This window comes from Methylobacterium isbiliense (assembly GCF_022179325.1).
Taxonomy (GTDB): Bacteria; Pseudomonadota; Alphaproteobacteria; order Rhizobiales; family Beijerinckiaceae; genus Methylobacterium; species Methylobacterium isbiliense.
The window spans coordinates 1-55,937 of record NZ_BPQQ01000060.1 but is presented as its reverse complement, the minus strand read 5'-3'; the positions used below and the strand labels follow the sequence as shown (position 1 = coordinate 55,937).

Annotated in this window: 49 protein-coding genes and 1 riboswitch (1 of these 50 running past the window's edge); of the genes, 24 read left to right on the top strand and 25 right to left on the bottom strand. The window is 71.9% G+C overall.

Annotated features, from left to right (window positions below):
• On the top strand, positions 1 to 805 hold the 3' end of the coding sequence (locus MFF61_RS23690; RefSeq protein ID WP_238239935.1) for an acetate--CoA ligase family protein. The gene continues 1,277 nt to the left of window position 1, outside the view; only the last 805 of its 2,082 coding nucleotides appear in the window; its start codon lies off the left edge, out of view; its stop codon occupies positions 803 to 805.
• 68 nt (positions 806 to 873) lie between these two features.
• On the opposite strand, the gene MFF61_RS23685 is transcribed toward MFF61_RS23690, so the two are convergent.
• Together MFF61_RS23685 and MFF61_RS23680 are read right to left on the bottom strand one after the other, a co-directional pair.
• Positions 874 to 1,851: a tripartite tricarboxylate transporter substrate binding protein gene (locus MFF61_RS23685; RefSeq protein WP_238239934.1), complete on the bottom strand. Its 978-nt coding sequence runs from the start codon at positions 1,849 to 1,851 to the stop codon at positions 874 to 876.
• A 524-nt stretch (positions 1,852 to 2,375) separates the two neighbouring features.
• The gene (locus MFF61_RS23680) at positions 2,376 to 4,247 is read right to left on the bottom strand and encodes a tetratricopeptide repeat protein (protein ID WP_238239933.1); all 1,872 of its coding nucleotides are present in this window, start codon (positions 4,245 to 4,247) and stop codon (positions 2,376 to 2,378) included.
• A 521-nt stretch (positions 4,248 to 4,768) separates the two neighbouring features.
• Here MFF61_RS23680 and MFF61_RS23675 point away from each other — a divergent pair.
• From MFF61_RS23675 to MFF61_RS23625, 11 genes are all read left to right on the top strand, one after another.
• Positions 4,769 to 5,563, top strand: a complete 795-nt coding sequence (locus MFF61_RS23675; RefSeq protein ID WP_238239932.1) for an SGNH/GDSL hydrolase family protein — start codon at positions 4,769 to 4,771, stop codon at positions 5,561 to 5,563.
• Between the two features lie 188 nt (positions 5,564 to 5,751).
• Positions 5,752 to 6,927, top strand: a complete 1,176-nt coding sequence (locus tag MFF61_RS23670) for a GDSL-type esterase/lipase family protein (protein WP_238239927.1) — start codon at positions 5,752 to 5,754, stop codon at positions 6,925 to 6,927.
• Entirely contained in the window at positions 6,908 to 8,344 is a 1,437-nt protein-coding gene (locus MFF61_RS23665) for an MBOAT family O-acyltransferase (protein ID WP_238239924.1), read from the top strand. Before MFF61_RS23670 ends, MFF61_RS23665 begins: the two co-directional genes overlap by 20 nt.
• Positions 8,345 to 8,364: 20 nt before the next feature.
• Positions 8,365 to 8,682, top strand: coding sequence for a hypothetical protein (locus MFF61_RS23660; RefSeq protein ID WP_238239914.1), 318 nt, complete (start codon positions 8,365 to 8,367; stop codon positions 8,680 to 8,682).
• Positions 8,683 to 8,728: 46 nt separating this feature from the next.
• Positions 8,729 to 9,214, top strand: coding sequence for a hypothetical protein (locus MFF61_RS23655; protein WP_238239912.1), 486 nt, complete (start codon positions 8,729 to 8,731; stop codon positions 9,212 to 9,214).
• Between the two features lie 303 nt (positions 9,215 to 9,517).
• Positions 9,518 to 9,931: a hypothetical protein gene (locus MFF61_RS23650; RefSeq protein ID WP_238239909.1), complete on the top strand. Its 414-nt coding sequence runs from the start codon at positions 9,518 to 9,520 to the stop codon at positions 9,929 to 9,931.
• Positions 9,931 to 11,361 carry a TAXI family TRAP transporter solute-binding subunit gene (locus MFF61_RS23645; RefSeq protein WP_238239907.1) on the top strand — a complete coding sequence of 477 codons (1,431 nt, stop codon included), beginning with the start codon at positions 9,931 to 9,933 and terminating at the stop codon, positions 11,359 to 11,361. Before MFF61_RS23650 ends, MFF61_RS23645 begins: the two co-directional genes overlap by 1 nt.
• Positions 11,362 to 11,481: 120 nt before the next feature.
• Positions 11,482 to 12,093: an HdeD family acid-resistance protein gene (locus tag MFF61_RS23640; RefSeq protein ID WP_238239906.1), complete on the top strand. Its 612-nt coding sequence runs from the start codon at positions 11,482 to 11,484 to the stop codon at positions 12,091 to 12,093.
• Between the two features lie 63 nt (positions 12,094 to 12,156).
• Positions 12,157 to 12,678, top strand: coding sequence for a hypothetical protein (locus MFF61_RS23635; protein ID WP_238239905.1), 522 nt, complete (start codon positions 12,157 to 12,159; stop codon positions 12,676 to 12,678).
• 16 nt (positions 12,679 to 12,694) lie between these two features.
• Entirely contained in the window at positions 12,695 to 13,420 is a 726-nt protein-coding gene (locus tag MFF61_RS23630) for a hypothetical protein (RefSeq protein WP_238239903.1), read from the top strand.
• Positions 13,421 to 13,637: 217 nt separating this feature from the next.
• Positions 13,638 to 14,375 (top strand): hypothetical protein, encoded by a 738-nt coding sequence (locus MFF61_RS23625; RefSeq protein ID WP_238239901.1) that lies wholly within the window; start codon positions 13,638 to 13,640, stop codon positions 14,373 to 14,375.
• A gap of 107 nt (positions 14,376 to 14,482) precedes the next feature.
• Here MFF61_RS23625 and MFF61_RS23620 read toward each other — a convergent pair whose 3' ends face one another.
• From MFF61_RS23620 to urtA, 10 genes are all read right to left on the bottom strand, one after another.
• Positions 14,483 to 16,066: a nitric oxide reductase activation protein NorD gene (locus tag MFF61_RS23620; protein WP_238239899.1), complete on the bottom strand. Its 1,584-nt coding sequence runs from the start codon at positions 16,064 to 16,066 to the stop codon at positions 14,483 to 14,485.
• A complete protein-coding gene (locus tag MFF61_RS23615; protein ID WP_238239898.1) occupies positions 16,063 to 16,860 on the bottom strand; it encodes a CbbQ/NirQ/NorQ/GpvN family protein in 798 nt (265 codons plus the stop codon). The genes MFF61_RS23620 and MFF61_RS23615 overlap by 4 nt, the downstream gene beginning before the upstream one ends.
• Before the next feature lie 318 nt (positions 16,861 to 17,178).
• On the bottom strand, positions 17,179 to 18,225 hold the full coding sequence (locus tag MFF61_RS23610) for an aliphatic amidase (RefSeq protein ID WP_238239895.1): 1,047 nt from the start codon (positions 18,223 to 18,225) through the stop codon (positions 17,179 to 17,181).
• Positions 18,226 to 18,309: 84 nt separating this feature from the next.
• Positions 18,310 to 18,624, bottom strand: coding sequence for an FmdB family zinc ribbon protein (locus MFF61_RS23605; RefSeq protein ID WP_238239894.1), 315 nt, complete (start codon positions 18,622 to 18,624; stop codon positions 18,310 to 18,312).
• A gap of 1 nt (position 18,625) precedes the next feature.
• Positions 18,626 to 19,855, bottom strand: coding sequence for a formamidase (gene fmdA, locus MFF61_RS23600; RefSeq protein ID WP_238239890.1), 1,230 nt, complete (start codon positions 19,853 to 19,855; stop codon positions 18,626 to 18,628).
• A 130-nt stretch (positions 19,856 to 19,985) separates the two neighbouring features.
• Complete coding sequence (gene urtE, locus MFF61_RS23595; RefSeq protein ID WP_238239888.1) at positions 19,986 to 20,729, bottom strand: urea ABC transporter ATP-binding subunit UrtE; 744 nt, start codon at positions 20,727 to 20,729, stop codon at positions 19,986 to 19,988.
• A gap of 14 nt (positions 20,730 to 20,743) precedes the next feature.
• Entirely contained in the window at positions 20,744 to 21,517 is a 774-nt protein-coding gene (gene urtD, locus MFF61_RS23590) for an urea ABC transporter ATP-binding protein UrtD (protein WP_238239886.1), read from the bottom strand.
• 9 nt (positions 21,518 to 21,526) lie between these two features.
• Positions 21,527 to 22,666 (bottom strand): urea ABC transporter permease subunit UrtC, encoded by a 1,140-nt coding sequence (gene urtC / locus MFF61_RS23585; RefSeq protein ID WP_238239885.1) that lies wholly within the window; start codon positions 22,664 to 22,666, stop codon positions 21,527 to 21,529.
• Between the two features lie 13 nt (positions 22,667 to 22,679).
• The gene (gene urtB, locus MFF61_RS23580) at positions 22,680 to 23,606 is read right to left on the bottom strand and encodes an urea ABC transporter permease subunit UrtB (RefSeq protein ID WP_238239884.1); all 927 of its coding nucleotides are present in this window, start codon (positions 23,604 to 23,606) and stop codon (positions 22,680 to 22,682) included.
• Between the two features lie 114 nt (positions 23,607 to 23,720).
• Complete coding sequence (urtA, locus tag MFF61_RS23575) at positions 23,721 to 24,977, bottom strand: urea ABC transporter substrate-binding protein (protein WP_238239883.1); 1,257 nt, start codon at positions 24,975 to 24,977, stop codon at positions 23,721 to 23,723.
• 282 nt (positions 24,978 to 25,259) lie between these two features.
• Here urtA and MFF61_RS23570 point away from each other — a divergent pair, with 282 nt between their 5' ends.
• Entirely contained in the window at positions 25,260 to 28,607 is a 3,348-nt protein-coding gene (locus tag MFF61_RS23570) for a hybrid sensor histidine kinase/response regulator (RefSeq protein WP_238239882.1), read from the top strand.
• Complete coding sequence (locus MFF61_RS23565) at positions 28,600 to 29,499, top strand: response regulator transcription factor (RefSeq protein WP_238239880.1); 900 nt, start codon at positions 28,600 to 28,602, stop codon at positions 29,497 to 29,499. The genes MFF61_RS23570 and MFF61_RS23565 overlap by 8 nt, the downstream gene beginning before the upstream one ends.
• A gap of 73 nt (positions 29,500 to 29,572) precedes the next feature.
• Here MFF61_RS23565 and gcvP read toward each other — a convergent pair whose 3' ends face one another.
• Genes gcvP through gcvT form a run of 3 tightly spaced genes read right to left on the bottom strand, consistent with a single transcriptional unit; the run spans position 29,573 to position 33,954 of the window.
• Entirely contained in the window at positions 29,573 to 32,413 is a 2,841-nt protein-coding gene (gene gcvP, locus MFF61_RS23560; protein ID WP_238239879.1) for an aminomethyl-transferring glycine dehydrogenase, read from the bottom strand.
• A 20-nt stretch (positions 32,414 to 32,433) separates the two neighbouring features.
• Complete coding sequence (gene gcvH, locus MFF61_RS23555) at positions 32,434 to 32,796, bottom strand: glycine cleavage system protein GcvH (protein ID WP_238239873.1); 363 nt, start codon at positions 32,794 to 32,796, stop codon at positions 32,434 to 32,436.
• A gap of 18 nt (positions 32,797 to 32,814) precedes the next feature.
• Entirely contained in the window at positions 32,815 to 33,954 is a 1,140-nt protein-coding gene (gene gcvT / locus MFF61_RS23550) for a glycine cleavage system aminomethyltransferase GcvT (RefSeq protein ID WP_238239870.1), read from the bottom strand.
• A 49-nt stretch (positions 33,955 to 34,003) separates the two neighbouring features.
• Positions 34,004 to 34,106, bottom strand: a riboswitch (glycine riboswitch).
• 533 nt (positions 34,107 to 34,639) lie between these two features.
• Between gcvT and MFF61_RS23545 the strand changes: the two genes are divergently transcribed.
• Entirely contained in the window at positions 34,640 to 35,704 is a 1,065-nt protein-coding gene (locus MFF61_RS23545) for an acyltransferase family protein (protein ID WP_238239867.1), read from the top strand.
• A gap of 55 nt (positions 35,705 to 35,759) precedes the next feature.
• Here MFF61_RS23545 and MFF61_RS23540 read toward each other — a convergent pair whose 3' ends face one another.
• The 10 genes from MFF61_RS23540 to MFF61_RS23495 all read right to left on the bottom strand — a co-directional run bounded on the left by MFF61_RS23540 (position 35,760) and on the right by MFF61_RS23495 (position 46,487).
• Positions 35,760 to 36,125 carry a Rieske (2Fe-2S) protein gene (locus MFF61_RS23540; protein ID WP_238239864.1) on the bottom strand — a complete coding sequence of 122 codons (366 nt, stop codon included), beginning with the start codon at positions 36,123 to 36,125 and terminating at the stop codon, positions 35,760 to 35,762.
• A complete protein-coding gene (locus tag MFF61_RS23535; RefSeq protein WP_238239862.1) occupies positions 36,097 to 36,801 on the bottom strand; it encodes an ABC transporter ATP-binding protein in 705 nt (234 codons plus the stop codon). The genes MFF61_RS23540 and MFF61_RS23535 overlap by 29 nt, the downstream gene beginning before the upstream one ends.
• A complete protein-coding gene (locus MFF61_RS23530) occupies positions 36,794 to 37,618 on the bottom strand; it encodes an ABC transporter ATP-binding protein (protein WP_238239851.1) in 825 nt (274 codons plus the stop codon). The genes MFF61_RS23535 and MFF61_RS23530 overlap by 8 nt, the downstream gene beginning before the upstream one ends.
• Positions 37,615 to 38,649 carry a branched-chain amino acid ABC transporter permease gene (locus MFF61_RS23525; RefSeq protein ID WP_238239840.1) on the bottom strand — a complete coding sequence of 345 codons (1,035 nt, stop codon included), beginning with the start codon at positions 38,647 to 38,649 and terminating at the stop codon, positions 37,615 to 37,617. Before MFF61_RS23525 ends, MFF61_RS23530 begins: the two co-directional genes overlap by 4 nt.
• Positions 38,646 to 39,518 carry a branched-chain amino acid ABC transporter permease gene (locus tag MFF61_RS23520; RefSeq protein ID WP_238239838.1) on the bottom strand — a complete coding sequence of 291 codons (873 nt, stop codon included), beginning with the start codon at positions 39,516 to 39,518 and terminating at the stop codon, positions 38,646 to 38,648. Before MFF61_RS23520 ends, MFF61_RS23525 begins: the two co-directional genes overlap by 4 nt.
• A 90-nt stretch (positions 39,519 to 39,608) precedes the next feature.
• Positions 39,609 to 40,757: an ABC transporter substrate-binding protein gene (locus MFF61_RS23515; RefSeq protein WP_238239835.1), complete on the bottom strand. Its 1,149-nt coding sequence runs from the start codon at positions 40,755 to 40,757 to the stop codon at positions 39,609 to 39,611.
• A gap of 36 nt (positions 40,758 to 40,793) precedes the next feature.
• On the bottom strand, positions 40,794 to 41,990 hold the full coding sequence (locus tag MFF61_RS23510; RefSeq protein ID WP_238239833.1) for a xanthine dehydrogenase family Fe-S subunit: 1,197 nt from the start codon (positions 41,988 to 41,990) through the stop codon (positions 40,794 to 40,796).
• The gene (locus tag MFF61_RS23505) at positions 41,987 to 42,853 is read right to left on the bottom strand and encodes an FAD binding domain-containing protein (RefSeq protein ID WP_238239831.1); all 867 of its coding nucleotides are present in this window, start codon (positions 42,851 to 42,853) and stop codon (positions 41,987 to 41,989) included. Before MFF61_RS23505 ends, MFF61_RS23510 begins: the two co-directional genes overlap by 4 nt.
• Entirely contained in the window at positions 42,850 to 45,204 is a 2,355-nt protein-coding gene (locus MFF61_RS23500; protein ID WP_238239828.1) for a xanthine dehydrogenase family protein molybdopterin-binding subunit, read from the bottom strand. Before MFF61_RS23500 ends, MFF61_RS23505 begins: the two co-directional genes overlap by 4 nt.
• Before the next feature lie 8 nt (positions 45,205 to 45,212).
• On the bottom strand, positions 45,213 to 46,487 hold the full coding sequence (locus MFF61_RS23495; protein WP_238239816.1) for an amidohydrolase/deacetylase family metallohydrolase: 1,275 nt from the start codon (positions 46,485 to 46,487) through the stop codon (positions 45,213 to 45,215).
• A 124-nt stretch (positions 46,488 to 46,611) separates the two neighbouring features.
• Between MFF61_RS23495 and MFF61_RS23490 the strand changes: the two genes are divergently transcribed.
• The 9 genes from MFF61_RS23490 (at position 46,612) to ccoS (ending at position 55,598) form a co-directional block, all read left to right on the top strand.
• The gene (locus MFF61_RS23490) at positions 46,612 to 47,124 is read left to right on the top strand and encodes a MarR family winged helix-turn-helix transcriptional regulator (RefSeq protein WP_238239813.1); all 513 of its coding nucleotides are present in this window, start codon (positions 46,612 to 46,614) and stop codon (positions 47,122 to 47,124) included.
• 241 nt (positions 47,125 to 47,365) lie between these two features.
• Complete coding sequence (gene ccoN, locus MFF61_RS23485; protein WP_238239811.1) at positions 47,366 to 49,021, top strand: cytochrome-c oxidase, cbb3-type subunit I; 1,656 nt, start codon at positions 47,366 to 47,368, stop codon at positions 49,019 to 49,021.
• 93 nt (positions 49,022 to 49,114) lie between these two features.
• The gene (ccoO, locus tag MFF61_RS23480) at positions 49,115 to 49,861 is read left to right on the top strand and encodes a cytochrome-c oxidase, cbb3-type subunit II (protein ID WP_238239807.1); all 747 of its coding nucleotides are present in this window, start codon (positions 49,115 to 49,117) and stop codon (positions 49,859 to 49,861) included.
• A 5-nt stretch (positions 49,862 to 49,866) separates the two neighbouring features.
• Positions 49,867 to 50,016 (top strand): cbb3-type cytochrome c oxidase subunit 3, encoded by a 150-nt coding sequence (locus MFF61_RS23475; RefSeq protein ID WP_238239805.1) that lies wholly within the window; start codon positions 49,867 to 49,869, stop codon positions 50,014 to 50,016.
• Positions 50,017 to 50,021: 5 nt separating this feature from the next.
• The gene (gene ccoP / locus MFF61_RS23470; protein WP_238239801.1) at positions 50,022 to 50,900 is read left to right on the top strand and encodes a cytochrome-c oxidase, cbb3-type subunit III; all 879 of its coding nucleotides are present in this window, start codon (positions 50,022 to 50,024) and stop codon (positions 50,898 to 50,900) included.
• Positions 50,901 to 51,096: 196 nt separating this feature from the next.
• On the top strand, positions 51,097 to 52,608 hold the full coding sequence (gene ccoG, locus MFF61_RS23465) for a cytochrome c oxidase accessory protein CcoG (protein ID WP_373324787.1): 1,512 nt from the start codon (positions 51,097 to 51,099) through the stop codon (positions 52,606 to 52,608).
• Between the two features lie 2 nt (positions 52,609 to 52,610).
• Positions 52,611 to 53,123, top strand: coding sequence for a FixH family protein (locus tag MFF61_RS23460; protein ID WP_238239790.1), 513 nt, complete (start codon positions 52,611 to 52,613; stop codon positions 53,121 to 53,123).
• A 13-nt stretch (positions 53,124 to 53,136) separates the two neighbouring features.
• Positions 53,137 to 55,464, top strand: a complete 2,328-nt coding sequence (locus MFF61_RS23455) for a heavy metal translocating P-type ATPase (protein WP_238239788.1) — start codon at positions 53,137 to 53,139, stop codon at positions 55,462 to 55,464.
• Positions 55,461 to 55,598: a cbb3-type cytochrome oxidase assembly protein CcoS gene (ccoS, locus tag MFF61_RS23450; RefSeq protein ID WP_238239786.1), complete on the top strand. Its 138-nt coding sequence runs from the start codon at positions 55,461 to 55,463 to the stop codon at positions 55,596 to 55,598. Before MFF61_RS23455 ends, ccoS begins: the two co-directional genes overlap by 4 nt.
• Positions 55,599 to 55,937: the final 339 nt, after the last annotated feature.

Genomic DNA, 55,937 nt, shown 5'->3' with positions numbered 1-55,937 from the left:
GGCCTTCCGCGACCAGGGCCTGCCGGTCTTCGCCTCGGAGGGCGGGGCGGTGCAGGCCCTGCACCAGTTCATCGCCCATCACGAGCTGATCGCCCGGGCCGCCCCCGCCGTCCCGGCGCCGCCGCGGCGAGCCCCCGCCGGACCCGCGCGCCTCCTCAACGAGGCCGAGAGCCTCGCGCGGCTCGCCGCCGCCGGGCTGCCGGTGGTGCCCCACCGCCTCTGCCGCAGCGCCGAGGAGGCGGTCGCGGCCCTCGACGCGCTCGGCGCTCCGGTGGCCGTCAAGGGCTGCTCGCGCGACGTGCCGCACAAGTCGGATCTCGGCCTCGTGCATCTGGGGCTGCGTGAGCCGGACGGGGTCGCGCGCGCCGTCGCGGCCTGCCGGGACGGGCTCGCGCGGGCGGGCGCGGCCTACGAGGGCGTGATCGTCGCCGCGATGGTGCAAGGCCGCCGCGAATTGCTGATCGGCGCCCATCGCGACCCGAGCTTCGGACCCGTGGTGGTGATCGGCGACGGCGGCCGCTACGTCGAGGCCCTGCCGGACTCGCAGATCCTGCTGCCGCCCTTCGGTCCGGAGGCGGTGCGTGCGGCGCTCGCGCGCCTGCGCATCGCCCCGATCCTGGCGGGCGTGCGGGGCGAGCCGCCCTTCGCGCTCGACGCCTTCGTGGCGGCCGTCTGCGCGGTCGGGCGCCTGATGGAGGATCCGGCGATCGACAGCCTCGACGTCAACCCGATCCTGGTCGGCACGGACGAGACCGCCTGCCTCGCCCTGGACGCGGTGATCGTCGTGCGCGACCCGGCGGACTGACGCCGGCGCCCGCGGGGAGCCGCGCCGGGCGCGCGCAACCCGGGCCGGCTGCCGACCTCGGCGGCGCGTCAGTCGAGCGTGGCGCCCGACTGCTTCACGACCGCGCCCCACTTCGCGATCTCGTCGGCCATGAAGGCGCCGAAGGCCTCCGGGGCGAGCGGACGGCTGGTGGCGCCCAGAGCCGCGAACTTGTCGGCGATCGAAGGCTCCTGCAGCGCCCGCACCGCCTCGGCGTTGAGGCGCCGGACGATGTCGGGACTGGTGCCCTTCGGCGCGACGAGCCCGTTCCAGGCGATGGCGACGTAGTCGGGCAGGGCCGCCTCCCGGATCGTCGGGATGTCCCTGGCGATCGGCAGCCGCTCCGCCGAGGTGATGCCCAGCGCCCGCACCCGACCGCCCTCGACATGCGGCAGCACCGATTGCGTAGTGTCGAACATCAGGTCGACCTGCCCGGCCATCACGTCGGTGATCGCGGGCGCGCTGCCGCGATAGGGGACGTGCGTGAGCTTGATCCCGGCCATCGAGGCGAAGAGTTCGGCCGCGAGGTGGGTCGACTGGCCGAGGCCCGAGGAGGCGTAGTTCAGGGCACCGGGCTTGGCCTTCGCGGCCGCGATGAGGTCGTGCACGCTGCGCGAGGCGGCCGCGGCCGGCACCACCAGGACGAGGGGATTCTCGGTGAGCAGCGCCACCGGCTCGAAGCTCCGCAGCGTGTCGTAGTTGAGCTTGCGGAACAGCGTCATGTTGATTGCGTGCGCGGTCGTGGCGACGCCGAGCGTGTAGCCGTCGGGCGCCGCACGGGCGACGACCTCCAGGCCGAGATTGCCGCCGGCGCCCGGACGGTTGTCCATGACGAGGCGCTGCCCCAGGATCGCCGAGAGGCGCTCGCCCACCATCCGGGCGGTGATGTCCGTCGAGCCGCCGGGCGGGTAGGGCACCACCACGCTGATCGGCCGGGCGGGCCATGCGGTGGCGCGGGCCGGGCGGGGGGCCGACGCGAGCGCGCCGGCTCCGGCGAGACCGGCGACGAAATCGCGGCGTCGCATCATGGCGAACAATCCTCCCTGCTGTCTCGTGAGCCCGACCGGTTCGAACGCGGCGCCGACGCGCGGGGCGCTGCCGATCGGCACCGGATCATCCGTCGTGGCGTGAGGGTCCCGAGGCCGCCAGCGACGCCCGTGACGATGGTCACCGGGCCTCGACCCGCCTCGCGCAGGTCCGCATGACGGAACGAAACATCGGGCGTCCTCCGGGCCGGGCCGCGCGGGAGTTCCGCCGCGGACTCTTCTGTCCACGATGGTTGCCCGTCCCCTTGAACCTGTCAACAGAGTTCGGGGTTCAGTCTAGACCTGATCCGCCGCGAAACACGGAAGAGCCGAGACGAGCTACAAAAGTTTCATCAGACGGAACGACTTGGCGCAGGCCGCAGGCAGGGGACGATCGACGACGACATTCCCGATCACTGGCCATGCGGGGCCTCATCGCCGCGCGGGATGCCGGCGACCACGGTGCCGAACGAATGCCGGGCCAGCGAACTCATGCTGGATGCGCGCGATCCCGCCGGGACGGCGGATCAGAGCAGGTCCAGAGGCGGCGCTGCGCCGCCGAACCAGTTGCCCTTCATCAGCTGCTTGGCGTCCTCGATCCCGCGCGGGTCGCCGCGCTGCTCCGCGACACGCAGCAATCCGGCGGCAGCCCAGCCGTTGTTCGGCGCACGCTCCAGGGCGGTGCGGAAGGCTTTTTCCGCGTCGTCGAGCCGTCCCTGGGCCAGCAGAGCCGCGCCGAGCGACTGGTGCACCGGGTAGTACCAGAACGGCGGCTCCATGTAGGGCAGCCGGTCCTGGATCTCCGCGGCCTTGCCGAACAGGGTGGCCGAGGCGGCATGATCGCCGGCCTTCTGGGCCACGCGGGCCTCGATCACCGTCTCGGCGAGGGTCAGGACCTCCGCGCCCGGAACGCCCGCGGCGGCGAGCCCGGTGACCTCCGGCGTCTGCGCCAACCGGCCGATCACCGCCGCTTCGGCTCTCGCCTCGTCGGCGCGTCCGAGGCGCGCCAGGGCAACGCCGCGTGCGTAGCGCCACGTGGCATTCACGAACGGGAAGCCCGCGTCCGGTTCGGGCAGGGCCAGCACCGTTTCGGGCGACGAGAAGCGCGCGTGGGCGGTGTAGGGAGCGGCCGCGATCGGCTGCGTCCACGGCACCTCGCGCTTGGCCCGGTCCGACACGATGCCGGCGAGCTTCTCCGCCGCGGCGACGGCCGTGGACCCGTCGCCCCCCATCAACGCGGAGGCGAGCACGAAGTGGACGTTGTGGGCGTAATAGGCCTCGGAATACAGCAGGCTCGCGCCGCCCTGGCGGACGATCGCCTCATCGGCGGCGGCGGCCTGCAGGTTGGCCTCCAGGCTCTCGCGCCAGCGGCCCACCCGGTACCAGATGTGGCTCGGCATGTGCACGAGGTGTCCGGCTCCCGGCATCAGGGCTTCCAGCCGCTGCGCGTGCGCAACCGCCCGCTCAGGCCGGTCGGAGGCCTCGACGGCGTGGATGTACAGGTGAATGGCGCCGGGATGATCGGGTGCAGCGACGAGACCGTCCAGCTTCCGGTCGCCGAGCACGCCCTCGATGAGTTCCACCATGCGCGCGGTCTCACCCTTGGGCGTCCTGCCGCCGTCATCCCAGTAGTCCCAGGGGGTCAGGTTCATCAGCGCATCGGCGGTCAGGAGCGCGACGTCCGGACTGTCGGGGAAGCGGGCCTGCACCGCCTTCATGGCCTCCGCATAGGCTTGGTCGAGCGCCTTGCGGTCCGCCGTCGCGTCGCCCGCATAGCGGCGGGACAGCGCCTCGATGAGAGCCGCCTGCAGGGGGCCCGCCACGGGTGCGAGGCGCTGTGCGGCCGCCAGGGCGACGAGCGCCCGGGCGTTGGCATCCGGCTCCACCGGGAAGTTGATGTGCGGGCCGAGCACCCAGGCCTCGCCCCAGAAGCACATGGCGCAACCGGGATCCAGCTCCTGCGCGGCCCGGAAGGCGCGGGCGGCTTCGGCGTGGTTGAAGGCCCAGGCGAACCGGTAGCCCTGATCGAAGTAGGCGCGTGCCTCCGGATGGGAGGGCTGCGCCGCGGCCCAGACGAGCCGGCCGAGATTGTCGTGGAGGGGCGGCCGCTGCGAGGTCGTCGGCGCGGCGGCGCCCTTCGGCAGGTCGCGATGGTAGGAGCCGAGTTCGGTGCGGGCCGGCGGAGCCGGATGCGCGGGGTGCTGGGCCTGCGCGGTCACCATCTTCGGCCTGGCGGCGGGATGATTGGACTGGGCGAGGCTCTGGAGCAGCCTCGCGCGCGGGCCGTGATGGCTACCGAGAGGGCATGCCGTCGCTGCGCCGGCAGCGCCCCACATCACCGTCGTGATCAGGAGAGCGTGCCCGATCGAGCGCCGACGCTGCATGACGGGATGGGTCATCCGGGCCTCCAAGGGTCGTGCGGGCCGGCGCCCAGCTTTCGCATCGGCCCGCAGGTGACAACTACAATCATTAGACTGCCCGGGCAGCAGGGGTGTGGAGGATGACCACGAACACGAGGGCGGGTGCAGACGCGTCAGGCCCCGGCGGGGACGACGACGGGCGTCGACCTTGACGCTGTCGATCGTTCGCGCCGCCACGGTCGACCTCGCGCGACGGGCTCGTCTCCCGCCCGGCGCCGGAACGGCGCGTCGCCGGCCAGCCTCTCCTAGAGGCGATCGCGTCAACTGATCGTAAACCATGACCATTAACGTCAATTTATGGTGACTGCCCAGAGTATGGCCCCGGGCGGCCTGCCGCTCCGGGGGCGATGGACTGCGATCCGGGTCCGCAGGGATCACCGACAAGATTACAGCAAGCGGCAATGTCGGCAGCGATACTGGCCTGCCGGCAGCCAGCAAATCCTGCTCATCTCGAAGATCCGGGCGGATCTCGTCCGCCCGAACCGGATCAGGGGACCATCGTGAAGACCGTACTCCTGTCGCGCCGCTCGCTCGTGGGCGGTTTGGCTTCTCTTCTGTCGGTCGCGGGAGCGGTCGGGCCGGTTCCGGCCCTGGCGGGTCCCGACGAGATCCGCATCGCCTTCGTCGGCGATTCCCTGTCCGACGGCATGTGGGGCGGCGCCGTGCGGCTGCTCTCGCGCGAGGCCTGCCTCGGATCCCGGATCAGGCTCGGACGGCATGCCCAGAACGGCACGGGCCTGACCCGCCCGGCCAAGTTCGACTGGGTCGCCGAGAGCAGGGCGGTGGTCGCGCGGGCGAAGCCGACCCTCGTCGTGGTTTCCCTCGGCCTGAACGACCGGCAATCCATCGTGGACACGAGCCGGGCCCGCTTCGACCTCGGCACGGCGGCGTGGCGCAGCCGCTACGCGGAGCTGTCCCAGGCCCTACTGCGGAACCTCGCCGCGGAGGGGGCCGGCGTTCTGTGGATCGGCCTCCCGGTTCTGCGCGACAAGGTCAGCCAGGACGACGCGACCGAGAAGAACGCCGTCTATGCCGAGGCGATCAGGGGACTGGGCAACCCGAAGGTCCGCTACGTCGAGCCCTGGAAGCAGGCGGCGTCCGGCGCCGACGTGTTCCAGCCCTATGGGCCCGATCTCAAGGGTGCTCAGGTCCAGATCCGCGCACCGGACGGCATCCACTTCACGGCGGCGGGCTACGACGTGCTCGCGGCGTACCTGCTGCGCACCGTGACCGGCGTCCTGAAGGAGCAGGGCATCGCCGTGGGCTATCCTTGCCAGCATCAGGCGAAGCTGTGAGCCTCGGCGGGCGCGGATACGGCCTTCCGGCCGCGGCGGGGGGCGCGCTCCTCCTGCCGCTCGCGCTCGCCCTGGTCCTTCCGGCCGGGAGCACCAACCCACCCGCGCCGGCCGGCGGGGTCGCCCCGAGCCCGCGGGACGCGAGGGGGCAGGCGCCCGACGCCCCGGCGTCCCGGGACCGAGGCGCGATGGCCGAACCGCTCCGTGGCACCCGCAGGGGGCTGTCGATCCTGCAGATCGGCGACAGCCACACCGCGGCCGATCAGTTCACGGGTGCGGTCCGGCAGGCCCTGCAGGAGCGGTACGGTGCCGGCGGCGCAGGCGTCCTGCCCGTCGGATCGCCCCATCCCGGCGTGCGCAGCACGCAGGTGAAGGTCGCCGCGAGCCAGGGCTGGACCTATGCAAGCCTGCAGCGGGCGACGTCGCCGGACGGGTTCGGCCTGTCGGGATACACCGCGAGCACGAGCGCGGCCGGGGAGACCCTGAGCGTCACGGCCGAGACGCCGATGCCCTACTCGTTCGTCGAGATCGAGGCCCGGACCGGCGTGGATGCCGGCTCGATCTCGGTCGAGGCCGACGACACTCCCCTGCTGTCGGCCTCCCTGGCGGCGGCGGAGGCCGGCCCGGTCGTCCTGCGGGCCGAGGCGCCCGGCGGCTTGGCGGCCTTCCGGCGGCTCGTGATCCGCACGATTGCCGCCAAGCCGGTGACGGTCTCCGGCATGACGATCCGGCGGTCGGACGGAGGCATCGAGTATGGGGCCGTCGGCTATCCCGGCGCGACGGTCGAGATCCTCGGCCGGATCCCGGCCCGGACCCTGGTGGACACCCTTCGCCGACTGGCGCCCGACATCGTCGTGCTCGCCTTCGGCACCAACGAGGGGTTCAACGACGCTCTCGATCCGGCCGCCTACCGTGACCGCTACGCGGGCGTGATCCGCACGATCCGCCGGGCCACGCCGCGGGCGCGGCTGGTGATGGTCGGGCCGCCCCAGGCCGAACGGGTCCCGTCCCCCTGCAAGCCCGCTCCCGACGCCCCTGCCTGTCCTGCCGCCGCGCCGGCGCAGGAGACGGCCTCGGCCGGCAGCGAGACCTGTCCGGCCCGGCCGCCGCAGCTCGGCGCTGTGCGGGAGGTGCAGCGGCGCCTCGCCGCCCATGAGGGGATCGCCTTCTGGGACTGGTGGGCCCTGATGCCGGCCGGGTGCGGGGCGGCGCGATGGCTGGCCGCGGACCCCCCGTTGATGGCGAAGGACCGCATCCACTTCACGCGCGCCGGCTACCGTGTCGGCGGTCAGGCGTTCGCGACGTTCATCGAGCCGCAGGTCAAGGCGCTGCTCCGAGGCGACCATGCTGTTCCCAACCATTGAATTCGCCCTGTTCTTCATGCTCGTGCTGCCCTGCACGTGGCTGCTCAACCGGCGCAACGAGCTCAAGAAGGCGATGCTGGTCCTGGCCAGCTACGTCTTCTACAGCTTCTGGAGCGTGCCGTTCCTGCTCCTCCTGTTCCTGTCGTCCGTGCTCAACTATGCCTTCGGCCTGCTGATCGGCCGCTCCGCGACGGCGGGATTGCGGAAGATCCTGGTCGGCATCGCGGTGGTCTGCAATCTGATCCCGCTCTGCTTCTTCAAGTACGCCGATTTCGTGTCGGCTCAGGTGCAGGCCCTGGGCAACCTCGTCGGGGTGGCGGTCGGGGGCGGCAGCACCGGCCTCGCGGTGCCCGTCGCGATCTCCTTCCTCACCTTCCACGGCATCTCCTACGTGGTCGATGTCCACCGCCGGAAGGTCGAGGCCTCGCGCTCGCTCGTCGACCTGCTGCTCTACATCGCCTTCTTCCCCCACCTCGTGGCGGGTCCGATCGTCCGGGCGGCCGAGTTCCTCGGGCAATTGTCGAGGCCCTGCGACTCGCGGGAGATCGACCTCGGCCGGAGCGCGCTGCTGATCCTCGGCGGCCTGTTCAAGAAGGTGGTCGTCGCCAGCCACCTCTCGATCCTGTTCGTCGACCCGGTCTTCACCCATCCGCAAGGGTACGGGAGCGTCGACCTGATCCTCGCGATGTACGCCTACGCGGTGGTCATCTACTGCGATTTCAGCGCCTACACCGACATCGCCATCGGCGTGGCCGCGCTCCTCGGCTACCGCTTCCCGCGGAACTTCGACCAGCCCTACAGCGCGCTCTCCCTGCAGGACTTCTGGCATCGCTGGCACATCACCCTGTCCACGTGGCTGCGCGACTACCTCTACGTCCCGCTCGGCGGGAGCCGGGCCGGGCGCTGGCGCACCTACCGCAACCTGATCGTGACGATGGTGCTCGGCGGCCTCTGGCACGGGGCGGGCCTGCAATTCGTCGTCTGGGGCGCCCTCCACGGTTTCGGCCTCGCGGGCGAGCGCCTGCTGCGCGAGTCGACGGACGCGAACGGCCGGTTCCGGGCGTTCCTGCGCTCGGAGGCCGGGCAGACGATCCGCTTCCTGCTCGTGTTCCACTTCGTCTGCGTGGCCTGGGTCTTCTTCCGCGCCGCGGATGTCGGCACGGCCGTCGACTACCTCACCACCATCGTCGTGAGGACCGGCCACGCGGCGCCCGTCACCGCCACGCCGCTCGTGATCGTCCTGATGCTGCTCGGGTTCCTGACCCAGCTCCTGCCGCTGGCGGCCTACGGGTGGGCGAACGCCACCTACCGGCGGGTCCATCTCGCCGCGCAGGTCGGATTCGCCGGTCTCGCGATCTGGTCCGTGACCATGCTGTCGCCCTCCGGCATCGCCCCCTTCATCTACTTCGCCTTCTGACCGGAAAGCCAGACACCGTCATGTCCGCCATGAGCCCGCACGCCGCCCTGCCGGCGCAGGATCTGCTCCACCCCCTCGCCACTGCGACGGCCGCCGCGCGCCCGTCCGGGCCGGTCGGCCGGGCCGTCGCGCTCGTCTACGGCACCTGCGCGCTGCTCGCCGTCGCCTACCCGCAGGCGCTGGCCGCGTGGCTCGACGAGTTCGAGCCGAACCCGGTCGTGGCCGTCGCCCAGAGCGGCACGGCCCGTCTGGTCGCGATCTCGGAGGGGTTGGGCGTCGCCGGGATCTCGGGGCAGGTCCGCGACCTGGGCAAGCAGCTCACCCGCAAGCCGGATTGATCGGGCACTGCACCGACGGCGGTCTCGCGAAACCAGGGGCAGCACCATGAACCGTGTCCTCGTGCACACCGCCGCGGCGCTCGTCCTCGGCGGATGGCTCTGTGCGGGAGCCCAGGCGGCCTGCGTGGTCGTCGGCGACAGCATCGGCGTGGGCGTCGGCCTCGCCCTGAAAGGGGTCTGCACGACCTCTGCGAAAGTCGGCCTCGGGTCGTCCGCGGTGGCCGCGCGGGTGATGTCCGGCGGCCACTGGACCGTCGCCTCCCTCGGGAGCAACGACTTTCCGCGCGGCATCGGCGCGGCGCAGCGGGCGCAATCCGAGGCCCGCGTCATGGGCGCTCTGGCCGCCGTCGCCGCGAAGGCCGGGCGGCGGCTGATCCTGATCCTGCCGGCCAACGCCGCGCGCGCCTATGTCGAGCCGTGGGCCGCGGCCCACGGCGTGCAGACGGTCCGGTTCGCGGCCGGGCGCGACGGCATCCATCCGCGCGACTACGCGGCCCTGGCCCGGGAGATCAGGGGCCGGATGGGCGCGTGACGGGAACCGACGAGAGGGGACCGATGGCGGCGACGGTGGGTCCTCATCGGCGGAGAAGGCCCTGGAATTTCTTGCTGCGCGGTGAAGCGAGCGTCCCGCCGTCCGATCCCTCGGGACCGGCAGGACGGCGAGGCGGCACGGGTCGCGCGCGGCCGACCACGACGCGGAGGCGGACGCTGTCCTGCCCGATCAAGCGACGCTCGACCGTTTGAGGCTCAGTAAGCGGAGCGGCTCGGCGGCGCCACGCCGGTCCGGCCGAGCGGTGCGGCCGTGCGGGCCGCCGGCCAGAGACGAGGGAACGCCATGCGCCTCATGGGTCCTGCCGCCGTCGCGCTGCTCCTCGCGCTACCCGGGACCGCCACCGCGGACATCAAGCGCCACAGGACCGTCCCGGAAGCCTTCTGGGGGCAATGGACGCTCATCGACCAGCCGTGCGGCCAGGACGGCCGGCCGGCCCTCGCCATCACGGGATCGAGCTACACGCAGCCCGACGCGACCTGCGCGATCCTCTGGGTCGACGAGACGGCGGGCCGCACCGGCTCGATCTACTCCGCGCACATGCGCTGCACGGCCGAAGGCGGGGCTCCGCAATCGGCGGCGAACCTCATCCTGCTCGCACGGGACGGCGACGTGGTGGCGCTCGGCGGGGATTTCCAGAGCCTGCGCAACTATCGGCGCTGCCCGGCCGAACGGCAGCCCGCGCCGGCGACCGAGTGATGGGCGGCCCGGTCGCCGCCGCGCGGCCCGACCGCCCCCGGCCGGACACCGCCCCGGGGGATCGGCACCCGGCCGTTCCCGGATCGGCCGCCGTCGTACGCCGGCGGGGCCGCTGGGGGCGCGTCGCCCTGGCGGTCGGCGTGCTGCTCTGCCTCGCCGCGGGCTTCGCGATCGCGCATCTCTGGTCGCCGCACGCCAACCTGCGCGTGACCACCGGCCCGCCGGGAAGCACCGCCCAGCGCTTCATCGCGGCCTTCGCCACCGTCTCGAAGGCCCAGCATCCCCGCGTCACCCTCGACCTGGTCCAGGCGAACGACCTCGCGGCGAGCGCCAGGGCGCTGGAGGAGGGGCGGACCGACCTCGCCATCGTGCGCAGCGACGTGGCGCCGCCCGCCAACGGCCAGACCGTGGTGATCCTGCGGCGGGACGTAGTCGCCCTCGTGCTGCCGCCCCACAGCCGGGTCGAGTCCGTCGCGGGCCTTGCGGGGAAGACGGTCGGCATCCCGGCCGGGCCGCTCCAGGCCGACAATGCCAGGATCCTCGACACCGTGCTCGGCTACTTCGACGTGCCTTTGAAGGAGGTCGGCCGGATGGTCCTGCCGGTGGACGAGCTGGCGCGGGCCGTCCAGCAGAAGCGGGTCGCGGCCGTGCTCGCGGTCGGACCGGTGGCACCGGGCGAGATCGTCGACGTCGTGGCCGCTGTGGCACGCGCCACCAAGGGAACGCCGGGGATCCTCGCCCTCGACGAGGCCGAGACGATCGGCAAGCGCTTTCCCGGCTTCGAGGCGTTCGACGTGCCCGCCGGTGCGTTCCGCGCGCGGCCGGCCACGCCGGGCGACACGGTCACGACGCTCGCCGTCACCTACCGGTTCGTGGCGCCGGAATGGATGCCCAACGTCGTCGCGGCGGCCATCGCCCGGTCGATCCTGACCACCAAGGCCAAGCTCATGGCGGTCACGCCGCTCGCCAACCAGATCGAGGCCCCCGATCCCGACGACAAGAGCCCGATCCTGCCCGTGCATCCGGGCGTGTCCGCGTATCTCAGCAGCGGCGATCAGAGCTTCTTCGATCAGGTGCAGCAGTACTTCACCATCGGCGGCCTGATCATCAGCCTTGCCGGTTCGCTGTTCGCCGCCGCGACGGCGTACTGGAGCCGGCGCCGGTCGGAGGCGGATTGGCGGCCGATCCGGCGGCTGGTCGAGATCGCCGACGAAGCCTCGCGCGCCGACCTTCCCGGGCTCGCCGCCCTCGAGGCCGACTTCCACGGCCTCGTCGCGGCGGTGCTGGGCCGGTCTCCCGAGAGCGGCGACGCCGACCGGCAATCCGCCTTCGCGACGGCCCTCGCGCATGCGCGGCACGCCCTCGACAAGCGGCGGTCGATCCTCGAATCGGGGTCGCGGCCTGCGGCACCCCTCGTTGCGGCCCAGTGAATCCGGGCCGTCCCGGTCGAAGCGAGGCGGGCTGTCCTGTCCAATCAAGCACCGCATCCTGCCTGCCGTAGGCTCCGTGGCCGGCCCGCTGGTCAGCCGCACGCGCGGCGGAGGTGGCGCATGAGCAGCACGATGAGCCCTCGGGATGCGTCGGCCGGCGCGGCGCGCGGCCGCTGGTGGCTGATCGCGGTCGGCGCCCTTCTGCTGGCGCTCGGCCTGCTCGGCCTCTCCCTGACCCTGGCGTTCACCATCGCCAGCACCCTCTGGTACGGCGTGCTCCTGCTGGTGGCCGGCCTCGGAGAGATCGCCGAAGCGGCGGCGAGGCCCGGCGAGAGCGAGCCGTGGCAGGCCCGTGCGATCCGGATCGCGGCCGGGATCCTCTATCTCCTCGGCGGCCTCTACGCGATCGTTCGCCCCCTCGACGCGTCGCTCGCCCTCACCCTGGTGCTCGGCCTCGTCCTGGTCGCCTCCGGCCTCGTCCGGATCGTCTGGGCCGTCACCCATGAGGTGCGCGGCTCCCGCACCGGAATCATCCTGCTCGCCGTGCTCTCCGGCATCCTCGGGGCCGCCATCCTGGCGCAATGGCCCTGGTCGGGGCTGTGGGCGATCGGGTTGCTCGTGTCGTGCGAGCTGATCGCGGCCGGGCTGTCCTGGTGCTGGATCGGGTTGGCGCGGGGCCGGCCTGCCGCCGCGGCCATGCCGGCCCGGGGATCCGGCCTGCCGGCCCATTGATCGCCCGCCCCGGCCCCGGGTGTCGCCGGCGGACGGAGGGGAGCGAGAACCGGAGGAAGACCCATGGCCCATGCGAACGGCCCCGCAGGCGGCGCGGCCCAGGCGCACAGGAAATCCCGCAGACCGGCCGCGGATCGGCCCGGCTCCGCCTCGGCCTCGCGCCCGGCCCGTCTCGCCTTCACCCTCGACCTGAGCACCGGCGCGGTGATCCGGATCGAGACCGTCGGCGCGGCCGACGAGCGTCGCGATCTCTCCGAGGGGGAGCGGCTCGCGCTGTCCTCCGGGGCCGGTGAGGAGCCCGTCGAGTCCCTGATCGAACGGGCCTTCGAGGCCGGGATCGCCTGCATGCTGGGCGACGACGAGGACGAAGGGCCGGACGATGCGGCCGACGCGGGCCTGCGCCGCCTCATCCTCAAGCCCCTGATGGACGACGGCCCGGCCGCGGGCCTGATGCGGCGCGACGTCGTCGGGCGCGCCATCGTCGAGACCCTGATCCGGCACGGCCTGCGGCCCCGCCCCGACGAGGCGGCCGCCGCACGGGACGAGCGTGCCGGCCCCACCGCTCCCCTCGGTCCAGACGCGTGAGAACAGGGAGATGACCATGGCCACCACAGCGCGTGACGATGATCTCGCCAAGGCCCTCGTCGGCAGCGGCATCCTGCGCCGCAACCGCATGCGCCGCCTGTTGCTGGCTCACCTCCTGCGCGAGAAGCGCACGGGTGAGGAGGACGAGATCTTCGAGGACGAGGGCGAGGAGGACGGCGAGGAGGACAGCGGCATCCTGCGCCTTCCCCTCTCCAGCCGCCTGGCCCGCCGCCGGCGCATGCGCCGCCAGCTGATCGCCCATCTGCAGGACGAGCGGGGCGGCCCGGACGAAGAGGAGTTCGGCTCCGAGGACGAGGAGGACGAGGGCGGCGACCGCCATATCCTGCGCCTGCTGATCGCGAGCCGGTTCCTGCGCCGCCAGCGGGTCCGGAGCATGCTGCTCGCGCATCTCCTGAAGGAGCGAAGCGAGGGCGAGGACGAGGACATCGGCGAGGAGGGCGAGGAGGGCGGCCGCGACGAGCGCCGCATCCTGCGCCTGCTGATCGGCAGCGAGCTGCTCCATCGCCGGCGGCTGCGGCGGCTGCTCCTGGCCCACCTCCTGCGGGACCGGCGCGGCGCGGAGGACGAGCCGCTCGGCGAGGGCGAGCACGAGGGCGAGGAGAGCGGCGACCGCGACCGCCGCATCCTGCGCCTGATCATCGGCAGCGACCTCCTGCGCCGCCGCCGGATCCGCCGGCTGCTGCTCGCCCGCCTCCTGCAGGAGCGGCGCGAGGCGGCCTGAGCCGCATCGGGCGCGGGGGAGCGACGAACCGGACCGAGAGGACGCAGCCCCCGTGCCCGAACGCCCGATGCGCCGCGGCGGACCGCCGTCGCGGCGCACAGAACGCCTCGCGGGCTCCTCCGCCGCCGGATCGTGGCTCGCGCCGATGGACCCGGACGATGCCGACCGGATCCGCCGCGGCGCCAGCGCCCGTCGGTCCCTCGTTCGGAGACGGATCATGACCTCGCCGTCATCGCGAACCGAACCCCCGATCGCCTCGCGGACGCCGCCTGGGGGCGAGACCGCGGGACAGGCCGCGCCCACCCTCCGCCGCCGCGTCCTCGACGAGGCGGAGCGCTATCTCTGGTTCGCGCTCTACCTGATCGTCGTTTTCGGGACGCTGATCATCTTCAGCCTCAACATCTACGCCCGCTTCGACCAGGACGTTCCGCATTACCCGAGCTACCACTTCTACGCTCTCGGCCTGATCAATGCCCTGGTCTTCGCCAAGATCATGCTGATCGCCGAGGCGGCGGGCGTGGGATCGGCCGTCGTCGCGCGCCGTGCGCAGGAGAGACGCGTCATCACGTCCATCCTGTATCGCGCATCGATCTTCTCGGCGGTCCTCGTCGTCGCCTACGTCCTCGAGAAGCTGCTGGAGGGTCTCTGGCACGGGAAGGGCGTGGGCCGGATCCTCCCTGAGATCGCCGGCGGTCCGCTCGGTCTGATCTCGCTCGCCTGGGTCCTGCTGGTCGCGCTGATCCCCTATTTCACCTACCGCGAGCTCGGCCGGATCCTGGGCGATGCGAGGTTGCGGGCGATCCTGCTGAGCCGCGGTGGCGCATCGCACGACCGGGCTGTGAGGCAGGGCGAGGATGCGTTCGCGCCCGAGGTCGATGGGCGCGAGACCGGCGCCGTAGCGACCGCCCCGCTCCGGCGCGCCGGACAGACCGGGTCCGAGCGGGCCGGCGTCTGATCGCATGCCGGCGCGCCCCCGCGCTCGATGCCGCGCTTCGGGGCGGACGACCGGCCGACGCGATCGGCAGCGGGAGAGGCGCGCAGCGGGCGGCCGCTCCCGGATCCTCAGAGGTCGGCCGTTGCGAGGGTCTCGACCAGTCGCCACAGCTGCCCGGCATTCTGGACGACGATGCAGCGCGCCCTGGTGCAGATCTGCGCGAGGGCGTCGGGTTGTGTCCGGGTCAGGGCCAGCCCGAGGACGGTGACGCCGCGACCGGCCAGGCTCCGGCAGGCCTCCCGGGCATCGGCGACGAGGTAGGCCGGATCGTGGATGTCGATGTCGGAGGGCTCGCCGTCCGTGACGACCAGCATCAGGCTCGGCCCCGGAGGGAGGGCGCGGCCCGCATGCCGCAGGGCGGCGCCGAGCCGCGTCGAGCCGCCGGGTTCGAGCCCGGCCAAGCGCCCGGCGGCCACCTCCGGGGTGTCGCTCCAGCGCTTGATCCAGCGCGCACGCACGTCGTGGCGCCCGGCGGAGCGGAAGGCCATGACCGCGCACGGGACGTGGAGGCGCGGGAGCGTGCCGATGAGGGCGCGCGCGATGCCCCGGGCCGCGTCGATCAGACGGCCGCCGCCCGGCGCCGGATCGGCCGTCGACAGCGAGGCATCGATGAGGAGAAGCACCGGCCGGGACGGGGCGTCGCGGCGGATGCGGGCGTACAGCCGCGCGTCGGGCGGGCGGCCGGAGCGGATCCGGGCGACGGCATCGATCGCCGCGGCGAGATCGAGGTCGTCGCCGTCGAGTTGCCGCCTGAGCCTGACGGCGCGGTGGGCGCGCAGGCGCCGCAGGGCTTGGCCGAGGCGCGGATCGGGCGGGACCGCCAGGGCCGTGCCGGGCGCGGGCTCCTCCTCGCGCACGCTCGCCCAGTCGGGCCGGGCGCAGCGGATCCGATGGTCCCATTCGGGGTAGCGCCACACCCGGCCCGCGGGTTCGGGCGGCGCGTCGGCCCCCGCCGCGCGGGCGGTCGCGGCGGCATCGCCGGGGCTCGGCTGCGGGCGGGCGGCGGCCTCCGCCTCCGGCCGCTCCCACAGGCCGGCATGGTCGTCGCGGTAGGCCGGCTCGACGACCCAGGTGCGCGGGCTGAAGGGCAGGCGCATCTGGCCGAGGTCGTTGCCGAGCCGGTCGCCGATGCGGCGGCTCAGGGCCGGGTCGGTCCAGGCGGCGGGATCGGCGAAGAACAGGGCCCGGCCCTTGGCCACGAAGCCGTCCGGGTCGTCGCTCTCGGGGTCGAGGAGCGCGCGGGCGAGACGCGCCATCAGGGCCGGGGCCGTGCGGGGGCCGGGCTCGGCGTCGTGGAAGGGCAGCCAGAGCCGCCGCAGCCCCGGCCGCTCGCGCAGGGCCAGGGCCTCGACCCGCGCATCCTCGATCAGCGAGACGAGGGCGACCTGCGCGGGCCTCAGGCGCCCGACCGCGAAGCGCCCGCCGCCGTGGGCGAGGTGGGCGCCGATATGCGCGAGGCTCGCCTCGGCGAGGCGGTCATCGGCCGCTCGGACCGGGGCGGCCCCGTGCGGCAGCCGGATCCCGTCCTCGTCGAAGCTCGGGCGCTGCGCCGGACCGCCGGGCTCGGGCGGGGGCAGGGTCGAGACCGGGTCGGCGCGGCCCCACAGCGCCCGCAGCAGCGCCGCGCGCCGCCGCTCGCCCTCCGGGCTCACAGCACCTGCGCGGCGATGGCCGCGGCGAGCGCGTCGCGCAGGGCCGGGTCGTCGGAGAGCGGCGTCGCCACCGCGAGGGTGCAGGCGGGCGCGAAGCCGATCCCGCCCGCGATCAGGCGTCCGGCATGGATCAGCATCCGGGTCGAGGCCCCCTCGGCGAGCCCCTCGGCGACGAGGGCGCGGGAGGCCGCGCCGACCCGCACGAGGCGCGTCGCGCAGCCCTCGTCCACGCCCGCCTCGTGCGCGACGATCTCGGCCTCGGCGCCCGGCTCCGGATACGTGAAGGCCAGCGCCCCGAAGCGCTGCTTGGTGGATTCCTTGAGGTCCTTCTGCAGCGCCTGGTAGCCGGGATTATAGGAGACGACGAGCAGGAAGTCGGGATGGGCCGGCACCACCTCGCCGCTGCGCTCCAGCGGCAGCATGCGCCGGGCATCCGTGAGCGGGTGGATCGCCACCAGCGTGTCGGGCCGCGCCTCCACCACCTCGTCGAGGTAGCAGATGGCGCCGAAGCGCACCGCCCGGGTCAGCGGCCCGTCGTGCCAGACCGTGCCGCCCGCATCGAGCAGCCAGCGCCCGACGAGGTCGGGGGCGCTCATGTCCTCGTGGCAGGCGATGGTGACGAGCGGGCGCCGCAACCGCCAGGCCATGTGCTCGAGGAAGCGGGTCTTGCCGCAGCCCGTCGGCCCCTTGAGGATCATCGGCAGCCGCGCCGCGCAGGCGGCCGTGAAGAGCGAGACCTCGTCGCCGACGGGGCGGTAATAGGGTTCGGTGCGGATGAGGTAGTCGCTGAGCACAGGGGCGTCCGGAGGTCGTTCGAGGGAGGTCGCCTATCCGCCTCCCCCGCGCAGGCCCGGCTGCGCGGGGATAAGGAGGATGCGCGGGTGTCCCCTCTCCCCGCGGGCGGGGAGAGGCTTTCGCCCCCTCGGTGGGGGCGAAAGGAGCGCAGGCGGATGCCGGAGCGAGGGTGAGGGGGAGGAGCCGGATTCGCAGCTTGCTGCATCCCCTGAACGGGGACGCAGCCCTCTCCCCGCCCGCCGGGAGAGGAGGACATCCCCTGCCTTCTCTTTCCCCGGACAGCCCTGCTGAAAGGGCAGAGGGTGGAAAGCGCCCGCCTACCGGTGCGCCGCCGCCCCCTCGCCGACGAGCGGGATGCCCTCGATCGGGCATTCGGGCGTGCCGACGCTCGCGCGGGTGATGCCGCGCACCGCGTCGCGGGTGCCGTCGGGGTCCTCGATCCAGCGGCGGTAGAAGTCGTACGGGCAGGCCGACAGCCCGTGCCGCTCCTCGCGGGAGTTGATCATGCCGGTGTAGCCGCGGTGGAGCAGCTTGAAGAGGTGGTTCTCCGACTGCCAGTGCTGGCGCGCGTCGCGGATCAGGAACTTCGAGAGCGCCGCGTACTGGATGCCGTTCTCCTCCTCGCCGCACTCGCCGAGCGTGCGCCCGTCGAAGCCCACCAGCGCCGAGTGGCCGAAATAGGTGTAGACGCCGTCGAAGCCCGAGGCGTTCGCCACCGCCACGTAGACGTTGTTGGCGAAGGCCATCGCCTTCGACATCAGGATCTGCTGCTCCTTGGCCGGGTACATGTAGCCCTGGCAGCGGATGATCAGCTCGGCCCCGCGCATCGCGCAGTCGCGCCAGATCTCCGGATAGTTGCCGTCGTCGCAGATGATCAGGCTGACCTTGAGGCCCTTCGGCCCCTCCGAGACGTAGGTGCAGTCGCCCGGGTACCACCCCTCGATCGGCACCCAGGGCATGATCTTGCGGTATTTCTGGACGATCTCGCCCTTGTCGTTCATCAGGATGAGGGTGTTGTAGGGGGCCTTGTGCGGGTGCTCCTCGTGGCGCTCGCCGGTGAGCGAGAAGACGCCCCAGACCTTCGCCTTGCGGCAGGCCTCGGCGAAGATCGCGGTCTCCTCGCCGGGGATCACCGAGGCGGTCTCGTACATCTCGGCGGCGTCGTACATGATGCCGTGCGTCGAGTATTCGGGGAAGACGATCAGGTCGAGGCCCGGCAGACCGGCCTTCACGCCCACCACCATGTCGGCGATCTTGCGGCAGTTCTCCAGCACCTCCGCCTTCGTGTGCAGCCGCGGCATCTTGTAGTTGACGACCGCGACGCCGACGCTGTCGTGGCTGCTGGAAATGTCACCGTGATGCATGGCGTTCTCCCGTCTGCTTCAGGATTGTCGAGGACGACGCGGGATCCCCTCTGCCGTTTGGGAGAGGGGTTCCCTGGCGTGCCCTCAGTGGCTGATCATCCACGGCCGCGCGGCCGGGAAGCTTTTCGCAGTTGCGGGCGCGGCGGCCGCCTTGGCCTTGGGCGCGCAGCAGCCGCAGCCGGCGCCGTGGCTGCGGCGGGGGGCGTGGCGGCTGCGCTCGTTGGTGGCATGCGCGGTCTTCGTGGCCGCATCCATGCCGGACAGCCGCGGCGCGGTCAGGAAGGCCCGCTCGCAGGCCTCCCCGCAATCCGGGCAATCGTGCGGATCGCGGAACTGCGCCATGGGGCGCAGCACCGTGAAGGGGCCGCAGGTTTGGCAAGCGTAGTCGTAGACCGGCATCTTACTTGTCCGGCGAGATCGGCATCTGGATCGAGCCGTCGAGGAACTGCGTCGGCCCGGCCGCACTCGGGTTGATGTCGAACTCGAAGATGCCGGTGGGCAGCCAGAGCGTCGCGCAGGCATTCGGCACGTCGACGACGCCCGAGACGTGGCCCTGGACCGGCGCGGTGCCGAGGATCGAGTAGGCCTGCGCCCCCGAATAGCCGAATTTTTTTAAGTATTCAATCGCGTTGAGGCAGGCCTGCCGGTACGCCACCGTCACGTCGAGATAGTGCTGGCCGCCGCTCTCATCGACCGAGATGCCCTCGAAGATCAGGTAGTCGTCGTAGCGCGGGGTGATCGGCGAGGGCTTGAAGATCGGGTTCTTGATCCCGTACTTGGCCATGCCGCCCTTGATGAGATCGACCTTGAGGTGCACCCAGCCGGCCATCTCGATGGCGCCGCAGAAGGTGATCTCACCGTCGCCCTGGCTGAAATGCAGGTCGCCCATCGAGAGGCCGGCGCCCGGCACGTAGACCGGGAAGTAGATCTTCGAGCCGCGCGACAGGTCCTTGATGTCGCAATTGCCGCCGTGCTCGCGCGGCGGGACGGTCCGCGCGCCTTCCGCCGCCGCCTTGTCCTTCGCCTCGCCGGTGAGGCGGCCCATATGGGCTGTCGGGCCGAAGGGCGGGTTGGCGAGGCCGGGCACCCGCGTCGGGTTGGTGGCGATGAGCGCCGTCTCGCGCTCGTTCCAGGTCGAGAGCAGCTTCGGGTCGGGCAGGCAGCCGATCAGGCCGGGATGGATCAGGCCGGGGAAGCGCACGCCCGGCACGTGGCGCGACTTGGTGAACAGGCCCTCGAAGTCCCAGATCGACTTCTGCGCCAGCGGGAAGTGGTCGGTGAGGAAGCCGCCGCCGTTCTGCTTCGAGAAGAAGCCGTTGAAGCCCCATTGGGACTCCTGCTTCGCCCCGATGTCGAGGAGGTCGACGACCAGCAGGTCGCCGGGCTCGGCGCCCTCGACCCCGACCGGGCCGGACAGGAAGTGCACGATCGACAGGTCGATGTCGCGCACGTCGTCGGCCGAGTCGTTGTTCTTGATGAAGCCGCCGGTCCAGTCGTAGGTCTCGATGATGAAATCGTCGCCCGGCTTGACCATGGCGACCATCGGGATGTCCGGGTGCCAGCGGTTGTGCACCATGTCGTTCTCGTAGGCCGACTGGGTGAGATCGACCTTGATCAGGGTCTCGGGCATGTCCTCTCGGCTCCTCGTTCGGGGTTGGATCGAAGGCAGGCGCTCCCGGCCCGGCGCGGGGGAGCCCCGGCCGGTCCGTCCTGCCGTCTCTCGGTCGTCCGGCTCGCGCCGGATCGCGGCGTCGCTCCCGTCAGACCGACAGGAAGCGGGCGACCTTGGCCTCGTCGATGTCGGCGCGGGCGTCCTCGTGGACGATGCTGCCGTTCTCGATCACCAGCACGCGGTCGGCGATGTCGAGGGCGAAGCTCAGCACCTGCTCGGAGACGACGATGGAGAGACCGCGCTCGTCCCGGATCCGCTTCAGCGTCCGCCCCATCTCGCGGATGATCGAGGGCTGGATGCCCTCGGTCGGCTCGTCGAGGAGCAGCACCTGCGGGCGGCTCGCGAGAGCGCGCGCGATGGCGAGCTGCTGCTGCTGCCCGCCCGACAGGTTGCCGCCGCGCCGCCCCTTCATCTCGAGGAGCACCGGGAACATCTCGTAGAGATCGCCCGGGACCTTGCTCGCGCCGGTGACGGTGAGCCCGGTCTCGATGTTCTCCTGCACCGTCATGGCCGAGAAGATCATCCGCCCCTGCGGCACGTAGGCGAGACCCGCGGCGACGCGCCGGTAGGTCTTGAGGGCGGTGACGTCGGTCTCCCCGACCCGGATCCGGCCCGCCCGCGCCGGCACGATCCCCATCAGGGTCTTCATGAAGGTGGACTTGCCCATGCCGTTGCGGCCCATGAGCGCGACGATCTCGCCGGGCGCGACGGACAGGTCGATGCCGTGCAGCACCTCGCTCTGGCCGTAGGCCGCGTGCAGGTCGCTGACCGACAGGAGGGGCGCCGCGGCGGGGGCGAGCGGCGGGGCTGCGGCGGGGACGGTCTGGAGCATGGCGGCGGCCTCCCTCAATGCCCGAGATAGACTTCGACCACCTTGGGGTCGTTCTTCACCCGCTCCATCGAGCCCTCCGAGAGCACCCGGCCCTGGTGCAGCACGGTCACCCGGTGGGCGATGTCCTCGACGAACTTCATGTCGTGCTCGATGACGAGCACCGAGCGGCCCTTGATGATCTGGTGCAGCAGTTCCGCGGTCTTCTTGCGCTCGGCGACGCTCATGCCGGCCACCGGCTCGTCGAGCATCAGGAGTTCCGGGTCCTGGATCAGCAGCATGCCGATCTCCAGCCACTGCTTCTGGCCGTGGCTCAGGAACTCCGCCCGGGCGTCGAGATGGTCCTTCAGGAAGATCATCTCGGCGATGGCGTGGATGCGGTCGCGCACCTCCGCGTCGCGCTTGAAGGTGAGCGCGCCGAGCACCGTGCGCCCGCGCGGGAAGGAGATCTCCAGGTTCTCGAACACCGTCAGGTCGTCGTAGATCGACGGGGTCTGGAACTTGCGCCCGACGCCCGCCTGGACGATGGCGCTCTCGGAGAGCCGGGTCAGTTCCTGCCCGCGATACTTGATCGAGCCCGAGGTCGCCTTGGTGCGCCCGCAGATCAGGTCGAGGACCGTGGTCTTGCCGGCGCCGTTCGGCCCGATGATGACCCGGATCTCGTCCGGATCGACGTAGAACGACACGTCGTTGACCGCCTTGAAGCCGTCGAACGAGACCGTGAGCCCCTCGACCGCGAGCAGGAAATCCTTGTCGTTCGGGGAGGCGCCGGGGAGGAGGGCGGCGGACATCGGGCTCACCTATTCGGCCGGGGCGCCGTGCGGCAGCACGGCCGGGAGGGCGGGGGACTTCGGCTTGCGGGACAGGCGCGGCTCGACGTGCTGGCGCCAGATGCCGGCGAGCCCGTTGGGGAAGGCGAGCACCACCGCGATGAACAGCGCGCCGAGGCCGAACAGCCAGAGTTCCGGGAAGCTCTCGGAGAAGCTGGTCTTGGCCCAGTTGACGAGCAGCGTGCCGTAGACCGCGCCGAACAGCGACAGCCGCCCGCCGACCGCGGTGTAGATCACCATCTCGATCGACGGCACGATGCCGACGAAGGAGGGCGACATGAACCCGACCTGCAGGGTGAACATCGCCCCTCCCACGGCCGCGAAGGCGGCGGCGAGGCAGAAGGCGAAGATCTTGAAGCTCGCCACCGCGTAGCCCGAGAAGCGCACCCGGTCCTCCTTGTCGCGCATGGCGACGAGGATGCGCCCGAGCTTCGAGCGCTTCACGGCCTGGGCGACCAGGATGCAGGCGATCAGGAGCCCGCCATTGACGAAGTAGAGGATAGTCTTCGCCGCATCCGTCCGGATGTCCCAGCCGTTGAGGGTGCGCAGGTCGGTGATGCCGTTGATGCCGCCGGTATAGCCCTGCTGGCCGACGATCAGGATGGTGAGGATCGCCGCGATGGCCTGGGTGATGATCGCGAAGTAGGTGCCGCCGACGCGCCGCTTGAACATCGCGGCGCCGATCACGAAGGCGAACAGCGTCGGCACCGCCACCACGGCGATGAGCGTCAGCGGCAGGCTGTGGAAGGGCTTCCAGAACCACGGCAGGGCCGTGACCTGGTTCCAGTCCATGAAGTCCGGGATGCCCGGGGTCGACTGGATCCTGGTGTTCTCGACCGAGGAGGCTTCGAGCTTCAGGTACATCGCCATGCAGTACCCGCCGAGGCCGAAGAACACGCCCTGGCCGAGCGAGAGGATGCCGCAATAGCCCCAGCAGATGACGAGGCCGAGCGCGACGAAGGCGTAGGTGAGGTACTTGCCGACCAGGTTGAGGCGGAAGCTGTCGAGGGCGAGCGGGAGCAGCACCAGGATCAGCCCGGCGAGGAGGAGGAGGCTCACCCACTCCATCGGCTTCATGAAGGGGTTGTCGTTGAGGGTCGGGAGTTTCATGGGGCGGGACTCCTCAGCGCCGGACCTTGAGGGTGAAGAGCCCCTGCGGGCGCAGCATCAGGATCGCCACGACGCCGAGCAGCGTGAGCACCTTGGCGGTGGAGCCGGAGAGGAAGAACTCCAGCGTCGACTGGGTCTGCGAGATCGAGAAGGCCGACGCGATGGTGCCGAGGAGGCTCGCCGCGCCCCCGAAGACCACGATCAGGAAGGTGTCGACGATGTAGAGCTGGCCCGAGGTCGGCCCCGTCGAGCCGATCATCGTGAAGGCCGCGCCCGCGATGCCGGCGATGCCGCAGCCGATGCCGAAGGTGGCGCGGTCGACCCGGTCGGTGTCGATGCCGACCGCGCCCGCCATGACGCGGTTCTGCATCACCGCCCGCACCTGCCGTCCCCAGCGCGAGGCGAACAGGAGCAGCGCCACCGCGACGGTGATCAGGACCGTGACCGCCATCACGAACATGCCGTTGATCGGGATCTCGATCGCGTCCGTGACCTGGACCGAGCCGATCAGCCAGGAGGGGAGTTCGACGCCGACCTCGCGTGCGCCGAAGATCGAGCGGTAGGCCTGCTGCAGGATGAGCGAGAGGCCCCAGGTGGCGAGCAGCGTGTCGAGAGGCCGCTTGTAGAGATGGCGGATCAGCGCCCACTCCACCAGCATGCCGAGCGCGCCTGCGGCCAGGAAGGCCAGGACCATCGCCACGAAGAAGTAGCCCGGGAACAAAGCCGGCAGGTTGCTCTGGAAGAACCCCGAGCACAGGTAGGTCACGTAGGCGCCGAGGATCATGAACTCCCCGTGCGCCATGTTGATGACGCCCATCTGCCCGAAGATGATGGCGAGGCCGAGCGCCATCAGCACGTAGACCGAGAACAGGATCAGGCCGGCGAAGCCCTGCATGGCGAAGATCGCGCCGAGGTCGCCGAGCGAGTAGTCTCCGAACATGGGAGGGCTCCGGGATGGATGGGGGCGCGGGGCGGCACTGTCTGGGGCGGGCGGCGCGGGATCCCCTCTCCCCTGCGGGACAGGGGATCCCGCGTGGATCGAACGCCGTCGCGGCTACTGGTAGCCCACCGGGAACGGGTTCGGTTCGATGAGGCCGGCACTCTCGTAGACGACCTCGAACTGTCCGTCCGCCTTGGCGAGACCGACCCGGGTCTTCGACCAGAGGTGATGGTTGGGATGGATGCGCACGTAGCCCTCCGGCGCGCCCTTGAACTCGATGCCCGCCGAGCCCGCCGCGATCTTGTCGACGTCGAACGAGCCGACCTTCTCGGCGGTGAGCTTCCACAGGAACGGCCCGAGATAGGCCGCCTGCGTGACGTCGCCGATCACCGTCTTCTCGCCCCACATCTTCTTGAAGGCGGCGACGAACTTTTCGTTGTTCGGGTTCTTGAGCGACTGGAAGTACTTCATGCAGGCGTAGGCGCCGGCGATGTTCTCGCCGCCGATGCCGTCGATCTCGTCCTCGGTCACCGAGATCGTCATCAGCACCTGCTTCGACAGGTCGATGCCGGCCGCCTTGAGCTGCTTGTAGAACGCCACGTTCGAGCCGCCGACCACGTCCGTGAAGATCACGTTCGGCTTCGTCAGCTTGATCTTGTTGATCACCGAGTTGAACTGGGTATGGCCGAGCGGGAAGTACTCCTCGCCGACGACCTTGCCCTTGATCACGTTCTCGACGTGCTTGCGGGCGATCTTGTTCGAGGTGCGCGGCCAGATGTAGTCCGAGCCGATGAAGAAGAAGGTCTTGCCGCCTTTCTCCTTCGCCACCCAGTCGAGGCCGGCCAGGATCTGCTGCGTCGCTTCCTGGCCCGTGTAGATGACGTTCTTCGACTCCTCCAGGCCCTCGTAGAAGGTCGGGTAGTAGAGCATGCCGTTGTACTGCTCGAACACCGGCAGCACCGCCTTGCGGGAGGCGGAGGTCCAGCAGCCGAACACCGCCGCGCACTTGTCGTTGACGAGGAGCTTCTTGGCCTTCTCCGCGAAGGTGGGCCAGTCGGAGGCCCCGTCCTCCTGGATCACCTTGATCTTGCGCCCGAGCACGCCGCCCTCGGCATTGATCTGCTCGATGGCGAGCTTTTCCGCCTGCTGCGCCCCGGTCTCCGAGATCGCCATGGTGCCGGTGACCGAGTGCAGGATGCCGACCGTCACCTCGCTGTCCGTGACGGCGAGGCCCGTGGTGTTCACCGCCGCGGTGGCCGGCCCCGCCGCGAAGGCGAAGCGGGGCAGGGCGGCCGCCGCGGGCGCCGCGGCGAGTCCCATGAGCAGCCGGCGCCGCAGCGCCGATTCGAGGCCCCGGTCGTTGTCAGCCATTGCTCGTCCTCTCCTGCAGGCCCGCGCCGGTCCGCCCCGGTGGCGGGCGGTGTCCTGCACGTCTGACCGCAGGCTAGGCAGCGTTGTGCGACGCAGCATATACGCTGTTTTGCGTATACCGCCGGCCCGGAAAGCTCCGCAGGATCATGCGCCCTGCCCCGCCTGCGGGCGCCCGGCATCGGCCGCGCGGCCGGCAACCGGCCCGATCCGTGCTTGGCGTGCGCGACGACGGACGATGCTGCGTTGCGAAAGGCCGCCGCGGACGCTCATGCACGGACGACCATGCACGGACGACAGCGCATCATTCCGGTCCGGCGCGACTACAACCGATGGGTTGCGAACGAGACCCTTGAGGATTTCGCCCTGCGCTTCACGGCCAAGCGGGCGCGGCGCTGGTCGGCGCTGCGCGTCGCCCAGACGGCCCTCGGCTCCGTGGCCTTCCTGGCCCTGGAGGCGATCGGCGGCACGCTGATCCTGTCGAGCGGGTTCACAAACACGGTGCTGGCGGTCCTGACCGTCGGGCTGATCATCTTCGCCACCGGCGTGCCGGTGAGCGCCTACGCGGCCCGCTACGGGCTCGACGTCGACCTGCTCACCCGGGGCGCCGGGTTCGGCTACATCGGCTCGACCATCACCTCGCTGATCTACGCGAGCTTCACCTACCTGTTCTTCGCCATCGAGGCCGCCATCATGGCGCTCGCGCTGGAGCTGTGCTTCGGCCTGCCGCTTGCGCTCGGCTACCTCGTCAGTGCGCTCGCGGTGATCCCGCTCGTCACCTACGGCATCGCGCTCATCAGCCGCTTCCAGCTCGTCACCCAGCCGGTCTGGCTCGCCCTGAACCTGCTGCCGCTCGCCTTCATCGCCGCCTCCGCGGACGCGCCGCTGGAGGCGTGGATGGCCCATGCGGGGCTCGTGGGCGAGCGCGGCGCCGGGTTCGACGGGCTGCTCTACGGCGCGGCCTGCGGGATCCTGTTCTCGCTGATCGCGCAGGTCGGCGAGCAGGTGGATTTCCTGCGCTTCGTCCCGCCGGCGCCGCCGGGGCGGTCCCTGCGCTGGTGGGCGGCAGTGCTCGGCGCGGGGGCCGGCTGGATCCTGCCGGGCATGCTCAAGATCCTGCTCGGCTCGTTCCTGGCGGTGCTGGCGCTCGGCCGCGGCGTACCGCCGGAGCACGCGAGCGAGCCGACGCAGATGTACGCGGTGGCCTTCGGCTACGTGTTGTCGTCGGGAAGCGCGGTGATCTGGCTCACCGCCCTGTTCGTGGTGATCTCCCAGCTCAAGATCAACGTGACGAACGCCTATGCGGGCTCGATCGCGTGGTCGAACTTCTTCTCGCGGCTGACCCACAGCCATCCGGGCCGCGTCGTCTGGCTGGTGTTCAACGTCGCGATCGCCCTGCTCCTGATGGAACTCGGCATCTACAAGACGCTGGAGCGCACGCTCGGCCTCTACGCGCTGGTGGCGGCGGCCTGGATGGGCGCGCTGGTGGCGGACCTCGCGGTCAACAAGCCGCTCGGCCTCTCGCCGCCGGGGATCGAATTCAAGCGCGCGCATCTCTACGACGTGAACCCGGTCGGCACCGGCGCGATGGCGCTCGCCTGCCTGCTGGCCTGCCTCGCCTATGCGGGGGTGCTGGGGGCGGGGCCGCAGGCCTTCGCGGCCTTCATCGCCCTCGGCACCGCCTTCGCGGCCGCCCCGGTCATCGCCTGGGCGACGGGCGGGCGCTACTACCTCGCGCGCCGGCCGCGGCGGCACTGGAAGGGCTGCGGCGACATCACCTGCGGCGTGTGCGAGCACGGCTTCGAGGCCGAGGACATGGCCTATTGCCCGGCCTACGCGGTGCCGATCTGCTCGCTGTGCTGCTCGCTCGACGCGCGCTGCGGCGACCTGTGCAAGCCGCACGCCCGGTTCGGCGCCCAGGCGAGCTTCGTGGCCGGGCGCCTGCTCCCGGCGCGCGTGGCCGCCGCCTTCGATTCCCGGCTCGGGCGCTACGCCGGGGTGATGCTCGCCCTCTGCTGCGCCGCCGGGCTGATCCTCGGCGCGATCTACGCGGAGGGCGCCCACCGCGCCCCCGAGCAGAGCGCCGTGCTGGCCCAGGCGCTCCAGGCGGTGTTCTTCGTCATGGCGGTGATCTTCGGGGTGGTGGCGTGGCTGTTCGTGCTGGCCCAGGAGAGCCGCCGCGTCGCGCAGGAGGAGACCGCCCGCCAGACCGCGCTCCACCGGGCCGAGATCGCGGCCCACAGGATCACCGACGCCAAGCTGCAGAAGGCCAAGGAGGCCGCGGAGGCGGCGAACCTCGCCAAGAGCCGCTACGTGGTGGGGATCAGCCACGAGCTGCGCACGCCGCTCAACGCCGTGCTCGGCTACGCCCAGCTCCTCGAGAACGATCCGGCGATCCCGCTCCCCCGCCAGGCGGGCCTGCGGGTGATCCGGCGCAGCGCCGAGCACCTGTCGGGGCTGATCGACGGCCTCCTCGACATCTCGCGCATGGAGGCGGGCCGGCTGCAGCTCCACCGCAACCACGTGCGGCTCCCCGACTTCCTCGACCAGATCGTGGACATGTGCCGGCCCCAGGCCGAGGGCGCCGGGCTGGAGTTCCGCTTCGACCGGCCCCCGAGCCTGCCCGCCCTCGTCGCCACCGACGAGAAGCGCCTGCGCCAGATCCTCCTCAACCTGATCTCCAACGCGATCAAGTTCACGGCGCGCGGCCATGTCGGCCTGCAGGTGACCTACCGCAGCCAGATCGCCGAGTTCGCCGTCACCGACACGGGCTCGGGCATTCCCGAGGCCGACCGGCAGCGCATCTTCGAGCCCTTCGTGCGCGGCTCGCTGCCCGCCGCCACCAGCACGCCGGGCACCGGGCTCGGGCTGACCATCGCGCATCTCCTGGCGCAGGTCATGGGGGGCGAGATCACGGTGACGAGCGAGGTCGGGCGCGGCAGCACCTTCCGCCTCAAGCTGATGCTGTCCTCGCTCGCCGATCCGGCCGGCGCCGCTCCCGCCGAGGCGCCGATCACCGGCTATGCCGGCCGGCGGCGCACGATCTTCGTGGTCGACGACGACCCGGCCCACCGCGACCTGATGCGCGAGATCCTCACGCCCCTGGGCTTCACCCTCCTGTCGGCCGCGGACGGGCCGAGCTGCCTTGCGCTGGCCGCGGATTGCCGGCCGGACCTCTTCCTCCTCGACATCGCCATGCCGGGCATGACCGGCTGGGAACTCGCCCGCGCGCTGCGGGCCGCCGGCCACGGGCCGGCGCGCATCGCCATGATGTCGGCGAACGTGCACGAGATCAGCCCGGTGCGGGGCGAGGATGCGCCGCACGACGCGATGATCGCCAAGCCGTTCGACCTGCGCGACTTCCTCTCGCGCATCCAGCTCCTGCTCGGGCTCGACTGGACGAGCGCCGAGGCCCCCGCCGCCAGGCCCGGCCCGCCGCGGGCGAACCCCGATCAGGTCGCCGAGCTGATCCGGCTCGGGCGCATCGGCCACGTGCGCGGCATCGAGGCGAAGCTCGCCGAGATCGAGGCCGAGACGCCCGAGCCGTACGTCGCCGAGCTGCGCGGCCTCGTGCAGGCCTACGACCTGCCCCGCTACATGGCGATGCTCGAAGGGATGCGCGGCGATGCCTGAGTCCGGCCGCGACGTCGTGCTGGTGATCGACGATTCGCCCGAGACCCTGAGCTTCCTCACCGCCGCGATCGAGGCGACGGGCGCCACCGTGCTGGTGGCGGTGTCGGGCGAGGCGGCGCTGACGCTGGTCCAGGAGATCACCCCCGACATCATCCTGCTCGACGCGGTGATGCCCGGCCTCGACGGGTTCGAGACCTGCCGCCGCCTCAGGGCCGACGCAGCCCTGGCCCACGTCCCGGTGATCTTCATGACCGGCCTGTCGGAGACCGAGCACATCGTGCGCGGACTCGAAGCCGGCGGGGTCGACTACGTCACCAAGCCGATCTCGTCCGGCGAGATCCTGGCGCGGATCCGCGTCCACCTCGCCAACGCGCGCGCGGCCCAGAGCGCGCGCCTCGCCCTCGACAGCGCCGGGCGCTTCCTGTTCGCGGTCGATGCCGCGGGGGCGGTCCGCTGGTGCACGCCGCAGGCCGCCAAGCTGCTCGGCGACCTCGACGGGGCGGCCGGCGGCGACCCCGCGCTGCCGCAGGCGGCGCTGGCGTGGCTGCGCACGGATTCCGCCGGCCCCCTCGCCCTGCCGGTGCGCGACGGGCGCCGCCTCCAGCTCAGCCGCATCGGCCGCGTCGGCGGCAACGAGGTGCTCCTGCGCCTCACCCTCGACGGCGGCGAGATCGAGCGCCTGCGCCGCGCCCTCGGCCTGACCCAGCGCGAGGCCGAGGTGCTGCTCTGGGTCTCGCGCGGCAAGGCCAGCCGCGACATCGGCGAGATCCTGTCCCTGAGCCCCCGCACCGTCACCAAGCACCTGGAGCAGATCTACGCCAAGCTCGGCGTCGAGAACCGCACCTCGGCCTCGGCGCTGGTCGTTCGCGCGCTGCAGGACCAGCGCGCCTGACCGGGCCCCGGTCGGCCCGGTCCTCAACCGCCGGGACGGTGCCCGGCCCTGGCGGACGGGACCGGCCGCCGGACTACTCGGCCGCCGAGGCGTAGGCTTCCACCGGCGGGCAGCTGCACACGAGGTTGCGGTCGCCGTAGGCGTTGTCGACGCGGTTCACCGGGGGCCAGTACTTGTCCATCCCGAGCGAGCCGGCCGGGAAGCAGGCCGCCTCCCGCGAGTAGGGCCGCTCCCAGGGACCGATCAGGTCCTGCACCGTGTGCGGGGCGCGCTTGAGCGGGTTGTTGTTCCGGTCGGCCCGGCCCTCCTCGATCGCCCGGATCTCCTCCCGGATCGACAGCATCGCGTCGCAGAAGCGGTCGACCTCCGCCTTGGTCTCGGATTCGGTCGGCTCGATCATCAGCGTGCCGGCGACCGGCCAGCTCATCGTCGGCGGGTGGAAGCCGCAATCGATCAGCCGCTTGGCGATGTCCTCGACGCTGATCCCGGCGGTCTTCTGGAAGGGGCGCACGTCCACGATGCACTCGTGCGCCACGCGTCCGTTGCGGCCCGTGTAGACGATCGCGTAGGCGCCCTTGAGCCGCTCGGCGATGTAGTTCGCGTTGAGGATCGCCACGCGGGTCGCTTGCGTGAGCCCGCGCCCGCCCATCATCAGGCAGTAGCTCCACGAGATCGGCAGGATCGAGGCCGAGCCGAACGGCGCGGCCGAGACCGCGCCCGCCTCGCCGGTGCGCGGATCAGACGGGAGATGGGGGATCAGGTGCGCCTTGACGCCGATCGGCCCCATGCCGGGACCGCCGCCGCCGTGCGGGATGCAGAACGTCTTGTGCAGGTTGAGGTGGCTGACATCGGCGCCGATGTCCCCCGGCCGGGCGAGCCCGACCAGCGCGTTGAGGTTGGCGCCGTCGAGATAGACCTGGCCGCCATGCTGGTGGACGATGTCGCAGATCTCGCGCACCCGCGTCTCGAACACGCCGTGGGTCGACGGGTAGGTGATCATGCAGGCGGCGAGCCGGTCGGCGTGCTGCTCGGCCTTGCGGCGGAAGTCGTCCACGTCGACGTTGCCCTGCGGGTCCGCCGCCACCACCACGACGGTCATGCCGCACATCTGCGCGGAGGCCGGGTTGGTGCCGTGGGCCGAGGAGGGGATCAGGCAGACGTCGCGGTGGCCCTCGCCGCGGGCGAGGTGGTAGCCGCGGATGGCGAGAAGCCCGGCATATTCCCCCTGCGCACCCGAGTTCGGCTGCATCGAGATGGCGTCGTAGCCGGTGATGTCGCAGAGCTTCTGCGACAGGTCCTCGATCAGCTCGGCGTAGCCCCGGGCCTGGTCCTCGGGGACGAAGGGATGGATCTCCGAGAATTCCGGCCAGGAGATCGGCAGCATCTCGGCCGTGGCGTTGAGCTTCATGGTGCAGGAGCCGAGCGGGATCATGGTGCGGTCGAGCGCCAGATCCCGGTCGGCGAGGCGGCGCATGTAGCGCGTCATCTCGCTCTCGGCCCGGTTCATGTGGAAGATCGGGTGGGTGAGGAACGCGGAGCTGCGCTGGAGCCCGGCGGGCAGCCGCGCCTCGGGCCACGCCTCGTCGTAGGCGAGGTCCGTGCCCCCGAAGGCGCGCCACACGGCCTGGATGATGTCGGGCCTCGTGCGCTCGTCCACCGTGATGCCGATGCGGTCGTCGCCGATCTTGCGCAGGTTGACGCCGTTCTCGACGGCGCTCCTCAGGATCATGCCCTGGAACGGGCCGACCGCGACCGTGATCGTGTCGAAGAATGTCTCGGGCTCGACCGTGAAGCCCAGCCGCGTCAGGCCGTCGGCGAGGCGCACGGCGTCGCGGTGCACGCGCTGCGCGATCGCCTTCAGGCCCTCCGGCCCGTGATAGACCGCGTACATCGAGGCGACGACGGCGAGCAGCACCTGGCTGGTGCAGATGTTCGAGGTCGCCTTCTCGCGGCGGATGTGCTGCTCGCGGGTCTGGAGCGCGAGGCGGTAGGCGCGCTGCCCGCGGGCATCGACGGACACGCCGACGATGCGCCCGGGCATGGCCCGCTTGGTGGCGTCGCGCGCCGCCATGTAGGCGGCGTGCGGGCCGCCGTAGCCCACCGGCACGCCGTAGCGCTGCATCGAGCCGACCGCGATGTCGGCGCCCATCTCGCCCGGCGCCTTGAGCAGCGTGAGCGCCAGCGGATCGGCCGCCACCACGGCGATGGCGCCGGCCGCGTGCAGGCGCTCGATCGGGCCGGTGAAGTCGTGGATGGCGCCGTTCACGCCCGGATACTGGAACAGCGCGCCGAAGACCTCTCCGGGAACGAGGTCGCGGAAGGGATCGCCGACGATCACGCGCCAGCCGAGCGGGGCGGCCCGGGTGCGCAGCACCGCGATGGTCTGGGGCAGGCAGTCCTTGTCGACGAAGAAGGCGTCGGCCTGCGAGGTGGCCACCCGCTGCGCCATGCCCATCGCTTCGGCCGCCGCCGTCCCCTCGTCGAGCAGCGAGGCGTTGGCGATGTCGAGCGCCGTCAGGTCGCAGACCATGGTCTGGAAGTTCAGCAGCGCCTCCAGGCGGCCCTGGCTGATCTCCGGCTGGTAGGGCGAATAGGCCGTGTACCAGGCCGGGTTCTCGAAGATGTTGCGCTGGATCGCGGGCGGCATCGTGGTGCCGTGGTAGCCCTGGCCGATCAGCGACACGAGGAGGCGGTTCTTGTTGGCGACCGCGCGCATCCGCTCGATCGCGCGGCGCTCGGTCAGCGGGCGGCCGAACTCGATCGGCTCGGATTGCCGGATGTCGGGCGGCAGCGTCTCGTCGATCAGGGCATCAAGGCTGTCCGCGCCGACGCGCTGCAGCATCTCGGTCATCTCGCCGAGGGTCGGGCCGATGTGCCGGCGGTTGGCGAAGTCGTAGGGGTCGTAGGCGGCCATCTGGCGTCTCTCCGGGCCGGTCACTGCGTGAAGGCCGCGTAGGCGGCCTCGTCCATCAGGGTCTCCATCGCGGCCGGGTCCTTGAGGCGCATCCGGTAGAGCCAGCCCGAGCCCTGCGGATCGGCGTTCACGGTCTCGGGGGAGGCCGCGACCGCGTCGTTGACCTCCGTCACCTCGCCGTCGAGGGGCGCGTAGACCTCGGAGGCGGCCTTGACCGACTCGACCACCGCCGCGGCGGCGCCCTTGATCAGCGCGGCCCCGACCTTCGGCAGTTCGACGAAGACGAGGTCACCGAGCTGCTCGGTGGCGTGCTGGGTGATGCCGACCGTGGCGATCTCGCCGTCGAGCTTCAGCCATTCGTGTTCGTCCGTGAAACGCAGCATGGGAGTCACTCCGGTCGGTCAGTCGCGCTTGAAGGTGGCGGGACGGAAGGGAAGGGGGGTCACGACGAGGGGCAGGTGCTGGCCGCGGACCTCCGCGAGGAGACGCGTGCCGGCCTGCGCGTGCAGGGCCGCGACGTATCCCATCGCCACCGGGGCGCCGAGGCTCGGGCCGAAGCTGCCCGAGGTGACGGTGCCGAGCGGCGTGCCGTCCTCGGCCAGCAGCGGGGCGCCGGCCCGCACGGGCGCCCGCCCCTCGGGGCGGAGGCCGACGCGCCGCCGCGCCGTGCCGGCTTCCAGCTCCTGCAGGATGCGGGCCTCCCCCGGGAAGCCGCCGGCGCGCGCGCCGCCCCGCCGCCGGACCTTGGGGATCGCGAAGCCCAGATCCGCCTCGGCGGGGCTCGTGGTCGGGTCGATGTCGGCCCCGTGCAGGCAGAGGCCCGCTTCGAGCCGCAGCGTGTCGCGGGCGCCGAGCCCGACCGGCATCACGCCTGCTTTCGCCAGCAGCGCCTCGGCCACTGCCTCGGCGGCCTCGGCCGGCACCGAGATCTCGAACCCGTCCTCGCCCGTGTAGCCGGAGCGCGCGACGAAGCCCGGCGCGCCGAGCAGCGTGACCGTGCGGACGTCGAGGAAGCGCATCGCCGCGACCTCGGGCGCCAGGGCCGCCAGCGCCGCCTCGGCCGCCGGTCCCTGCAGGGCGATCAGCGCATCGGGCCGCTCCTCCACGGCGATCTCGGCCGGCAGGCGCTCGCGCAGGCGGGCGGCGTCCGCCCGCTTGTTCGCGGCGTTCACCACGACGACCAGACGGTCGTCGAAGCGGGCGACCATCAGGTCGTCGAGGATGCCACCGGATTCATCGGTGAGCAGCCCGTAGCGCTGGCGGCCGGCCTTCAGCCCGGCGAGATCGGCCGGGATCAGGCTCTCCAGCGCGCGGGCGATCCGGTCCGGATCGGGGCCGGAGAGCACGACCTGTCCCATGTGGGAGACGTCGAACAGCCCGGCGGCCTGCCGCGTGTGCAGGTGCTCCTTGAGCTGGCCAGCCGGGTATTGCAGCGGCATGGCGTAGCCCGCGAAGGGCACCATGCGGGCGCCGAGGCGCAGGTGCAGGTCGTGCAGGGGCGTGTTTCGGAGAGCAACCGGTTCGACGGGCTGCGCTGACATCTCGGGATCCTCCGCGACAGGCGAGACCGACGGCGCTCACGCACCGCGGCCACCCCCATCTGTCACGGGTACCTGAGAGCTTCCCCCGCACGGGCGTGCGAGGTTTCTCCTTCGGTGGGCGCCGGACGACGCCTCTCTCCAGATTGTCCAACGATGCGGTGATTGTGCCTGAGAGTTTCCGGGGGTGGTTGCTCCGTCGGCGCCATGCCCGGCTCATCGAGCCGGGCTGGGCTCTCCCGCATCGCCCTGTTCGGACGGGTTGGACCAAAGCACAAGACCGCGCGGCGCGCAACGGTGGGAAGGCCGCCGTCCGGGCGGAACCGCGCCGGATGGGCCCCCGGCCGACGCGTCCCCTGGGCAGGCGGTCCGCTCCGGGCGGCGAGGCGGACGCGCAGGGTCCGTCCGGCCGACGATCAGGCCCCGGGTCGGATCGCCGGCTCCCACGGAATGTGAGGCCGGCTGCTTCGTGCCGCCCTCGCGCCGCGACAGGACATCTCGGAGAGGCAGTACAGGGCGATCGACCCCGGCGTGGTGTGGTCTTGCGGATGCTGTCAGCACCAGTCGCGCTCTCCGGCCGAGCGCCGGTGCACTTCCTGCTTGACTGATCGGGGCGGCGGCATCTAGCCGTTCTTTGCTGCCGATATTCAGCCTTCAAGAATAAATACCGGCAGCCCGGGGGGCGTCCATGCCGAAAGAGATCATTGGCATTCAATATCTTAGAGGAATTTCCGCATTATCGGTCGTCTTTTTCCACATCGAGCTGCAACTCTCGCATCTCTACGAAGGCTATCGGCCGCTGGAGAGCCTGCAGGCCGGCGTCGACGTCTTTTTCGTGATCAGCGGCTTCATCATGTATCACGCGACGGATGGCGGCTCCGCAGTTGATGCACGCAGCTTCTTCGTCCGCAGACTGATCAGGATCGTCCCGCTCTACTGGCTCGCGACTCTTGCGATGGTGTTCATCATCGTTCTGATGCCGAATCTGGGGCAGTCGGTCAAATCTTCTTTCGTCAATGCGGAACACCTGATCGCATCACTGTTCTTCATTCCGGTGGCGAGTCCGGTCGCGCCGCAATTGTTCCTGCCGCTGCTGCCGACCGGCTGGACGCTCAATTACGAAATGTTCTTCTACGCCCTGTTCGCCGCGGCGATCGTGTGCGGCGCCCAGCGGCAGAGCCACGTGGCGACGCTCGTCGTGGCGGCCCTCGGGGCGCTGGCGCTGGTCGGCGTCCTGACCGATCCGCCGGGGCCGCTCGGGTTCTACACGGACCCGATCATCCTCGAATTCGGCTTCGGCCTCGTCGCGGCGGCGATCTGGCGGCGGTGGACGATCCGCAGCCAGCCCGTCGCGTGGGCGGTGTTCGGTCTGGCCTGCGCGCTCCTCATCTGCCTGCCCATGGCGGATCCGGGCTACCGCGTCCTGCGCTTCGGCCTCGTCGCGGCCGTCCTGGTGTTCGCGGCCGCCTGCATCTCGTGGAGAGCGTTCGGTTTCCTCAAGCTCATGGGCGACGTCTCCTACACCATGTACCTCTCCCACATGTTCGCTCTGGCCGCGCTCGTGCAGATCTGGCGGAAGTTCGGCCCTCAGGCCGGGTCCGGGCACATCCCGATCCTGTACGCCCTCGCGGTGCTCACGGTGATCTGCGGCAGCATCGTCATCTGGCGCCTGATCGAGAAGCCAATCGACGCCGCGCTCAGAGCGGCCCTGCAGCGGAACTGGGCGCCGACGCCGGACGCCGCGACGGGTTGATGCCCGCGCCGGATGACGGCTGGCGGCGCGTCCGGCATCCATGCGCGAGGCGCGGCTACGGCTGCGGTCCGTCCAAGCCGATGGTGACCCAGAACCCGTCGGCCGCCGCTTCGACCGGGAACAGCCGCAGGGCGCGGAAGGACCAGCCCGGCGAGACGGTGCCGCTGCGGAGGTCGAACGAGGCGAGATGGCGGGGGCAGTGCAGCCGCCCGGCCGCGCAGCGGCCGAGCGCGAGGTCGGCGCCCTCGTGCGGGCACGCCCGCTCCGCCGCGACGACCCGAGCCCCGTCCCTGATCAGGACGAGGTGACGCGTGCCGGCGCGAACCGGCGTCAGGGATCGGTCCGCGAGGAGGGTGAGGGGTCCGAGATGGATCCGGACCGGCCGTTTGCCCTCAGGCGCCGAGATAGGCTTCCCGGACATGCGAATCCGCGATGAGGGCCTGCCCGGTTCCTTCCCGCACGATACGGCCGGTCTCCAGCAGGTAGGCGTAGTCGCAGAGTTCGAGCGCCGCGAAGGCGTTCTGCTCGACGAGGAGGACCGTGGTGCCCGCCTCGCGGATCCCCCGGATCACCGCGAACATCCGCTCGACGATGTTGGGGGCGAGGCCCAGCGAGGGCTCGTCGAACAGCACCAGCCGCGGGCGCGCCATCAGGGCGCGGCCGATCGCCAGCATCTGCTGCTCGCCGCCCGAGAGCGTGCCGGCCGCCTGCAAGCGGCGCTCGGCGAGCCGCGGGAACTCGCCGTAGATGCGGTCGAGATCCGCCGCGATGCCCGCCCGGTCGCGGCGCAGGTAGGCGCCCATCGCGAGGTTCTCGGCCACATTCATCTGCGGGAAGACCCGCCGGCCCTCCGGGCAGTGGGCGATGCCCTCGGCCAGGATGCGGCGGGGCTCCGCGCCGGTGATGTCGCGCCCGCCGAGCCGGATCGTGCCCGCGCGGGCCGGGACGAGCCCGGAGATCGCCCGCAGCGTCGTCGACTTGCCGGCGCCGTTCGCGCCGACGAGCGCGACGAGCTGGCCCTCGTGGACCTCGATCGAGAGCCCCTTGAGCGCCGTGACGTGGCCGTAGCCGCAGACGAGGTCGCGGATCTCAAGCATGGGCGGCCTCCCGCGTCGCCTGGGCCTCGGCGGCGGCCCGGCGCGCGGCGCTGCCCTGGCCGAGATAGGCCTCGATCACCGCCGGATCGCTGCGGATCGCTTCCGGCGGTCCCTCGGCGATCAGGCGGCCGTAATTCAGCACCACGATGCGGTCGGAGACCTCCATCACCATCGGCATGTCGTGCTCCACGAGCAGGATGGTGATGCCGCGCTCGCGAATCTGGCGGATCAGGCGGACGAAGACCCGGGTCTCCGAGGCGTTCATGCCGGAGACCGGCTCGTCGAGAAGGAGCATGGCGGGCTCGGTCGCCAGCGCCAGCGCCACGCCGACGAGGCGCTGCTCGCCGTAGGCCAGCGCCCCCGCCTTCTCCTGCGCCCGGGCACCGAGGCCGACCCAGTCGAGGAGCGCCTCGGCGCGGGCGCGAAGCTGCCGCTCGCCCGCGCCCGCCCGGCCGATCAGCGCGGCGAGCAGAGGCGCCCGGGCCATCTGCGCGCCCTGGCCGTGCAGGCCGATCATCACGTTGTCGAACACCGTGTCGTCCGGGAAGACGCTGGTGCGCTGGAAGGTGCGGGCGAGGCCGAGCCGCGCGATCGCGTGGGGCGACAGGCCCGTCAGGCTGGTGCCGCGGAAGCGGACGTCGCCCTGGCTCGGCTTGAGGAAGCCCGTCATCACGTTGAAGGCGGTGGTCTTGCCCGCGCCGTTCGGGCCGATCAGGCTCAGGATCTCGCCCTGCGCCACGTCGAGATGCAGGTCGGCGATGGCGACGAGGCCGCCGAAGCGCACGCCGACGTGATCGACCGAGAGGATCGCGCTCATCGCTGCACCGCGGGGCTGGGCTTGAGGAGGGGGGCGGGCGCCGGGCGGCGCCGGGCGAGGAGGGCGGACAGGCCGGGCACGATGCCCCGCGGCATCACGAACAGGATCACGATCAGCACGATCCCGTAGACGATCCACTGCGCCTCGGGCGCCATCACCGGGCGCAGCGCCACCGGCAGCAGGCCGAAGATCAGGCCGCCGATCACCGGGCCCATCAGCGTGCCCTTGCCGCCCGCCACCACCATGATGACCATGCTGACCGTGGTCGAGAACGCGAACACGTCGGGATCGATGATGCGCAGGTAATGCGCGTAGAGGCTGCCCGCCGCGCCCGCCATCGCGGCCGAGATCACCGCCGCGATCGTGAGCGTGCGGGTGGCGTTGATGCCGACCGAGAGGGCGAGCGACTCGTTCTCCTTGAGCCCCCGCATCGCCCGGCCGAAGCGCGAGCCGACGAGGCGGGCGACGAGGAGATAGCAGAGCGTGCCGACCGCGAGCACGAGGTAGTAGTTCTGCAGCTTGGTCCGCAGGGTCCAGTTGCCGAGGCCCGGGACGCCCACGCTCATCGCCGGGATGCCGGTGAGGGCAAGCGGCCCCTGTGTCAGCTCGACCCAGTTGAGGGCGACGAGGCGCACCACCTCGGCGAAGGAGATCGTCACGATCACGAAGTAGGCGCCGCGCACCCGGAAGGAGAGGCGCCCGATCAGGTAGCCGCAGGCCCCCGCGGCCAGGATCGCGAGCAGGAAGCCCGCGGCCGGCGGCCAGGGCTCGTGCACGATCCGGTGGCCGAAGCCGATCTCGACGTCGAAGCCGAGGCTGGTGAGCGCGCTGACATAGGCGCCGATGCCGAAGAAGGCGATGTGGCCGAGGCTGAGCTGCCCGGTGAAGCCGAGAAGCAGGTTCAGGCTCATCGCGCCGATCGTCAGGATGCCCGTGATGATGAGCGCGTTGAGGAGGTAGGGGTTCGCCTGCAGCAGGAGCGGCAGGACCAGCAGGCTCGCGAGGAGCGCGAGGGGGAGGAGGCGCCTCATCCGACGCGCTCCGCCTTCGCGAACAGGCCGGTCGGCCGGTAGAGCAGCACCGCGATGATGATGAGGAAGCCCATCGCGTCCCGGTAGCCGGACGAGACGTAGCCGGCGCCGAGTTCCTCCGCGAGCGCCAGGATGAAGCCGCCGATGGCCGCCCCCGTGATGTTGCCGAGGCCGCCGAGGATCACGATGGCGAAGGCCTTCACCTCCGCGAGCCCGCCCATCTGCGGGAACACCACGTAGACGGGCCCGAGCAGCGCGCCCGCCGCGGCGGCGAGCGAGGAGCCGAGCGCGAAGGTCGCGGTGTCGATCAGGCGCACGTTGACGCCCATCAGCGCCGCCGTGTCGGCGTCCTGGAAGGCCGCCCGCATGGCGAGCCCGAGCCGCGTGCGGTTGATCATCACGTAGGTGACCGCGATCAGGCCGAGCGCCGCGCCGAGCACGAACAGGCGCAGCCACGAGACCGAGACCGGGCCGAGCTGCAGCGGCGCCTCGGGGAACGGGGAGGGGATCGCCTTGGCGACGCCGCCGAAGACCCACAGCGTCCCCGATTGCAGGGCGATGCCGGCGCCGATCATCACCAGCATGGTGGTGTCGATGTCCGAGCCCCGGAACGGGCGCAGCAGCAGCAGCTCGATCGCGGCCCCGAACAGCAGGCCGCCGAGGATCGCCACCGGCAGCGCCAGGAAGAAGTTCAGCCCCAGCGCCGCCACGGCGAGGTACATCAGGTAGGCGCCCACCGTGTAGAGGGCGCCGTGGGTGAAGTTCACCACGTTCATGATCCCGAAGATCAGGGTCAGCCCGATCCCGAGGAGCGCGTAGGTGCCGCCCAGGACGAGCGTGTTGACGAGGTGCTGGATCAGCTGGTCCATGGGCGGCCTCTCGCGGAGGGCGGGTCCGGCCGCCGAGCGGCCGGGATCGAGGGCGTCGGCCGGGCGGACGCCGCGTCCGCCCGCCTCGTCTCACAGCGTCGGCACGACGACGCGGCCGTCCTTGATCTCGATGAGGTAGACGTCGGGCCTGCTCTGGCCGCTCTCCTTGCCGGCGGGACCCGACTTGGCGAAGCGGATCGGGCCGTTGAGCCCGGTGAAATCCACCGCCCAGAACGCCTTGGTGATCGCCGCGGGCTCCGCCTTGCCGGCCTTCTCGATCGCGTGCGCGATCGCCCGGATGCCGTCGTAGCCGCGGAAACTCTCGGTGACGCCCGCGAACTGGAAGCCGCGCTTCTTCCACTCGCCGATGAAGCTCTCGGTCGCCTTCGGATCGGGCGTCTTCTCGGGGATCCAGGGCAGGAAGGTGGTCAGGTGCAGGGTGCCGTCGGCGGCCGAGCCCGCCTGCGCGATGATCTGGTCGGGGTTCTGCGAGCCGCCGGTGGTGATGACGCGCTTCTTGAGCCCGATCGCCGCCATCTGCTTGAACAGCAGCACCAGCTGGTCGACCGCGCTGGTGATCATGATCGTGTCGCTGTCGGAGGCCTTCAGCTTGGCGAGCTGGGCGCTCATGTCCTGCGCCCCCTGGTCCATGGTCTCGGTCATCCCGACCTGGACGCCCTTCTCCTTCAGCATCTTGCCGAAATCGACCGCCGCCCCGCGGCCGAAATCGTTGTTGAGCACGAGGAAGTCGACCTTCTTCATGCCGAGCTTGGCCACCATCGGCGCGAAGGTCTCGGCCTCGAGCGCCGAGGGCGGCGAGATGCGGAAGACGAACGGGTTGCCCGAAGTGGTGATCTTGCCCGACGACGAGGTCTCGACCAGCATCGGCACCTCGTACTCGGCGAGCTTGGGCATCACCGCGAGCGTCAGGCTCGATCCCCAGGCGCCCATCATCACCGGGGTCTTGTCGCTGGTGATCAGTTTCTCGGCGACCGCCGCCGCCTCGGTGGGGTTGCTCTTGTTGTCCTCGATCACGAGTTCGATCTTCTTGCCGAGCACGCCGCCCCGGGCGTTGATCTCGTCGGCGGCGATCTTGGCGCCGTTGACCACGTAGGTGCCCGACGCCGCGAAGGCCCCGGTCAGCGGCTCGTTGACGCCGATGCGGATCGTGTCCGCCCCCGCGGCCGTGGCCGCCAGGGCCAGCAGGATCGCGGTGGTGAGGGTGAGCCTGCCACGCATGCGGGTGTCTCCAGTCGGTGGACGCGGGGGGTGAGGTCAGGCGCGGCCGCGCCACGCGGCGAGACGCGCGCGCAGGAGGCCGAGGGCGAGGCGGAACGGGTCGAGGGCGGCGGGCGCCGGGCCGACGGCCCCGGACAGGCGGGCGTCGAGGGTGCGGGCGAACTCCGCGGCGATGCGGCCGGCGAGGTCGCGCACGAGGCCGGGGCGGCCGAACTGCGCCAGGGGTCCGGTGAGCGTGTAGCCGACGTCGAGGTCGACCCGAGCCGTGCCGGGCGCCGGGCCGGGCGAGACGCGGTAGCGGATCTCGCCCTCGGTGGCCGAGCGGCCGCCCGCGTCGCTGCCGGCCCCGCGCACCCGCCCGCTCAAGCCTGCCTCGTCGCGCGCGATCCGGGCGCGGCCGCGGAAGGTCGCGCGGATCGGCCCGATGCGCACCTGCAGGCCGCCCTCGACCGTGTCGGCCTCCGGGCGGCCGGCGAGCACGGCGCCCGGCAGGCAGGCGGCGACCGCCTCGATGTCGTTCAGAAGCGCGAACACCGCCTCCGGCGGGTGGGCGAGGTCGATCGCCTGCGCGAAGCGGTGGGCCGGCGCGAAGTCCCCGGCGAGGTCGGACACCGCGGCCGGCGCGGCCGCGCGGGCGGGAGTCGCGGGCGGGCGCGAGGCGGCAGCCGCCTCGCCGAGGCGGGCGCCGACCGGGCCGAGGGGACGGGCCGCGCCCGCCTCCGGGCCGATGCCGCGGGCGCGCCGCGCCGCGATCACGCCCGTCACCGCCCGCACGATGCCGGCATAGCCGGTGCAGCGGCAGAGATTGCCCGAGAGGCCGACGCGCACCCGCCGCTCGTCGGCCTCGGGCAGGCGCAGCACGAGGTCGCGCGCCGCCACCAGCATGCCGGGGGTGCAGTAGCCGCACTGGAGGGCGTGCTCGCGGTTGAAGGCGGCGCGCAGCTCCGCCGCGACCTCGTCCTCGTCGAGCCCCTCGACCGTGGTCACGGCGGCGCCCGCGCAGGCGCCCGCGAAGGTGAGGCAGGCGCGCGCCGGCTCCCCGTCGAGGAGCACCGTGCAGGCGCCGCAGACCCCGTGCTCGCAGCCGAGATGCGTGCCGGTGAGGTTCAGCCCTTCGCGCAGCACGTCGCCGAGGTGGCTGCGCGGCTCCGCCTCGACCCGGTGGAGCCGCCCGTTCACCGTCAGCGCCAGGGCCATGCGGCCAGTGGCGGATTCCGCCAGTCCAGCGCTCATGCGGCCTCCGGGAGCGGCAGGGGAGTGGGCTTGGCGGCCTGCGCCACCGCGCGGGCGAGCACCGTGACGTGGACGTGGCGCGCGACCGCATCCGCGAGGCCGGCCGAAAGCAGGGCGGCGTCGGCGGCCTGCCCGTCGAAGCGCGCCGCGAAGTCGGGGCCGATGCGCCCGCCGAAGAGCGGGCGGGCATCGGCGAACAGGAGCGGCGGGCCTTCGAGGGCGCCGATCACCGCCCGGCCCGTGCCGGCGGCGGGATCGAGCCGCACGGCGCCGATGGCGTGCGCGAACTCGCCGATCTTGGCGCAGTGCTTGACGTAGCCCCAGGCCGTGGCCGCGGGCCGCGCCGGCACGCGCACGCCGAGCAGGATCTCGCCGGGCCGCAGCGCCACGTCGAGGGCCCCGGTGACGAAGCGCTCGACCGGCAGGCGGCGGCGCTCCCCGCGGCGCGCGAGGTCGACCTCGGCGCCGAGCGCGATCAGCGCGCTCACCCAATCCGCCGCCGGATCGGCGTGGACGAGGCTGCCGCCGACCGTGCCGCGGTTGCGCACCGGCCGGTAGGCGATCGCCGCGGCGACCCGCTGCAGGGCGCCCCCGGTGAGGTCGGGCACGCGCCCGTCCTCGATGTCGGCGTGGGTGACGCAGGCGCCGAGCACCAGCGCATCGCCCTCGACGCGGGCCTGCCGGAGATCCGGCACGCCGGTGATGTCGAGGACGAGATCCGGCTCGACGAGGCGCAGATTGAGCATCGGGCCGAGGGACTGGCCGCCCGCGATCAGCTTCACGTGGCCCTGCGCATCCGCCACGCGGTCGAGGAGGGCGTCGAGGCTGGCCGGGCGCTCCCAGGCGAAGGCGGCGGGCTTCATGCGGCCGCCCTCGCGCGGGCGGGCGCCGCGCGGGCGGCGAACACCGCCTCCACGATCCGCCGCGGGGTGACGGGCGAGCGCAGCATCTCGACGCCGAGGCCCGCCAGCGCGTCGTTGATCGCGTTGGCGAGCGCCGCCGGGGGCGCGATGGCCCCGCCCTCGCCGATGCCCTTCTGGCCGAAGCGGGTGTAGGGCGAGGGCGTCACCATGTGGTCGATGCGCGCCATCGGCACCTCCGCGGCACCGGGCAGCAGGTAATCGGCGAACGTCGAGGCGAGGGGCTGGCCGCGGGCGTCGAAGCGCATCTCCTCGTAGAGGGCGGTGCCCACCCCCTGCGCGAGGCCGCCGTAGATCTGGCCGTCCACCACCAGGGGGTTCACCAGCGTGCCGCCGTCCTCGACGATGGCGTAGTCGAGGATCTCCACCGCCCCGAGGTCGGGATCGACCGCCACCACGGCCGCGTGGGCGGCGTACGAGAAGGTGCCGGAATCGCGCACGGGCTTGTAGCCGGCGGTGACCTCGAGCCCCCCCGGATCGACGTCGGGCGCGAGATCCTGCGGGCGCCGGTACCACGTGCGGGCGATCGCTTCGAGCGGCACGTCCCCCGAGGGCCCCACCACGTGGCCGGCCTCGAAGCGGCACTCCTCCGGCCGCGCCTGCAGCAGGTGGGCGCCGATCCGGATCGCGCGCGCGCGCAGGGTCTCGCAGGCGGCCGCGACCGCGCCGCCCGCCATCACCATGACGCGCGAGCCCCAGGAGCCCGTGGAGTAGGGCGACATCGCCGTGTCGCCGTGGACGAGGCGGGTGCGGGCGACCGGCACGCCCAGGATCTCGTGGGCGACCTGGGCGAGGGTCGTCTCCAGGCCCTGGCCGTGGGAATGGGCGCCGATCCGCAGTTCCAGGCCCCCGTCCGGGGTGAGGCGGGCGCTCGCCTGCTCGTGGCCCGGCACCATCGGGATGCCCCAGCCGGAATACACGGAGGTGCCGTGGGCCGCCTGCTCGCAATAGACCGCGAGGCCGAGCCCGATCCGGCGGCCGTCCGGCTCGCCGCCGCGCTGGCGGGCGCGCACCGCCGCGACGTCGATGGCGGCGAGCGCCCGGGCGAGCGCCTGCGGGTAGTCGCCGCTGTCGAAATGCTTCTTCGTGATGTTCTCGAACGGCATCTGCGCGGGCCGCACGAGGTTTTTTTCGCGCACGACCTCCGGCGCGAGGCCCGCCTCGCGGGCGACCGCGTCGAGCACCAGTTCGAGGGCGAAGCAGACGCCGGTGCGGGCGACGCCCCGGTAGGGGAGGATCGGGCACTTGTTGGTTGCCACCGACCACGTGCGGCAGCGATAGGCCGGGAAATCGTAGGGGCCGGGCAGGATGCTGGCGACCTGCGCGGCCTCCAGGCAGGCCGAGAACGGGTAGGCCGAGTAGGCGCCGGAATCGACCACCGCCTCGCAGTCGATGCCCCGCAGGGTGCCGTCGCGCTCCGCATAGGCCGTGATGCGGTAATGGTGCTCGCGGCAATTGGCGTTGGCGGTGAGGTGCTCGCGCCGGTCCTCGAGCCAGCGCACCGGGTGGCCGCAGCGCAGGGCGAGCCAGCACAGGGCCACGTCCTCCGCGAGCAGGATCGCCTTGTAGCCGAAGCCGCCGCCGACATCCGGCGAGACGATGCGGATGCGGCCCTGCTCGACGCCGAGGCATTCCGAGAGCCCGTTGCGCACGATGTGCGGCATCTGGCTCGCGGTGTGGACCACGAGCTGGTCGAGGCGGTGGTCGAGCTGCACGACGGTGCCGCGGCCCTCGATCGGCGCCATGCATTGCCGGCCGGTCGAGATGGTGCGGCTGACCTTGATCGGCGCGTCGAAGGCCGAGGCGATGTCGACGTCGACCAGCGTCTCCAGGAAGACGTTGTCGCCCCAATGCTCGTGGACGAGGGCGGAGCCGGGCTCCCGCGCCGCCAGCATGTCGTGGACGGCCGGCAGTTCCTCGAGGTCGAGGACCACGGAGGCCGCGACGTCCTCGGCCTCGGCGCGGGTCTCGCCCACGCACATCGCCACGAGTTCGCCGACCTGCCGCACCTTGCCGCTCGCGAGCACCGGCTGCTCGGAGACCTTGAAGCCGGGGAGCCCCGAGACCGCGCGGATCGGCTGCACGCCGTCGAGGTTGGCCGCCGTGAAGACGCGGTCGCGGTAGGCTTCCGGCACGCGGATGCCGCGGATGCACGCGTGGGCAAGCGGGCTGCGCACGAAGGCGACGTCCCGCATCCCCGGCAGGCGGATGTCGCCGACGAACTGGCCGCGCCCGCGCATCAGGCGCTCGTCCTCCTTGCGGGGCAGGCGTGCCCCGACGCCCTCGGCGCTCACGGGCCGCCTCAGGCCGCGATCGCGCGGGGCAGGATCGGCGAATCGGCCTCGAAGCGCTTGCCCGCCCGCAGGCAGAAGGCGGGGCGCAGCAGGCGGTCGGCCACCACCTTCGTGTCCTCGTTGTCGCGCAGGAGGAAGCGGCCGCTGTCGTCGTGCAGCACCGACACGTCCGCCGCGAAGCCCACCGTCAAGGCGCCGATCCGGTCGCTCATCCGGAGCATCTCGGCCGGGTGCGAGGTCACCATCGGCACCACGTCCTCCAGGGGGATGCCGAGGGCCATCATCGAACTCATCGCCTGGGTGAGGCTGAAGCGGGCTTGGCCGAGGAAGGGGTGGTTCTCGTCGTCGTGGTGCTCGTCCGGGGTGCCGGCGGGCTTCGGCACCTCGGTGTTGTAGCCGTGCATGTCGGCGCCGAGCGTGTAGGGGATCACGCCGGCCGGCAGCGAGGCGCGGGCGACGCGGTAGGAAAAATGGCTGCCGTGGCCGACATCGACCTTCAGCCCCGCATCCATCGCCGCGCGGATGATGGGGTGGACCACGCCCTCCTCGTTGATGAAGCCGCCCGGATGGCGGGTGAAGGGGTGGGCGAGCACGTCGCCGGGGCGCAGGAGCGGGATCACCCGCTCCATGATGGTGTTGGCGTCCTCGCCGTTGGCGCCGGATTCCGGCAGGCCCCAGAGCTGGCCGAAATGCACGTAGAGCGGCAGGTCCGCCCGCCGGCTGATCTCGGCGGCCATCTCCATGACCTTGATGCCCCAGCGGGCGAAGCCGCCGATCTCGGCGTGGCCCTTGATGCCGCGCACGAGGTCGCGGTTCTCGGTCGCCGATTTCACCGTCGCGTCGATGTCGACGCCGTCCGGGCTGTAGAGGTTCGGGTAGAAATGCCCTTCGAGTCCGCCGACGAGGTAGGCCGACAGGAAGGCCAGAACCTGCGTGTCGGATCGCTCCACGATGAAGTGGCGGAAGCCCGGCAGCGTCATGCAGGAGGGCCCGCCCTGGTCCACGACGGTGGTGACGCCGGAGCGCACGCCGACCATGTCGGGGTTCAGGCCGAAGCGGCCGGTGACGTACTGGTAGACGTGCGCGTGGGTGTCGATCATGCCGGGCAGCACGAGCTTGCCCGAAACGTCGATCACCTCGGCGGCGGCGGAGGGCAGGATCGCCTCCTCGACCGCCGCGATGCGCCCGTCGCGCACCGCCACGTCGCGGATGCCGTCGATGCGGGAGGCGGGGCAGATGACGCGCCCGCCGCGCAGGAGCAGATCGTAGCGACGATTGTCCATTCCCTCGACCTCGTGATCGCGGCCGGTTCGGTCCGGCCCGGTTCGTGCGAAAAAGCGCAGCATGCTTCGCATCTCGCCCTGCATGTGGCGTGCCAAGCTCTGGAAGCGTTCTATGGAGAAGGGGATGGAGGAGGGTTCAGCCGCCGGCCTGCCCGGCCCGACGGGGGAGGAGGCGGGCAGCAACGCGGCCTGGCCGCTCGCGGAGCGGCCCGGTTTCCTCGCGCGCCGGATGCATCAGATCCACGTCAGCCTGTTTTCGGAGCGGTGTGCCGAATTCCGCATCACGCCACTGCAGTACAGCCTGCTGTCGATGCTGCGGGATCTTCGAGAGGCCGACCAGACGACGCTCGCCCATGCGGTCGCGCTTGACCGGACGACGACGACCGGGGCCCTGAAGCGGCTCGCGGCCCGCGGGCTCGTCAGCCGCTCGACCTCGACGGCGGACCGGCGCGCCCAGGTCTGCCGCCTGACGCCGGAGGGCGAGCGCCTTCACGCCGCGATGGAGAGTGCGGCCCGGGAGGCCCACGCCCTGACGGTCGCCGCTCTCAGCGCCTCTGAGCAGGAGCTTCTCATCCGCCTCCTGCGGCGCGTGATCACCGGCCACGACCACCGCCGAGGCCACGCCGAGCTCGACTGAGGCGCGAGCCGCTCGGGTTCCGGCGGCGCGGGGCCGGTCCCGATGCCGGAGGTTGCGCAGGCCGCCTCGGCATCGCCATTGGAGCCTCGACCGGCAGAGCCGCCGGGGCCGGGCGGATCCGCGACGAACCGGCCGCCGCTCCTCCCCGCTTTGGCTCGGGTTGATTCACATCAAGGCCCGGCCCCGGTTCGCCCCGTAAGCGCAGCATTACCTGTCCTGCGCAAGGTGAATCGAGCGCGCCATGCCCGCCAGATCCGTTTCCAAACACATGACCGAAGGGGAGATCGGCCTCGGTCTCTCCCTGCTCGTCGGCGCGTTCCTCTGCGCGCTCGCCTCCGCCCGGGCGGTCGATGCGCCGTTCAGCATCCATATGGGCCTGTTCGCCCTGGCGGGCTTCGCCGGGCTGGCCGCCCTCGTCAAGCGCTACGAGGGGCGCCCTGCCGCGGTGCCGCAGGAGATCGCGGGCAAGCCCCACTACAATCTCGGGCCGGTGAAGTTCGCCGTCGTGGCGGCGATGGTCTGGGGCATCGCCGGCTTCCTCGTCGGCTGCATCATCGCCTTTCAGCTCTGGGCGCCGTCGCTCAATCTCGGCATCGAGTATGCAAGCTTCGGGCGTCTGCGGCCGCTGCACACCTCGGCGGTGATCTTCGCCTTCGGCGGCAACGTGCTGATCGGCACCTCGCTCTACGTGGTGCAGCGCACCTGCCGGGCGCGGCTCGCAGGCGACCTCGCGCCCTGGTTCGTGGTGCTCGGCTACAACCTGTTCATCGTCATCGCCGGCACCGGCTACCTGATGGGCGTGACCCAGTCGAAGGAATACGCCGAGCCCGAATGGTACGCCGACCTCTGGCTGACGATCGTCTGGGTCGTCTACCTGCTGGTCTTCCTGGCGACGCTCTGGAAGCGCAAAGAACCGCACATCTTCGTCGCGAACTGGTTCTACCTCGCCTTCATCGTGACCATCGCGATGCTGCATAGCGTCAACAACCTCGCGGTGCCGGTGTCCTGGCTCGGCTCGAAGTCCTATCCGGTCTTCGCGGGCGTGCAGGACGCGCTGATCCAGTGGTGGTACGGCCACAACGCGGTCGGCTTCTTCCTCACCGCCGGCTTCCTGGCGATCATGTACTACTTCGTGCCGAAGCGCGCGGAGCGGCCGATCTACTCATACCGGCTCTCGATCATCCATTTCTGGGCCCTGGTCTTCATGTATATCTGGGCCGGCCCGCACCATCTGCACTACACCGCGCTGCCCGACTGGGCGCAGACGCTGGGCATGACCTTCTCGATCATGCTGTGGATGCCCTCCTGGGGCGGCATGATCAACGGCCTCATGACCCTGTCGGGGGCCTGGGACAAGCTGCGCACCGATCCGGTCCTGCGCTTCATGGTGGTGTCGCTCGCCTTCTACGGCATGGCCACCTTCGAGGGGCCGATGATGTCCATCAAGGCCGTCAACGCCCTCTCGCACTACACGGACTGGACCATCGGCCACGTGCATTCGGGGGCGCTCGGCTGGGTCGCCTATATCTCCTTCGGCGCGCTGTACTGCCTCGTGCCGTGGCTGTGGAACCGGCGCGAGGTCTACTCGCTGAAGCTCGTCGAGTGGCACTTCTGGATCTCGACCCTCGGCATCGTCCTGTACATCACCTCGATGTGGGTGGCCGGCATCATGCAGGGCCTGATGTGGCGCGCCTACAACGCGCTCGGCTTCCTCGAATACTCCTTCGTCGAGACGGTCGAGGCGATGCAGCCCTACTACCTCGTGCGGGCGCTCGGCGGGGTCCTGTTCCTGATCGGCGCGCTGATCATGGCCTACAACCTCGCCATGACGGTCGCGGGCCGGACGGCCGAGCGCGAGGCCCTGTCCGGGAGCGTCGGCCTCGCTCCGGCCGAGTGACCGGCCGATCGGCCGCAGAGCGGCCGCCTCCGGGCGGCCCCCGGACCGCCCCGGGCGGTCCGCCCATCCCTCCCGCAACACGGAAGACGTCCGATGGCCACCGCCCAGCCCGGCCTCTGGAAGAGGCACGAGATCTTCGAGAAGAACTCCATCATCCTGCTCATCGGCGCGCTCATCGTCGTGTCCATCGGCGGCCTCGTCGAGATCGCGCCGCTGTTCTACCTGAAGAGCACCGTCGAGACCGTCGAGGGCGTGCGTCCCTACACGCCCCTGGAGCTGGCCGGGCGCAACATCTACATCCGCGAGGGCTGCTACCTCTGCCACAGCCAGATGGTTCGGCCGATGCGCGATGAGATCGAGCGCTACGGCCACTTCTCGCTCGCGGCCGAAAGCATGTACGACCACCCCTTCCAGTGGGGCTCGAAGCGCACCGGCCCGGACCTCGCCCGGGTCGGCGGCAAGTATTCGGACCAGTGGCACCGCGAGCACCTGATCGAGCCGCGCGCGGTGGTGCCGGCCTCGATCATGCCGGCTTACGCCTTCCTCGACCGCCCCCTCGACACCGAGGCCATCGCCGAGGATCTCAAGGCCAACCGCGCGGTCGGCGTGCCCTACAGCGACGAGATGATCGCGCAGGCCCAGGCCGACCTGACGGCGCAGCGCGATCCGGACGGACCGGGCGCCGCCGGCCTGCAGCGCCGCTACCCCGGCGCCACCATCCGCGACTTCGGCGGCGGCAGGACCCGGGCCACGGAGATCGATGCGCTGATCGCCTACCTTCAGGTGCTCGGCACCATGGTCGACTTCAAGATCTACGAAGACAAGAAGAACCTCCGGTGATCGCCATGACCTACGAGAATGCGGCCGCCTTCGCGCAGACCAGCGGCCTCCTGTACTTCGCGGGCATCTTCGTCGGCGTCTGCGTCTACGCGTTCTGGCCGCGCAACCGGGCCCGGTTCGAGGCGGCCGCCCATCTCCCCCTGACCGAGGACTGAGAGCCGTGACCGACACGCCCCAAGCCGGCACGCCGCCCACCGGACCGGAGACGACCGGGCACGAGTGGGACGGCATCGCCGAGTACAACAACCCGCTGCCGCGCTGGTGGCTCATCACCCTCTACGCGACCATTGCCTGGGCGTTCGCCTACTGGATCGCCTATCCGGCTTGGCCGCTGCTGACCGGCTACACCGGCGGCCTGCTCGGCTATTCGCAGCGCGAGGCCGTGCTGGGCGAGGTCGAGGCGGTGCGCAGGGACCGCGATGCGCGCGGCCAAGCGCAGCTCGCCAGCGCCTCCCTCGACGCAATCCGGGCTGACCCGGCCCTGCTGCGCCTCGCGCTCGCCACCGGCAAGGCGGCGTTCGGCGACAATTGCGCCGGCTGCCACGGCGGTTCGGCCACCGGGGCGACGGGCTACCCGAACCTGCAGGACGACGACTGGCTCTGGGGCGGCACGCCGGAGGCGATCGAGCGCACCATCCGGACCGGTGCGCGCTCCGGCCACGGCGAGACGCATCTCGGCGACATGCCGGCCTTCGGGCGCGACGGCCTGCTGACGCGCGCGCAGATCCAGGCGGTGGCGGGCTACGTGCTGTCCCTGTCGGGCCGGCCGGGCACCCCCGCGGCGACGCTCGACGCGGGCCGCGAGGTCTTTGCCGGCACCTGCGCCGGCTGCCACGGCGAGACCGGGACGGGCAATCCCGAGATGGGCGCGCCGAACCTCGCCGACGCGATCTCGCTCTACGGCGCGTCGCCCGAGCAGGTGGTCGCCACGATCTCGCACGGGCGCAAGGGCGTGATGCCCGCCTGGGAGGGCCGGCTCGACCCCGCCACCATCAAGTCGCTGGCCGTCTACGTGCACGGGCTCGGCGGCGGCCGGTAGCCGAACCGCTCCTGCCGCATCTCCTGCGACCCGCCGGGCCGGCTCGGGCCCGGCGGGCGGCACCGGCCTCGCGGGGTCTGCAGGTCATGCTTGGCTTCAGAGGTCATGCTCGGCTTGAGCAGAATCAAAGCGGTGCTCGCCCGCTCCCCGTAACGACAGCGACGCCGGCTCCCTCGCCGGACGGAATACCGCCTCCATGCCGCTCGCCGAACCCACCCAGCCCGCCGTCGCCGCACCCATGGCGGCCGGTCCCGGCCGCACCAAGACGTTCGGCCTCCGGGCGACGCGGGCGGCCATCCCGGCCGTGAGCGGATCGCTCTACGCGGCGCGGACCAAGATCCATCCCGAGGCGGTCCGGGGCACCTTCCGGACCATCAAGTGGGTCCTGCTCGCGGTCACGCTCGGCATCTACTACCTCGTGCCGTTCCTGCGCTGGGATCGCGGTCCGGGCGCGCCGTCCCAGGCCGTGCTGCTCGATCTCGACCGGGGCCGGTTCTACGCCTTCGCCATCGAGCTGTGGCCGCAGGACGTGACCTACGTCATGGGCCTGCTGATCCTGGCGGCCTTCGTCCTCTTCCTGATGAACGCGGTCGCGGGCCGCGTCTGGTGCGGCTACGTCTGCCCGCAGACGGTCTGGACCGACCTGTTCATGGCCGTCGAGCGGCTGATCGAGGGCGACCGGCGCGCGCGGCTCAAGCGCGACGCCGCCCCCTGGACGGCCGAGAAGCTGGCGCGGCGGGGCGCGAAGCACGCGGTCTGGCTCGTGATCGCGTGGTGGACCGGGGGCGCCTGGGTGCTCTACTTCGCGGATGCGCCGACCCTGGTCGGGCAGCTCGCGACCTTCCGGGCGCCGCCGGTCGCCTATGCGGCGATCCTGATCCTGACCGCGACCACCTACACGCTCGCGGGCCACATGCGCGAGCAGGTCTGCACCTACATGTGCCCCTGGCCGCGCATCCAGGGCTCGCTCACCGACGCGCACTCGCTCAACATCCTCTACCGCCGCGACCGCGGCGAGCCCCGGACCGCGGTGAAGAAGGCCGCGGCGCTCCGGGCCGCGGGCCAGCCGGCCGGCGACTGCGTGGATTGCTTCGCCTGCGTCACCGCCTGCCCGGCCGGCATCGACATCCGCGACGGCCTGCAGCTGGACTGCATCCAGTGCGGCCTCTGCGCCGATGCCTGCGACACGGTGATGACGCGGCTCGGCCGGCCCACCGGCCTGATCGGCTACGACACCGAGGCGAATTGCCGGAGCCGGGCGGAGGGCAGGGGGCCGGTCAGCCGGATGCTGCGGCCGCGGACGATCCTGTACGGCCTGCTCGTCGCCGGGGTCGGCGGGTTCATGCTCACCAGCCTCGCCACGCGCAGCCTCACGGGCCTCAGCGTGCTGCACGATCGCAACCCGCAATTCGTCCCGCTGTCGGACGGCTCCATCCGCAACGGCTTCACCCTGCGCATCGTCAACAAGCGGCCGGTGGCGCGCCGTTTCGCGCTCGCCGTCGAGGGCCTGCCCGAGGCGCGCGTCGAGGTCGTCGGTGGAACGCCGGAGGCGCTGGCGGTTCCCGCGGACGCGACCCAGGAATTCCGCGTCCTCGTCTTCGCGCCGCGGGCGGCGCGCCTCGCGCCCACGACCCCGCTCTCCTTCCGGATCACCGATCCGGCCTCCGACGAGACCGCCGGGACCCGGGATCACTTCAAGGCACCCTGACCATGCGCACCCCGTTGCCGCCCGCATCCGAGACCCGCCCGCGCCTCACCGGGCGCAGGATCTTCGCGCTGTTCGCGGTCTTCTTTGGCACCATCGCGAGCGCCGACGCGATCCTGGTCACCTCGGCCGTGCGGACGTGGACCGGACTGGAGGAGCCGTCGCCCTACCGGGCGAGCCAGCGCTACAACGCGGCGTTGCACGCGGCCCGGGCGCAGGACGACCGCGGCTGGACCCTGGAGAGCGCGGTGCGGCGCGAGGGCCGGGCCGGCGTCGCGCTCTCGGTGACGCTGCGGGACCGCGACGGCACCCCCCTCGACGGCCGGACCGTGCTGGCCCGGCTCGAACGGCCCACGGACAAGCGGGCGGATCTGAGCGTGGCGCTCGCCGACGCCGGCCCCGGCACCTATGCGGGGCGGGTCGGCGCCGTGGCGGGCGGCCAGTGGGATCTCGTCGTCGAGGTACGCGAGGACGGCGCCGTCGCCTTCCGGCGCAAGGCCCGGCTGGTCCTGAACTGAGGCAAGGCTTCCGATGTGCTGCACCGACATGGCCCTCGCCTACGTCGAAGCCCATGCAGGGTGGAGCGAGGCGAACACCACGCCCTCGCTCGCCCGCGACTATTCCGCCTTCCTGTCGCGCGCGCCCGACGGATCGGCGCGGGCCGCCTTCGCGGTCGAGGGGGTGCGCTGCGCGGGCTGCATGAGCGTCATCGAGCGGGGGCTCGCGGGGCTGCCGGGCATCGCCGCGGCGCGCCTGAACTTTTCCGATCGGCGCCTCGCCGTGACCTGGGAACCCACGGCCGAGCCCGCGATCGGCGCCGTGCTGGAGGCGCTGGAGGCGCTCGGCTACAGAGCCCAGCCCTTCGATCCCGGCCGGCTCGCGACGGCGGAGGCCGCCGAGACCGAGCGCCTGATCCGGGCGCTCGCGGTCGCGGGCTTCGCGTCGATGAACGTGATGCTGCTCGCCGTCTCGGTCTGGGCCGGCAACGTCTCGGACATGACGCCCGAGAACCGGGACCTCTTCCACTGGATCCAGGCGCTGGTCGCCCTGCCGGCAGCGGCCTATGCGGGACGGCCGTTCTACGAGGGCGCGATCCGCGGCCTGCGGGCCGGCCGCGTGACGATGGATTTCCCGATCACCCTCGGCCTCGTCCTCACCCTGGCGATGTCGGTGGCCGAGACGCTGGCGGGAGCCGCGCACGCCTATTTCGACGGCGCCCTGATGCTGCTGTTCTTCCTGCTGATCGGGCGGGTGCTCGATCAGGCCATGCGCCGGCGCACGCGCGCCTGTGCGGAGAACATCGCGGCCCTGCGCAGCGCGAGCGCGACCCTCGTCGAGGAGGGCGGCTTGCGCGACGTGCCGCTCGCGGAGCTGCGGCCGGGCGCCCGGATCCTCGTGCGGCCGGGCGAGCGCGTGCCGGCCGACGGCCGCGTCGAGCACGGCGCCTCCGACCTCGACCAGAGCCTCGTCACCGGCGAGACCGGATCCGTCCCCGTGCGCGGCGGCGACGCGATCTTCGCGGGCGCGCTCAACGGCAACGGCGCCCTCACGGTCCGGGTGACGGCCGCTGCGGGCGCGAGCCTGCTCGACGAGGTCGAGGGCCTGATGCGGCGCGCCTTCGACGCCCGCTCGCGCGCCCTCGTCCTCGCCGACACGGCCACGCGCCTCTACGTGCCGCTCGTCCACGCGGCGGCCCTCCTCACCCTGGCCGGATGGCTCGTGGCGGGAGGCGGCTGGCACGCGGCGCTGCTGAACGCCGTCGCGGTCCTGATCATCACCTGCCCGTGCGCCCTCGGCCTCGCCATCCCGGCCGTGCAGGTGGCGGCGGCGGGCGCCCTCTTCCGGGACGGCGTGCTCCTGCACGACGGCACCGCCCTCGAACGCTTCGCCGGGATCGACACGGTGGTGTTCGACAAGACCGGCACCCTGACCCTGCCGATGCCGACGCTGGCGGAGGGGCCGCACGACCCGCAGGTCCTCGCCCGGGCGGCCCGGCTCGCCCTGTCGAGCCGGCACCCGATGGCGGCGGCGCTCCAGCGCGCCGGGGAGGGCGCCGGCCCGTTCCCCGGCGCGCAGGAGGCGGCCGGGCTCGGCGTGCGCGCCGTCGTCGACGGCGTCGCGCTGCGCCTCGGCTCGCCCGGCTTCTGCGAGGCCGAGGCCGAGGCCGCCGCGACGCTGGCGGCCCATCCGGACGCCTCGGTGATCTGCTTCCGGGCGGGCCGCGAGGCGCCGGTCGCCCTGCCTGTGCGCCAGGAGCTGCGCCCGGATGCCGACGCGGTCGTCGGCGCCCTGCGGGAGGCGGGCCTTCGCGTGCTCGTCCTGTCCGGGGACCGGCCGTCCGCGGTCGAGGCGGTCGCCCGCCGGCTCGGGGTGACGGAGTGGGAGGCCGGGCTGACCCCGCCGGACAAGATCGCCCGCATCGAGGCCCTGCAGCGCGCGGGCCGGCGCGTGCTGATGGTGGGCGACGGCCTCAACGACGCGCCTGCGCTCGCGGCGGCCCACGCCTCCCTGTCGCCCGTCACCGCCGCGCATGTCAGCCAGGCGGCCGCCGACGCCCTGTTCCTGGGCCGCAGCCTCGCGCCCGTGCTCTGCGTGCTCGCGGCCGGCCGGCGGGCGCGGCGCCTGATGCTGCAGAACCTGTGGTTCTCGGCGGCCTACAACGCCGCCGCGGTGCCGCTCGCGGCCGCGGGCCTGCTGACGCCGCTGATCGCCGCCCTGGCGATGTCCGGCTCGTCGGTCGTCGTCACGCTGAACGCCCTGCGCGCCCGCCGCACCCCGTCGACGCTGCGTCCGGCCGCCGCGGCGCCGGCCCGGACGGCCGCGATCCGCGCGCCCGCCGCCGCCGGAGGCCGCCCGTGAACGTCCTGCTCCTCGTCATCCCGATCGCCCTCGCGCTCGGCACGCTCGGGCTCTTCGCCTTCCTGTGGGCGCTCAGGAGCGGCCAGTACGACGACATCGAGGGCGCCGAGTACCGCGTGCTCCACGACGAGTGACCGCCTCGGCCCGGCGGGCCGGGCGGTGCCCGCCCTGTGCCGCCACGTGGAGGATCCCGCTCCCTCGGCGACGTCCGAGGCATTCCGGTCAAGGCGCGGGAATCCCGCCTCCCGAGTGGGGGAGGGGTTCCCGCGTCAGCATGGGGTAGCGCAGCGACCCGGGATCAGTCTCTCGATCGGTATCGTCTGCTTGAGTCCTTGCCCCCGCTAGAGCATCTTCCGACGAAGCGGATACCGGTTCGTCGAAGAAAATGCGGCAAAATCAAAGACCTAGAGAGCTTCGCGATTGCACCGCGATCGTGACGTGCTCTAAGCAGACTTGCGTTGGCAAGCCAACGC

What these genes read in the sequence shown, in the direction of transcription:
- MFF61_RS23460 (WP_238239790.1), top strand. Translation starts at nt 52,611, where the DNA reads ATGCGCACCCCGTTGCCGCCCGCATCCGAGACCCGCCCGCGCCTCACC.
- gcvH (WP_238239873.1), bottom strand. Translation starts at nt 32,796, where the DNA reads ATGCTGCGTTTCACGGACGAACACGAATGGCTGAAGCTCGACGGCGAG.
- MFF61_RS23660 (WP_238239914.1), top strand. Translation starts at nt 8,365, where the DNA reads ATGTCCGCCATGAGCCCGCACGCCGCCCTGCCGGCGCAGGATCTGCTC.
- ccoO (WP_238239807.1), top strand. Translation starts at nt 49,115, where the DNA reads ATGGCCACCGCCCAGCCCGGCCTCTGGAAGAGGCACGAGATCTTCGAG.
- MFF61_RS23525 (WP_238239840.1), bottom strand. Translation starts at nt 38,649, where the DNA reads ATGAGGCGCCTCCTCCCCCTCGCGCTCCTCGCGAGCCTGCTGGTCCTG.
- MFF61_RS23665 (WP_238239924.1), top strand. Translation starts at nt 6,908, where the DNA reads ATGCTGTTCCCAACCATTGAATTCGCCCTGTTCTTCATGCTCGTGCTG.
- gcvT (WP_238239870.1), bottom strand. Translation starts at nt 33,954, where the DNA reads ATGTCAGCGCAGCCCGTCGAACCGGTTGCTCTCCGAAACACGCCCCTG.
- MFF61_RS23475 (WP_238239805.1), top strand. Translation starts at nt 49,867, where the DNA reads ATGACCTACGAGAATGCGGCCGCCTTCGCGCAGACCAGCGGCCTCCTG.
- MFF61_RS23510 (WP_238239833.1), bottom strand. Translation starts at nt 41,990, where the DNA reads ATGAGCGCTGGACTGGCGGAATCCGCCACTGGCCGCATGGCCCTGGCG.
- fmdA (WP_238239890.1), bottom strand. Translation starts at nt 19,855, where the DNA reads ATGCCCGAGACCCTGATCAAGGTCGATCTCACCCAGTCGGCCTACGAG.
- MFF61_RS23685 (WP_238239934.1), bottom strand. Translation starts at nt 1,851, where the DNA reads ATGATGCGACGCCGCGATTTCGTCGCCGGTCTCGCCGGAGCCGGCGCG.
- MFF61_RS23565 (WP_238239880.1), top strand. Translation starts at nt 28,600, where the DNA reads ATGCCTGAGTCCGGCCGCGACGTCGTGCTGGTGATCGACGATTCGCCC.
- MFF61_RS23515 (WP_238239835.1), bottom strand. Translation starts at nt 40,757, where the DNA reads ATGCGTGGCAGGCTCACCCTCACCACCGCGATCCTGCTGGCCCTGGCG.
- MFF61_RS23505 (WP_238239831.1), bottom strand. Translation starts at nt 42,853, where the DNA reads ATGAAGCCCGCCGCCTTCGCCTGGGAGCGCCCGGCCAGCCTCGACGCC.
- MFF61_RS23610 (WP_238239895.1), bottom strand. Translation starts at nt 18,225, where the DNA reads ATGCATCACGGTGACATTTCCAGCAGCCACGACAGCGTCGGCGTCGCG.
- MFF61_RS23455 (WP_238239788.1), top strand. Translation starts at nt 53,137, where the DNA reads ATGTGCTGCACCGACATGGCCCTCGCCTACGTCGAAGCCCATGCAGGG.
- MFF61_RS23680 (WP_238239933.1), bottom strand. Translation starts at nt 4,247, where the DNA reads ATGACCCATCCCGTCATGCAGCGTCGGCGCTCGATCGGGCACGCTCTC.
- MFF61_RS23540 (WP_238239864.1), bottom strand. Translation starts at nt 36,125, where the DNA reads ATGTCCGGGAAGCCTATCTCGGCGCCTGAGGGCAAACGGCCGGTCCGG.
- MFF61_RS23655 (WP_238239912.1), top strand. Translation starts at nt 8,729, where the DNA reads ATGAACCGTGTCCTCGTGCACACCGCCGCGGCGCTCGTCCTCGGCGGA.
- ccoG (WP_373324787.1), top strand. Translation starts at nt 51,097, where the DNA reads ATGCCGCTCGCCGAACCCACCCAGCCCGCCGTCGCCGCACCCATGGCG.
- MFF61_RS23630 (WP_238239903.1), top strand. Translation starts at nt 12,695, where the DNA reads ATGGCCACCACAGCGCGTGACGATGATCTCGCCAAGGCCCTCGTCGGC.
- MFF61_RS23495 (WP_238239816.1), bottom strand. Translation starts at nt 46,487, where the DNA reads ATGGACAATCGTCGCTACGATCTGCTCCTGCGCGGCGGGCGCGTCATC.
- MFF61_RS23640 (WP_238239906.1), top strand. Translation starts at nt 11,482, where the DNA reads ATGAGCAGCACGATGAGCCCTCGGGATGCGTCGGCCGGCGCGGCGCGC.
- MFF61_RS23645 (WP_238239907.1), top strand. Translation starts at nt 9,931, where the DNA reads ATGGGCGGCCCGGTCGCCGCCGCGCGGCCCGACCGCCCCCGGCCGGAC.
- MFF61_RS23570 (WP_238239882.1), top strand. Translation starts at nt 25,260, where the DNA reads ATGCACGGACGACAGCGCATCATTCCGGTCCGGCGCGACTACAACCGA.
- MFF61_RS23490 (WP_238239813.1), top strand. Translation starts at nt 46,612, where the DNA reads ATGGAGGAGGGTTCAGCCGCCGGCCTGCCCGGCCCGACGGGGGAGGAG.
- MFF61_RS23545 (WP_238239867.1), top strand. Translation starts at nt 34,640, where the DNA reads ATGCCGAAAGAGATCATTGGCATTCAATATCTTAGAGGAATTTCCGCA.
- MFF61_RS23635 (WP_238239905.1), top strand. Translation starts at nt 12,157, where the DNA reads ATGGCCCATGCGAACGGCCCCGCAGGCGGCGCGGCCCAGGCGCACAGG.
- MFF61_RS23605 (WP_238239894.1), bottom strand. Translation starts at nt 18,624, where the DNA reads ATGCCGGTCTACGACTACGCTTGCCAAACCTGCGGCCCCTTCACGGTG.
- urtA (WP_238239883.1), bottom strand. Translation starts at nt 24,977, where the DNA reads ATGGCTGACAACGACCGGGGCCTCGAATCGGCGCTGCGGCGCCGGCTG.
- MFF61_RS23670 (WP_238239927.1), top strand. Translation starts at nt 5,752, where the DNA reads ATGGCCGAACCGCTCCGTGGCACCCGCAGGGGGCTGTCGATCCTGCAG.
- urtB (WP_238239884.1), bottom strand. Translation starts at nt 23,606, where the DNA reads ATGTTCGGAGACTACTCGCTCGGCGACCTCGGCGCGATCTTCGCCATG.
- urtE (WP_238239888.1), bottom strand. Translation starts at nt 20,729, where the DNA reads ATGCTCCAGACCGTCCCCGCCGCAGCCCCGCCGCTCGCCCCCGCCGCG.
- urtD (WP_238239886.1), bottom strand. Translation starts at nt 21,517, where the DNA reads ATGTCCGCCGCCCTCCTCCCCGGCGCCTCCCCGAACGACAAGGATTTC.
- urtC (WP_238239885.1), bottom strand. Translation starts at nt 22,666, where the DNA reads ATGAAACTCCCGACCCTCAACGACAACCCCTTCATGAAGCCGATGGAG.
- ccoN (WP_238239811.1), top strand. Translation starts at nt 47,366, where the DNA reads ATGCCCGCCAGATCCGTTTCCAAACACATGACCGAAGGGGAGATCGGC.
- MFF61_RS23520 (WP_238239838.1), bottom strand. Translation starts at nt 39,518, where the DNA reads ATGGACCAGCTGATCCAGCACCTCGTCAACACGCTCGTCCTGGGCGGC.
- MFF61_RS23535 (WP_238239862.1), bottom strand. Translation starts at nt 36,801, where the DNA reads ATGCTTGAGATCCGCGACCTCGTCTGCGGCTACGGCCACGTCACGGCG.
- gcvP (WP_238239879.1), bottom strand. Translation starts at nt 32,413, where the DNA reads ATGGCCGCCTACGACCCCTACGACTTCGCCAACCGCCGGCACATCGGC.
- MFF61_RS23530 (WP_238239851.1), bottom strand. Translation starts at nt 37,618, where the DNA reads ATGAGCGCGATCCTCTCGGTCGATCACGTCGGCGTGCGCTTCGGCGGC.
- MFF61_RS23650 (WP_238239909.1), top strand. Translation starts at nt 9,518, where the DNA reads ATGCGCCTCATGGGTCCTGCCGCCGTCGCGCTGCTCCTCGCGCTACCC.
- MFF61_RS23625 (WP_238239901.1), top strand. Translation starts at nt 13,638, where the DNA reads ATGACCTCGCCGTCATCGCGAACCGAACCCCCGATCGCCTCGCGGACG.